Below are 56,589 nucleotides of genomic sequence, written 5' to 3'. Positions count from 1 at the left end.
CAGGAGCTCGTCGACGCGCTCGGCGACCTGCGCGGCCGGCTCGCCGAGCGCCTCCGGCCCGACCGCGAGCTCGCGACGCACGGTGGGGGTGAGGAACTGGTGCTCCGGGTCCTGGAACACCGTGCCGACCCGGGTGAGCAGCTCGCGCGAGCGCCACCGCACGGGCACGGCGCCGGCACCGGCGGCGAGCTCGTCGGTGGCACGCAGCTCGCCCGACACCGGGGCGAGCAGGCCGGCGAGCGTCAGGGCGAGCGTCGACTTGCCCGCGCCGTTGGGGCCGGTCACGGCCAGCGTGCGGGCGTCGTGCACCACCAGGTCGATGTCGGAGGCGACGGCACGGCCGCGCGGGCCGCGGTGGCCCACGGCCAGCCCGCTGGCCTCGAGCAGCGGGCCCCGCGAGGAGGCGCGACGCCGGACGGGCGGCTCCGGCACGACCCCGGGGACCCACACCCCCGCCTCCGTGAGCCGTCCGCGCTGCCGGTCGAGCACCTCCTCGGGGTCGCCGTCGGCGAGGACTCCCCCGCCGGCGGCGAGCACGACGACGCGGTCGACGACGGGCAGCCAGACCGAGACGCGGTGCTCGACGACGACGAGCGTCGCGCCGGTGCGCTCGGCCACCCGGGCGACGGCGTCGCGCACCTCGACGACACCCTCGGGGTCGAGGTTCGCCGTCGGCTCGTCGAGCAGGACGAGGCCTGGTCGCATCGCGAGTGCGCCGGCGAGCGCGAGGCGCTGCTTCTGCCCGCCGCTCAGCTGGGCGGTCGGCCACGAGCGCGGCAGGTCGAGCCCGACGGCGTCGAGGGCGTCGTCGACGCGGCGCCACGTCTCGTCGCGCGGCACGCCGATGTTCTCGCAGCCGAAGGCCACGTCGTCGCCGACGCGGGCGAGGACGACCTGCGAGTCGGGATCCTGCAGCACCAGCCCGACGCGGCCGCGCTGCTCGGCCGGAGGTCGCCCGTCGACGAGCAGCTCGCCGCGGGCGTCGCCCTCGTCGTCGCCGCCGAGCACGCCGGCCAGCCCGGCGAGCAGCGTGGACTTGCCTGCCCCGGAGGCGCCGAGCAGCAGCACGCGCTCGCCCGGCTCGACGACGAGGTCGAGGTCGGACACGGCCGGGAGGATCCGGCCGGCGTGCCGCCACCCCCAGCCGCGGGCGTCGACCCGGGCGCCGGAGGAGGCGGTCACGTCGTCGAGGACGCGATGCTCAGACGCGTGCCTCGGCCGAGCGGCCGGAGGCGAAGCGGCTGAGCGCGCCGGTGCGGGCGAGCCCCCGGGCGGCGAGCCAGGAGAGCAGACCGGCCAGGACGACCCCGGAGACGACGGCGCTGATGCCGTAGACGACCTTGAAGTCGAGCGCGGTCGCGGCGATCGACGAGAACGAGGTGTCGAGCAGGGCGACCGCGACGCCCGCGCCGGCACCGGCGAGCAGGGCGACGTGGAGGCGGAAGGACGAGTAGAGGAACGCCGCGAAGACGAGCTCGGCGCCGAGGCCCTCGACGACGCCCCAGATCAGGGTCGAGAAGCCCCACTGCGTGCCGATCAGCATCGACACCACGGCCGCCATCACCTCGGTGTAGACGGCGGCGCCCGGCTTGCGGATGATCAGCCCGCCGAGCACGCCGGCGAAGAGCCAGCCGCCCGACAGCAGGCCCGAGAGGCCGGGCGTGAAGGCCAGCAGGTTGCTGAGCGGCTCCCACGCGAGGCCCCAGGCCCAGAAGACGACGCCGCAGGCGACGCCGATCACGCTGGCGACGACGATGTCGACGACGCGCCAGCGGCGCGACGGCCTCGGCGACCTCGGCGACCTCGGCGACCCCGAGGCTGTGGGACGATCCTGGCGATCGGGCTGGGCCTCGTTCGCGGACACGGAAACAGACATGTTCTCTCCTCCCTGCGCTGGCATGATCCAGATCAGGTTCGACGGTCGAAGCGTGGATCGCTTCCTCTCAGCCCGGATCACCGGACTCCCGTGTGTGTGCCGCCGATCATAGCGCCGCTGCGGCCCGGCCGCGTCAGGCGAGCGTGAGCTGGCCGTCGGCGCGCAGCCACTCGAGGCCCTCGACGATCGCCTCGACGCTCGTGTAGCGCGGCGCGTAGCCGAGCAGCCGCCGCGCCTTGTCGATGCTCATCGAGTGGCTGCGCGACAGGTGCTGCCACGACGCGTCCGCCGACTCGGGGCTGCGCTGGGCGCGGAAGTCCTCGAACGACGCGACCGTGAGGTGCGCCTCCTGCCCGAAGGTCCTCGCGACCTGCTCGGCGAGGCCGCGCAGGGTCACGGCGCGCTCGCTGACGACGTGGAACGACTCCCCCACGGCCTGCGCCGGACGCTCGACGGCCCGCTGGAACGCCTGCGCGACGTCGTCGGCGTGCACGTGGTGGACGGTCTCGAGCCCGAGCCCCGGCATGACGACCTCGCGTCCCGCCGCGAGCGCCTCCCACACGTCGAGGTCGAGGTTGCCGACGGCGTTGATCATCGGCCAGCCGGGCCCGGTGATGTGTCCGGGGTGCAGCACGGCGCTCGGCACGCCGCCGGGTCGTCGCGACTCGGCGAGCAGCAGGCGCTCGATCTCGGCCTTCTGCGTGCCGTACTCGCCGACCGGCGTGCGCCGCGCCTCCTCGGTCACCGGCACCTCCGCCGACGGACCGTGCACCCAGATGGTGCCGCAGTGCAGCAGCACCGTGCCGCTGCCTCGCAGCGCCTCCACGAGCGAGAGCGCGGAGGCGGGCGTGAAGCAGATCAGGTCGACGACGACGTCCGCGTGCAGGTCGGCGATCGCCCGGCCGAACGAGCCGTCGGCGTCGCCGACCTCGCGGTCGAGCTGCACCCGCTCGACGCTCGCCCAGGCGGCGTGCTCGCGGTAGGGAGCCGAGGTGCCGCGCGACACCGCGACGACGTCGTGCCCGGCGAGCACGAGCCGCGGCACGAGGTAGCCCCCGACGTGCCCGGTCGCGCCGATCACGACGACCCTCACGACGAGGCCCCGACGAGGAGGTGCGGGCGGGGGTCGAGGACAGCTGCCGTCGTCGGCAGCGCTGCGGTCGTCATGGCCCCGACGCTAGGCGCGGCGGCCCCGGTGCGCCCGCTGCCCGTAGGCTGACGTGGTCCACGACCCGGAGGTCCGATTGCACACCTGGCCAGGCAACCCCTACCCGCTCGGCGCCACCTACGACGGCAGCGGCACCAACTTCGCGATCTTCAGCGAGGCGGCCAGCAAGGTCGAGCTCTGCCTCTTCGACGCCGACGGCGCCGAGACGCGCGTGCCCCTCACCGAGGTCGACGCCTACGTCTGGCACGCCTACCTGCCGACGGTGCAGCCCGGGCAGAAGTACGGCTACCGCGTGCACGGCGACTACGACCCCGCGACGGGCTCGCGGGCCAACCCCGCCAAGCTGCTGCTCGACCCGTACGCCAAGGCCACCTGCGGCGAGATCGACTGGGACGAGTCGCTCTTCGCGTACCACTTCGGCGACCCCGACTCGCGGAACGACGACGACAGCGGCCCGCACATGATGCTCGGCGTCGTCATCAACCCGTTCTTCGACTGGCAGGGCGACCGCCCCCCGAAGTACAGCTACGACGAGACCGTCATCTACGAGGCGCACGTCAAGGGGCTCACCGAGACGCACCCCGACATCCCCGAGGACGAGCGCGGCACCTACGCCGGCGTCGCCCACCCGGCGATCATCGACCACCTCAGGAAGCTCGGCATCACGACCCTCGAGCTGATGCCCGTGCACCAGTTCGTGCAGGACAACACGCTGCTCGAGAAGGGCCTCAGCAACTACTGGGGCTACAACACCATCGGCTTCTTCGCGCCCCACGCGGCCTACTCGGCCACGGGCGACATCGGCCAGCAGGTGCAGGAGTTCAAGACGATGGTGCGGGTGCTGCACGCCGCCGGCATCGAGGTCATCATCGACGTCGTCTACAACCACACGGCCGAGGGCAACCACCTCGGGCCGACCCTGTCGTTCAAGGGCATCGACAACGCCGCCTACTACCGGCTGATGGACGGCGACGCCAAGCACTACATGGACTACACGGGCACCGGCAACAGCCTCAACGTCCGCCACCCGCACTCGCTGCAGCTGATCATGGACAGCCTGCGGTACTGGGTGACCGAGATGCACGTCGACGGCTTCCGCTTCGACCTCGCCGCCTCCCTCGCCCGCGAGTTCTACGAGGTCGACCGGCTGTCGACGTTCTTCGAGCTCGTCCAGCAGGACCCGATCGTGTCCCAGGTCAAGCTGATCGCCGAGCCGTGGGACGTCGGTCCCGGCGGCTACCAGGTCGGCAACTTCCCGCCCCAGTGGACCGAGTGGAACGGCAAGTACCGCGACACCGTCCGCGACTTCTGGCGCGGCGAGCCCTCGACCCTCGGCGAGTTCGCGAGCCGCATCACCGGCTCGGCCGACCTCTACGAGCGCGACGGTCGCCGCCCGGTCGCGAGCATCAACTTCGTGACGGCGCACGACGGCTTCACCATGCGCGACCTCGTCAGCTACAACGAGAAGCAGAACGACGCGAACGGCGAGGGCGGCGCCGACGGCGAGAGCCACAACCGCTCGTGGAACAGCGGCGTCGAGGGCGAGACCGACGACCCGCAGGTGCGCGCCCTCCGCGAGCAGCGCCAGCGCAGCTTCCTCGCGACCCTGCTGCTCAGCCAGGGCGTCCCGATGCTGCTGCACGGCGACGAGCTGGGCCGCACCCAGCGCGGCAACAACAACACCTACGCCCAGGACGGCCCGATCAGCTGGATCGACTGGGAGGCGGCGGACCGCGAGCTCGTCGAGTTCGTCGCCGAGGTGATCAAGCTGCGGCACGACCACCCCACGTTCCGTCGTCAGCGCTACTTCAACGGCCGTCCCGTCACCCGGGGCGAGGGCGAGCCGCTGCCCGACATCGTCTGGCTCACGCCCGAGGGCGACGCCATGCAGGAGGGCGAGTGGAACGAGTCCTACGCCAAGGCGATCGGCATGTTCCTCAACGGCGACGGCATCCGGGGGCGCGACCAGCGCGGCGGCCGCATCACCGACGTGAACTTCGTCCTGTACTTCAACGCGAGCGCGGAGACGGTCACCTTCGTCCTGCCGCCCGACGAGTACGCGGAGGGCTGGGAGGTGGTGGTCGACAGCACCGTGTCGGCGCCTCCGCCCCCTGCCCAGGCCGCACCGCGCACGCCGACGGCGACGCGGACCGCGACCACCGTCCAGCCCCCCAGCACACCGCAGATCCCTGCGGCGCTGCTCGCCGGCGACCGGCTCCCCGTGGCGGGCCGTTCCCTCGTCGTCCTCCGAGCCACGGCCGAGGAGCCCGCGTGACCCGACACGACCACCCCCGTTCCACCTACCGGCTGCAGATCAGGGCGGGCTTCGACCTGTTCGCGGCGGCCGACCAGGTGCAGTACCTGCGCGACCTCGGCGCCGACTGGGTCTACCTGTCGCCCGTGCTCGAGGCCGAGCCGGGCAGCGACCACGGCTACGACGTCGTCGACCACAGCCGGGTCGACCCCGACCGCGGCGGCGCCGCGGGCCTCGACGCCCTGTCCGAGCGTGCCCACGGCGCCGACCTCGGCGTCCTCGTCGACATCGTGCCGAACCACGTCGGCGTCGCGACCCCTAAGGCCAGCACCTGGTGGTGGGACCTGCTCACCCACGGCCGCGAGAGCAGGTACGCCGACGCGTTCGACGTCGACTGGGCGGCCGGCGGCGGCAAGGTGCTGCTGCCCGTGCTCGGCGAGCCCGCGGGCGACGACGGGCGGATCGAGGGCCTCGAGGTCGTCGACGGCGAGCTGCACTACTACGAGAACGTCTACCCGATCGCACCCGGCACGCTCGGCGGCGCCGCGGACGGCCCTGCCGACGCTGCGGCCGTGCACTCCCGCCAGTCGTACGAGCTCGTGCACTGGAAGCGCGCCGACACCGACCTCAACTACCGTCGCTTCTTCGCGGTGAACACCCTCGCCGGCATCCGCGTCGAGGAGGGCTGGGTCTTCGACGAGTCGCACGCCGAGATCGGGCGCTGGTTCCGCGAGGGCCTCGTCGACGGGCTCCGCGTCGACCACCCGGACGGCCTGGCCGACCCGGGCGGCTACCTCGACCGGCTCGCCGCGCTGACCGGCGGCGCCCACGTGCTCGTCGAGAAGATCCTCGAGGGCGACGAGCGCCTCCCCGAGGACTGGGCGACGGACGGCACCACCGGCTACGACGCCCTCGCCGACCTCGACCGGGTCTTCGTCGACCCCCGCGGCGCCGCCGCGCTCGACGGCCTCGACTCGCGCCTGCGCGCCGACGACGACAGCGCGCACTCCCCCGCGGACGGCGACGCCCGCGCCTCGGACGAGGCGGTCGACTGGCACCGGATGATCCTCGGCACCAAGCGCGGCATCGCCGACGGCATCCTCGGCAGCGAGATCCGCCGCCTGGCGCGCCTCGTCTCGGACGACGGACGCGCGGACGACGCCGTCGTCGACGCCCTCGCCGAGCTCGCCGCCGCGTTCCCGGTCTACCGCAGCTACCTCCCGCAGGGGGCCGACCAGCTGGCCCGCGCGGCCGAGGTCGCGACCGGGAGCCGCCCCGATCTCGCGGACGAGATCGCCCGCGTCGTCGCCGTCCTCGCCGACGAGTCGCACCCGGCGTCGGTGCGCTTCCAGCAGACCAGCGGCATGGTCATGGCGAAGGGAGTCGAGGACACGGCGTTCTACCGCTACAGCCGTCTCGCCACCCTCACCGAGGTCGGCGCGGACCCCGCCGAGTTCTCGCTGACGCCCGCCGAGTTCCACGCTCGCCAGCAGGCCCGCCTGGCGGAGCGGCCCTTCGGCATGACGACGCTGTCGACGCACGACACGAAACGCAGCGCCGACGTGCGCTCGCGGATCACCGTGCTCTCCGAGATCGGCGACGAGTGGACGGCGACCCTCGAGCGCCTCCGCGACCTCGCCCCGATCGGCGACGGCCCGTTCGAGAACGTCCTCTGGCAGAGCGTCGTCGGCGCCTGGCCCGCATCGCGCGAGCGACTGCACGCCTACGCCGAGAAGGCGAGCCGCGAGGCGAGCACCTCGACCACGTGGACCGACCGCACCGCCGACGCGGAGGCCTTCGAGGAGCGCATGCACGCGGCGATCGACGCGGTCTTCGACCACGAGGAGGTGCGGCACGAGATCGAGAGGATCGTCGACGTCGTCCGCGCCCCCGGCCGCAGCAACTCGCTCGGCCTCGCCCTGCTGCAGCTGACCGGCCCCGGCAGCCCCGACGTCTACCAGGGCGGCGAGCTGTGGGACCACTCGCTCGTCGACCCGGACAACCGTCGCGAGGTCGACTTCGCGCTGCGCCGCCGCCTCCTCGACCAGGTCGCGGCCGGTGAGACGCCGCCGGTCGACGAGACGGGCGCGGCGAAGCTGCTCGTCACGTACCGGGCGCTGACCCTGCGTCGCGACCGCCCGGAGCTGTTCACGCGCTACGGCGCCCTGCCGGTGTTCGGCGACCAGGCCGACTCGGCCGTGGCCGCCGACCGCGGCGGCGCGCTGACCATCGCGACGCGCCTGCCCGTCGCCCTCGAGCAGGCCGGGGGCTGGGGCGACACCGTCGTCCTCGTCCAGGGCCGCCGCTGGCGCGACGTGCTCACCGGGCGCGTGCACGAGGGCGGGCGACTCCGCCTCGCCGACGTGCTCGACACGTACCCCGTCGCGCTGCTCGTCCCTGCGGAAGAGCAGTAAGGACGCCGCCGGGCAGGAACAGCGGACCTCCGCACGACTACCGTCGACCCCCTGCGGGTCGGCGGTTCGTCGTCCTGCCCGCGGCCACCCGACCACCTGCACCTTCCCGACCACCACACCTCCCGAGGAGACCGATGAGCGTCTACGACGTCTGGGCACCCACCGCGACCACCGTGCAGCTTCACCTCGACGGCGCCGTGCTGCCGCTCGAGCACGAGACCGCGACCGGCTGGTGGCGTGCGCCGGCCGACCTCGACCGCTCCCCCGGCCACCGCTACGGGTTCCTCGTCGACGGCGGCGAGACGCCCCTGCCCGACCCGCGGTCGCGGCGCCAGCCCGACGGGGTGCACGGCCTCAGCGAGACCTGGGACGGCGGCTCGTTCGACTGGACCGACGCCTCCTGGACGGGTCGTCAGCTCGCCGGCGCGGTGGTCTACGAACTGCACGTCGGCACCTTCACGCCCGACGGCACGCTCGACTCGGCGATCGAGAAGCTGCCGCACCTGGTCGAGCTCGGCGTCGACCTCGTCGAGCTGCTGCCGGTCAACGGCGTCAACGGCCGCTGGAACTGGGGCTACGACGGGGTGGACTGGTTCACCGTGACCGACAACTACGGCGGACCCGACGCGTACCAGCGCTTCGTCGACGCCGCCCACGCCGCCGGGCTCGGCGTCGTCCAGGACGTCGTCTACAACCACCTCGGCCCCTCGGGCAACTACCTGCCCGTCTTCGGCCCGTACCTGTCGAGCAAGCACGCGAACACGTGGGGCGACAACGTCAACCTCGACGACGAGGGCTCGCACGAGGTGCGCGAGTTCATCCTCGACAACGCGCTGATGTGGTTCGAGCGGTTCCACGTCGACGCCCTGCGGCTCGACGCCGTGCACGCGCTCGTCGACGACAGCCCCGTGCACCTGCTGCAGGAGATGGGCGAGCGCACCGCCGCCCTCAGCGCCCACCTGAGCCGTCCGCTGACGCTGATCGCCGAGAGCGACCTGAACGACGCTCGCCTCGTCACGCCTCGCGACGGCGGCGGCTTCGGACCCGACCACCGTCAGGGCTTCGGCCTCGACGGGCAGTGGAGCGACGACTTCCACCACGCGCTGCACGTCGCCCTGACCGGCGAGACGAACAGCTGGTACGCCGACTTCGCGTCGCTCGACTCGCTGGCGAAGGTCGTCACGAAGGGGTTCTTCCACGACGGCACCTGGTCGTCGTTCCGCGAGGCCGACCACGGCCACCCGGTCGACGCCCGGCACATGCCCGCCTGGCGCCTCGTCGTCGCGAACCAGAACCACGACCAGATCGGCAACCGCGCCGTCGGCGACCGCCTCGCGGCCACCCTCGACGACGGCCAGCTGCAGATCGCCGCGGCGCTGACCCTCACCTCGCCGTACACGCCGATGCTCTTCATGGGCGAGGAGTGGGGCGCGTCGACCCCGTGGCAGTTCTTCACGTCGCACCCTGAGAAGGAGCTCGGCGAGGCCACCGCGAAGGGCCGCATCGCCGAGTTCGCGAAGTCGGGCTGGGACGAGTCGGTCGTGCCCGACCCCCAGGACCCGCAGACGTTCGAGGACTCGAAGCTGGACTGGTCGGAGCTCGGGCGGGGGCGCCACGCCCTGCTGCTCGACGCCTACCAGCAGCTCACGGCGCTGCGCCGTGCCGAGCCCGAGCTCACCGACCCGCGCCTCGGCCGCACCTCGGTCGAGCACGACGCCGAGGCCGGCTGGTTCGTGATGACCCGGGGCACGATCCGGGTGGCCGTCAACTTCGGGACGCAGGAGGCGCGGGTCGACGTGCCCGCCTCCTCCGTGCTCTTCGCCAGCGACGACTCGATCGCGGCCGGCGCCGAGCTGGTGCTGCCGCCGCACTCGGTCGCGGTGGTCCGCTAGCCGCGCCGCTCGACCGAGCCCGGACATGACGACGTCCGCACGGCCGGGGCTGACCACCCCTGCCGTGCGGACGGTGCCGCCTCCCTGCTAGCGCGCCTGCGCGTGGCGCACGACGGGCCCGACCCGGTGCGACGTCGCGCGGACGCTCGGCAGGCGACGGTGTCGCACGACCAGCTCGACGAGGGCACGCCCTCGTCGGCGGAGACCCCAGAGGGTCACCTTGGTCAGCGACTCCCTGACGATCGAGCCGCTCATCTTCGAGGCGCCGTGGACGCGCTCGGTGAACGTGATCGGAGTCTCGACGACCCGGAGGCCCGCCTGGAGGGCGCGCCAGAGCAGGTCGACCTGGAAGCAGTAGCCACGCGACTCGACGGCGTCGAGGTCGATGCGGCGGAGGGCCGAGGCACGGAACGCGCGGAAGCCGCCCGTCGTGTCGGCCACGCGGATCCCGAGGGCGCCGCGGGTGTACCAGCTGCCGCCGCGGCTGAGCAGCTCACGCCGCAGCGGCCAGTTCTCGACCTCGCCGCCCGGCACCCAGCGCGAGCCGAGCACGAGGTCGTCGTCGGCGAGCAGGCCGAGCATGCGGGGCAGGTCCTCGGGGTGGTGCGAGCCGTCGGCGTCCATCTCGACGATCGCGTCGTAGCCGCGCTCGAGGCCCCAGGCGAAGCCGGCGAGGTAGGCGGCGCCGAGGCCCGCCTTCTCGGTCCGGTGCATCACGTGCACGCGGGGCTCGCGGGCCGCCCAGGTGTCGGCGAGGGCGCCGGTGCCGTCGGGCGAGCCGTCGTCGACGACGAGGACGTCGACGGCGGCGCCGGACGCGAGGGTCCGGCTGACGATCATGTCGAGGTTGTCCCTCTCGTCGTAGGTGGGGATGATCACGAGCGCGTCGTTCACGGGGGTGGTCCTTTCCGGTCGGGTCGGAGAGAAGGCGGTGCGGGTCGGGTGAGGTGGTGCGGTGGTGCAGTGGTGCGGGGCGGACCGGACGTGTCGGGTGCGTCGGCCTCAGGGTCGTGCGGCGGAGAGCGTGCGGGGCGTCAGCTCGTCGACACGAGGTCGGCGAAGACGATGAGGTTGTCGACGTAGTGCCCGGTCGAGCGGTCGAACGTGCCGTCGCAGGTGATGAGTCGCAGGCTCGGCGTCGGGGTCGAGCCGTAGACGTCGCTGGTGGGGAACGTCGCCTTGGGCGTCCGCTCGCTGCCCGTGACGCGGAACGTCTCGACGGTGCCGGTCGACAGGGTCACCTGGACCTCGTCTCCGACGGCCAGCTTCGCCAGGTCGACGAAGACGGCGGGCCCGCTGCCCGAGTCGACGTGGCCGGCGATGACGGCCGGCCCGACGGCTCCGGGCACGGTGCCGTCGCGGTACCAGCCGGCCGACTCCCACGCCTGCGGCGGGTCGAGCTCGCCGGCGGCGCCGAGGCCGAGGTCCTCGAGGCCGGAGTCGACCCCGATGGACGGGATCTGCACCCGCTCGGGCGTCGCCCCCGCGGGAGGCGGGGTGTACGACTGTGCCGCCGGGTCCTGGAACGAGCCGGCGGCCCCGCTGGCGGGGTCGGCGCTCGGCGAGGCGGACGACGTCGGCGCGGTGGTCGAGGCCGGGCCCTGCGCCTCCGCGCCGGACCCGCCCGGCTGCGCCGCGACGGCGGCGACGGTCGCGCCCCCGGCGAGCAGCAGCACGGCGGCGCCGAGCGCGATCGCGGCACGTCGGTGCGACGAGACGAACTGCGACACGGTCATCGGGACACCGCCAGGGGCGAGCAGGCGCCGAGGGCCGAGCCCTCGTCGTCGAGCTGGAGGGCGGCGAGCGCGGCCCAGGCGGCGCCGTAGTAGGTCGGCGTCGACTGCGCCAGCGCGTCGGCACGACCGAGGTCGGCCGCGGCGGCGTCGGGCTCCCCCGCACTGGCGAGCGCGGCGGCCCGCGCGGCGTAGGCGAGCGGGCTCTGGTCCTGGCCCACCTCCTGGCCGCCCAGGTCGAGCTGCATCGGCAGGTCGGGGTAGCGCTGCAGCACCGGCGCGAGCCGGGCGGCCAGCGCCACGTCGACCGGGTCGCACGACTCGGCGTACCGCAGGGCGAGCCGGCCGGCGTCGTAGCTGTACTGCACGGTGCCGGACGAGCCGTCGGCGCTCGGCAACGGGACGACGGTGCCGTCCTGCTGCACCTGCGCCCAGTCGCTCGGCAGGGCGGTGGCGGTCAGCACGTTCGTGGTGACCGCGCGGGAGCCCTGCTCGAGCTCGGCCCAGCGGGGGTCGCCGCTGGCCTCGCCGAGCTGCGCGAAGGCGGCCGGCGCGGCGTAGGAGGGGTTGTACGACCACGGGCCGGAGCCGGCGGCCCAGGGACCGGGGAGCAGGATGCGCCCCACGTCGGTGCTCGCCGTCATCTCGTCGAGCACGTGCGTGCCGAGCTGGACTCCCTCGGTGGTCCAGGTGGGTCGGTCGAACGCCGCACCGGCGAGCACGAGAGCCCTGGCGGCGTCGACGTCGGCGTCGCTGGCGGGCATGTCGTCGACGACGGCGCCGTCGGCCCAGCGCCAGGCGAGCAGTCCGTCCTGCCGGACCAGCTCCTCCTTCGTCCAGTCCCAGATGGCGGCGAAGCGGTCCTCGTCGCCCACGGCCGCGGCGACGAGCATGCCGTAGGCCTGTCCCTCGCTGACGGTGTCGTCACCCTGGTCGCGTCGGACCACGCGGCCGTCGTCGTCCACCCACTCGTCGAGGAAGTCCTCGCCGATCTGCGTGGCGCTGCGGGCGTCGGGAGTGCTGTCGCCGGTGCCGGGGTCGCTGCTCTCGGCAGGCCCCCCGGCGGTGCGGTCGGGGGCGCCGCCGGGTGCTCCGACGACGAGGAGGGCGATGCCGGCGGTCACGGCCAGCGCCGCGACGACCACTGCGGCGAGCAGTGCCTTCGTCTTCTTCGTCATGTCGTTCCTCTGGGGGTCTCGGTGTGGCTCACGGAGCGGTGTCCGCGCGGGGTGCTTCGTGGAGGGCGCTGCGGGCGGGGCCCGAGGAGGCGCGGCGACGGTGGTCGCTCACCGCGCCTCCTCGGGATCTCAGGCCCCGAACCAGCTGCGGACGGTGGCCCAGAAGCCGGCGGGCTCGTCCTTCACGGGGTGCTCGGCCAGGTAGCCGCCGCCCGTCTGGACGCCGCCCACGGGGGCCTGCGCCGTGGCCGCGCTGTCGACCACCGGCACGACGGTGAGCCCGCCGGTCGAGTTGTCGAGCACGAACAGCGTGTTGATGCTGCCGGCGGCGAGGTCGACGTCGCTCGTGCCGGTGACCTTCTGGCCGGTCAGGTCGAGGCTCCACGGGCCGGCGGCCACCTCGGCGTAGCCGCTGGCGCTGCCGAACGAGGCCTTCGACGCGATGGTCGTGCCGGTCGTCGTCGCGACCGAGACGGTCTTGCTCACGGTCGCGGCCTGGAACAGGCGCACCTTGGCCTGGCCGTCCGTCGGCGGGGTGAGGTCGTCCTTGACGACGCGGGTCTCGAGGTCGTCGTTGGGTCCGTAGGCGAGGGCCGTGATCGGCTGTCCGCTGTCGACGGTGACGTTCGTGGTGATGACCGGCTTCGCGTCGGCGGGTGCGTCGGCGGCGGTCATCGAGACGACGTAGGTGCCGGGCGTCAGCGCCTGGTACGGGCTGACCTGGCCGAACGTGACGTCGTCGAGGTCCATGACGACCTGGCCGCCGGCGAGCGAGGTCAGGGTCACGTCGACCGACTTGGTGTCGGGCGAGAGGTGGCCGACGCGGACCCAACCGTCGCCCTCGGCGGCGTGTGCGGGCGACGCGCCGACGAGCGACCCGGCGAGGGCGACGCCTGTCGCCGCCGTGAGCGCGAGGACGGTCACGAGGCGGCGCCTCGGTGTGGTGGTCGAGGAGGCGGCGGTCGCGGAGGCGGTGCGTGCGGTGCTGCTGTGGAGTGAGGTCATCAGGATGGTTCCTTTCCGGTCGGGTGCCGCGTCCGAGAGGGCGCGACGGCGGTGAGGAGGGGTGCCGGGGGTCGTGTGGACGACCCCCGGCGACGTGGTCAGTCGGACAGGACGCCCGACGGGGCGACGGCGGAGAACGTGATGCGGAGGCCGTCTCCCTGCGGCTCGATCGAGGCCGGCTCGTAGGTGTCGCCGAGGCCGCGGAGGAGCGTGTCGAGCTGCGCGACGGTCTCGCCGCCCTGCGGCGTCACGTCGAACTGCCGGAACACGGACTCCTGCTCACCCGGCAGGGCGGCCGGGTCGGCGACCGAGATGGGCGCCGCGGCCGCGAGCTGACCGAGGACGATCAGGGCACGCGGGTCGAGGCGGCCGTCGCGGAGGGCCTGGTCGAACGTGGCCGACACCTGCAGGTCCGGGTTCTGGGCGAGCTCGGCACCGGCGGCGGACCGCGCGGCGGCGGCGGCGTCCCCGGAGCGCTGCGCCTCGGCGGCGCCGTCGCTGTCGATCCGGCGGATGTTCACCTGCTGGTCGCCGTCGCCGAAGGAGGCGACGACCGTCGAGCTCTCGAGGGCCGAGCGCACGTCGGGCGATCCTGCTCCCGACGTCCGGACCGACTCGGTCTCGAACAGGTAGTCCGAGTCGCGCCAGCCGTTCGGCGACTGAGCCTGGACGGCGCCGTCGGTGTCGATCTTGTAGAACCAGATCACGTTGTCCCGGGCGAAGCCGGCACGGACCAGGTCGACCCACACCGCGTCGTCGACGAGGAGACGGCTGTCCTTCGGGACGTTGGTCTCGACCCAGGTCTCGGCGTTGCGCATCGGCGCGTCGAGGTCGGAGTCGAGGAACCCGCGCAGCTGCACGGCCCAGAGGGGCACCAGCGCCACCACGGCGGCGACGGTGAGCGCGATCCAGGTGACGGACCCGGTGCGGACCGCGGCCGTCGAGACGGCGCCGGCCCGGCGCGCCCGCACCGACTTCACGGCGGCGTCCGTGACCGCGGCGATCAGCAGCGCCGCGAACGGCAGCAGCATGATCACGTACGGCACCGGCAGGTAGCCGCCGGGACGGAACATGAAGGCGATCAGGAAGACCATCATCACGGCGATCGGGCGGACCCGCTTCATGAAGAGGCCGACGACGGAGGCGAGGGTGCCGACGACGATCAGCACCTGGTCGAGCTGCCACCACTGCGAGACCGTCGCGAAGAAGAGGCTGCCGGTGTCGAACACCGAGCCGCTCGCCTCGCGGGTCGCGAGCTGGAACTGGATGCCCTCGAGCAGGCTGACCCGGCCGGCGCCCGGCAGCAGCTCTCCCTTGACGGCGGCGAGCGCGACGTAGCCGAGGCCGACGAGCACGAGCAGGCTGCCCGCGATCGAGAGCGTGTAGCGGCGGGTCGACTTGTCGGCGCCGCGCCACATCATCCAGGCCAGGAACGGCAGGGCCAGCAGGTACGTCTCCTTCGAGAGCACCGCGATGCCGAACGAGACGGAGGCGGCGGCGAAGCCGGCGAGCTGGTAGCGCTTGCTGAGGGCGAAGACGAACGCGGCCAGCAGCCACGGCGTCGCGACGTTGTCGAGGTAGACCGTGCGGTGGAACTGCAGGGCCAGCGGCGACACGGCGAACACGAGGCCGGCGACGGCCGCGGCCGGGCGGCTGAGGCCGAGCTTGCGGGCGAGCAGCCAGAGCAGGGCGACGGCGACGACGGTGAAGGCGAGCATCGCCTCGCGGCCGGCCAGCACCGCGACGTCGTAGCGGTCGAAGGCTCCGGTCAGGGCCGTGTAGGCCGAGATCTGCAGCCAGCCCACCGGGGGGTGGTCGTACCAGTAGGTGTAGTGGGCGAGCTCGCCGAGGTTCTGGACGGCCCACGCCTGAGCCGTGTACGTGCCCTCGTCGTCGATGCGCTGCGGCGAGCCGGCCATGTTGAAGGCCTGCACGACGGCGGCGATCGCCATCAGGGGCAGCAGCCAGACGAGGCTGGCGCCGTGGCGGCGGAGCCACCCCGGCGAGCGCTCGGGGGCAGCCTGCATGGGCGTGCCGAGACGGCGCGGCGCCGAGGCGATGCGGTCGTCGACCGCCGTCGGGCGGTTCAGCGTGCTGGTCATCGGTCACCTCCTGTCATGGCGAGGGCGGGCTCCTGCTGGGACGCGCGGGGCGCCTCCTGCGGGGCTGGGGTCTCGGCGGGGCGGTGGGCTCCGGTGTGCTCTGTCTTCTCCCAGGCGTTCATGCCCCGGATCTGGCGGAAGACGGCTCGCACGGCGGCGAGGGCGAGGAAGATCTGGTACGGGATGAGGCCCCAGACCAGGCGGAAGTAGTCGCGCGCCCGGACCTTCTGGCCGTAGGTACGGCCGAACTCCCGGAGGCCGGTGAACTCGACGGCCAGCAGCACCAGGGTCGGCGCCAGCGGGATGAACGAGACGAGGGCGATGGCCGTCGGCACCTTGATCGTGAAGATCAGGATGACGGAGATGGGGATCAGGAGGCCCGTGGCCGCCTGGATGAAGGGCATGGTCAGCAGGTAGCGGGCCATGAGGCGCTGGCGCAGACGCGGCAGCTTCTTCCACTCCCCCTTGCCGTAGACCTGCATGAAGCCCTGGTTCCAGCGGGTGCGCTGCTTCAGCAGCGAGACGAACGTGCCGGGGGTCTCCTCGCGGGTGACGACCTCGGGGCTGTAGGCGACGACGACCTTCGCGCCGGCGCTCGACAGGCGGACGCCCAGCTCGCAGTCCTCGGCGAGGCACTCGGCGTCCCAGCCCTCGGACCAGTCCAGCCAGTCCTTGCGGACGAAGACGGTGTTGCCGCCGAGCGGGATGAACTTCTCCTTGGCGTGGAAGTGCAGGCGCGAGCGGAACCAGAAGTAGTACTCGAGCACGTTGCGGAGGCTCCACCAGCTCGACTGGAAGTTCATCAGCTGCACGCCGCCCTGGACGACGTCCGCGTCGGTCTCGCTGAAGCGCGAGTCGACGAGCGTCAGGAGGCGGGGGTGCACCTCGTCCTCGGCGTCGAACACGCCGACGATCTCGCCGCGCGAGGTCTGCAGCGCGAGGTTCAGCGCCTTGGGCTTGTTCTTGGGGACGCTCGAGTCGACGACCACGCGGATCAGCTCGGGGTGGCGGGCCGCGGCCTCACGGGCGACGCGCTCGGTGCCCGGGTCGTCGTGGCCGACGATCGCGATGATCTCGAAGTCGGGGTGGTCCTGCAGCGCGAGGCGGTCGAGGGTCTGGCCCATGACCTCCTCCTCGTGCCGTCCGGGGACCAGCAGGGTGAACGAGTGCCGCGCGTCGAGGGGGTCGGAGCTGAACTGGCTGCCCTCGAGGTTGTCCTTCGAGCGCCAGGCGTGCAGCATCCACCACAGCGTCGAGACGGCCACCGCGGTCAGCAGCAGCGACACGACGATCAGCGACGAGTAGCCGATCCACTCGAAGGGGCTCCAGTCGGGCAGGGCGAAGCCCGAGAGGGCCTCCCCCGCGCCGGACGTGGCGCCGCGGTTGGGCACGAACTGGTCAGGGCTCGTGGGTGCCTGCGGCGTCAGCAGGGGCTGCGGCTCGCCGGCGGCGAGCAGGGAGTGCACGGGGGGCGTCGGGTCAGTCGACACGGTCGTTCTCCTGTCGGGTCAGGGGTGGGAGGTGGTCTCCGGATCGCGACGGTCGGGTGCCGCGAGCGGGGTGTGGCCGGTGGTGCGGGGGTGGCCTGTGGTGCGCAGTTCGGGTGGTGCGCGGTGCGGGTGGTGCGCGGTGCGGGTGGTGCGGTCAGCGGGCGTCGGCGGTGGCCGGCGCGAAGACGAACCAGCGGTACGCGACGTAGCGGAACGCCGTGCCGAGCACGAGCCCCACGCCGTTCGCCGCGATGTTGTCGGCGAGCTGGCTGGTGTGGCCGAGCACGTAGTGCGACACGAAGAGGCACAGGGAGGCGATGGCCAGCCCCCCGACGTTCACGAGGCCGAAGACGACGGCCTCCTTGAGCACGGCACGGCCGCGGTCGGCACGGAACGTGAGGTAGCGGTTGCCGAGCCACGCGACGGCGGTCGCGATGATGACCGAAATCACCTTCGCGCCGATCGGCTTGTCGTCGAGCAACGTGACGCGCAGCAGGTTGTAGACGCCCACGTCGACGACGAAGGCGATGCCGCCGACGAGGCCGAAGGTCGCGAGCTCGCGGAGGCGGCTCGCCACGCGCACCGAGACGGCGGCGCGGGCGGGCACGGGGGACGTCGCCGAGGAGGCGGCGGCAGGGTCGACGCCGGGAGCGTCGGCCGGTCGGGTGGTCACCCTCTCGTCGAGGGCAGTGGCGTCGGGCATGACACCGGTTCGGGGGCCCCCCGGAAGGGGGTTTGCCCGGGGTACGTCCTTGTGCGCTGGTTGCCAGGTTGACGTCACGCGCTGTTCACATGGGCGTCCCGGCTGTCGCTCGCCTCGCGCCCGGGACGCGCGTAGCGTGAGCCCATGGAATTCAGATACCTCGGACACAGCGGTCTCAAGATCTCTGAGATCACCTACGGCAACTGGCTGACGCACGCGTCGCAGGTCGAGAACGACGTCGCGACGCAGTGCGTCCGCGCCGCCCTCGACGCGGGCATCTCGACCTTCGACACCGCGGACGCCTACGCGAACACGGGCGCCGAGACGGTGCTCGGAGCGGCGCTCGCCGGCGAGCGGCGCGAGTCGCTCGAGATCTTCACGAAGGTCTACTGGCCGACGGGCCCGGCGGGCCACAACGACACCGGCCTCAGCCGCAAGCACATCCTGGAGTCGATCGACGGCTCCCTGAAGCGGCTCGGCACCGACTACGTCGACCTGTACCAGGCGCACCGCTACGACAGAGAGACCCCGCTCGAGGAGACGATGCAGGCCTTCGCCGACGTCGTCCGCCAGGGCAAGGCGCTCTACATCGGCGTGAGCGAGTGGAACGCGGAGCAGATCCGCGCCGGCCACGCGCTGGCCGAGAAGCTCGGCGTGCAGCTCATCTCGAACCAGCCGCAGTACTCGATGCTGTGGCGGGTCATCGAGCAGGAGGTCGTCCCGGCGAGCAAGCAGCACGGCCTGAGCCAGATCGTCTGGTCCCCCGTCGCGCAGGGCGTGCTCACCGGCAAGTACAAGCCGGGCGCCGAGCTGCCCGCCGGCAGCCGCGCGACCGACGAGAAGGGCGGCGCGAACACCATCAAGCGCTTCCTGACCGACGAGGTCCTCACCGGCGTCGCCGCCCTCGAGCCGATCGCCGCCGACCTGGGGCTCTCGATGGCCCAGCTCGCCATCGCGTGGGTGCTGCAGAACGACAACGTCGCCTCCGCGATCATCGGGGCCTCGCGCCCGGAGCAGGTCGCCGACAACGTCAAGGCGGCCGGCGTGACGCTTCCCGCCGAGGTCATGACGGGGATCGACGAGGCGCTCGGCGACCTCGCGGAGCGCGATCCCGCCAAGACGGTCTCGCCCGCCCAGCGCCCGGCCTGAGCCGCCCGGCCTTAGCGGCCGGCCCCGCGCGCGCGACCTCGGCGACGACGTTCCCGATCTCCTGCCGGAGATCGGGAATGTCGCGCGGGAGGATGCGCTTGCATATACTCGTACCGACCTTCGGTGACACGTCACCGATCCAGATCTCATCGCACGACTCACCACCAAGCCCACAGAACAGCAGGAGAACACCATGGCCATCACCGCAGAGAAGATCCCCGCCGGCACCTGGACCCTCGACCCCACGCACAGCGAGGTCTCGTTCAGCGTCCGCCACCTCGCCATCAGCAAGGTCAAGGGCTCGTTCGAGTCGTTCGACGCCTCGCTCGTCACCGCCGAGGACCACACCGCCAGCAAGGTCACCGCGTCCATCGACGTGGCCTCGGTCAACACGAACCAGAAGGACCGCGACGGCCACCTCCAGACCGGCGACTTCTTCCTCGCCGAGGAGCACCCGAAGATGACCTTCGTCTCGACCAGCATCGAGGAGAAGGGCGACGACGCGTTCCTCGTGCACGGCGACCTGACCCTCCGCGGCGTCACCAAGCCCGTCACCCTGAAGAGCGAGCTCGGCGGCCTGGTCGTCGACGGCTACGGCCAGACCAAGCTCGGCTTCTCGGCCACCACGAAGATCGACCGCACCGAGTTCGGCGTGACCTGGAACGCCGCCCTCGAGGCCGGCGGCTTCACCCTCGGCAACGACGTCACCGTCACGCTCGAGATCCAGTTCGTCCTCGCGCCGTAGTCGCACCGTCGCGGGCGCACGCCGCCCGCGCCCCGGAGGGCCCGCACCTGCAGTCGCAGGGGCGGGCCCTCCGTCGTGGTCGGCGCCTCCTCGTGCCGGCGCCTCCTAGGCCAGCACCCGGCGGAGCAGCGCTCGCTCCCCCAGCGTCCACGCCGCGCTCGTCACCATGTACAGGGCGGCGGCGAGCGGGACGAACGCCGCGACGACGACGGTGGCGAAGGGCAGCACGCGCGCGACCGTCGCGAGGCCGGGCAGCGCCTCCTGCCCGGGCGTCGCCACGACCGGGCCGACCGCTCGGAGATCGGCCCGTCGTCGCAGCTCGACGACGAGCGCGAGCACGACCAGCAGCACCACGAAGGGCCAGACGGCACCCGCCGCGACGCCGGCGGCGACGGGACCGACCGAGCCCACCAGCGAGGCGCCGAGCGCGGCCCCGGCCAGGACGTGCCCGAGCAGGGCGTTGGCGTGCCCGGCGATCACGGGGTGCGAGAACAGCGACCAGACCGCCGTGAGCACCGGCGCCTGGGCGAGGGTCGGCAGGCAGCCCGCCAACGGCGACACCCTCTCCGACGTGTAGAGCGCCGCCGTCGCGCGCTGCAGCGCCTGGGGGTCGCGGATCCGCCGGCGCAGGTCGGCGAGGGCGGGCGCCAGTCGTCGGCGGCCGATCGCCGCCCGCACCTGCGACACCCCCACGGGCACCAGCAGTGCACGGACGAGCAAGGTCAGGAGCACGACGGCGAGCGCGGACGACGAGGCGCCGGCGATCGGCTCGACGAGGTCGCTCAGCGCGACGACGACGGTGTGCAGGCCGTCGAGGACGACGGCGAGGGGCGGGAAGGCGGACAGGTCCATGGAGGTCCTCACGGCAGAAGGGAAGAGGTCGCTTCTGGCCGTCGGGCGCCGCGGGCGCGGTCAGACGGCCGGGAGGAGCCGTCCCGGCGCCCGGGCGCGCACGTGTCCGTCGGAGTCGGGGTCGCGGGCGAAGACGAGGAGGCGCACGTCGGCCGCCTCGGTCAGCACCGGCCCCGGCACGGCCGTGCCCAGCCCCGCGAGCGCCAGCACCGCGCGGGCGACGACCACGATCGCCAGCACCGCGGCGGCGCCGACGAGGCCGACGACGACCGTGGCGGGCAGCGACCCGGCGTGGCCGACGGCGAGCCCCATCGCGAGCGCGAGCTCGAGCGGCGCGAGGACGCGCACCAGCAGCTCGAGCAGGGAGGTCATGCACCCGACACTAGAGGACACGCCAGGGCACACGGTAGGTACGCTGACGGCGGACCTCGGATGCCGCGGCCGTCCTCGGGAAGGCTCGCGCGCCTCCTGCGTTGTCACCGTCACACCTGCTCCGAGGAGGACCCCGCATGACGCACGACTGGATCACCCTGCAGCACCGGGCGCACGCCGAGTTCGCGCGCCGGGTCGAGGCCGTCACCGACTGGGACGCCCCGACGCCCGACACCGAGTGGGCCGTGCGCGACCTCGTGCGCCACGTGACCCGCGAGCAGCAGTGGGTGCCCGTCCTGCTCGAGGGCGGCGACCCGAGCGAGGCGCAGGCCTCGGTCGAGCCGCTCGGCGACGACCTCGTCGACGCCTGGCACCGGTCGTCGCGGGCCGCGGCCGAGGCGTGGCGCGAGGCGGACCCCGAGGCGTCGGTGCGGCTCAGCTCGGACGTCGTGCCGGTGCACGAGTACCTCGCCGAGCAGGTCGCCGACGTCACCATCCACGCGTGGGACCTCGCCCGCGCCATCGGCTCGGACGAGGAGCTGGACGACGACCTCGTCGCGGCCGTCTGGTCGGTCTTCGAGCCACAGCGGGACGCCCTCGAGGCCTCCGGGCTGTTCGCCTCGCCGGTGCCCGTGGACGACGACGCCCCGATGCTCGTCCGCCTGCTCGCGCTGACGGGCCGCGACGCGCGCTGACGGAGGGTGCCCCTCTCGCTGACGCGGGCTGCCCTGCTCGCTGACGCGGGCTGCCCCCGCCCGCCGACGCAGGGCAGGCGGAGCGGGCGCCCTCGCAGGTCGCCCGGACCTCGGGATGGTTCGATGTCGGCATGACCGCCGACGCCGAGTCCGACGCCCGCCCCTGGCTGCACAGCTACGCCCCGGGCGTCCCCGCCGACATCGAGCCCGTGACGGGCACGCTCGTCGACCTGATCGACGACGCGGTGGCTGCCCACCGCGGCAAGGTCGCCCTCGAGTTCTTCGGGCGCGAGACCAGGTACCGCGACCTCGGCGACGAGATCGACCGGGCCGCCGAGGGCCTCCGCAAGCTCGGCGTGACGGCAGGCGACCGCGTGGCGATCCTGCTGCCGAACAGCCCGCAGCACGTGGTGGCCTTCTACGCGACGCTCCGCCTCGGCGCCGTCGTCGTCGAGCACAACCCGCTCTACACCGACCGCGAGCTGCGCCACCTCTTCGAGGACCACGGCGCCAAGGTCGCCATCGCCTGGGACAAGCTCGTCGGGCGCCTCCGCGAGCTGCCCGGCGACCTCCGCTTCGACACGGTCGTCTCGGTCGACGTCACCCGGAGCATGCCCCTCGGCACCAGGCTCGCTCTCAAGCTCCCTGTCCCCGCGGCGCGGAAGTCGCGCGAGGCGCTCACCGCCCGTGCCGTCGGCGACGTCAGCTGGCCCGACCTCGTGTCGGGCCGCCCGCTGAAGAGGCGCCACCCGCGCCCTGCCCTCGACGACGTCGCCCTGCTGCAGTACACGAGCGGCACCACCGGCTCGCCGAAGGGCGCCGTGCTGACCCACCGGTCGCTCCGCAGCAACGCCGAGCAGGGACGCGCCTGGGTGCAGGGCGCCGTCGAGGGCGAGGAGACGGTGTACGGCGTGCTGCCGTTCTTCCACGCCTACGGCCTGACGCTCTGCCTCACCTTCGCGATGCGGATCGGGGCACGGCTCGTGCTGTTCCCCAAGTTCGACGTCGACCTCGTGCTCAAGGCCGCGGCGAAGCACCCGCCGACCTTCCTGCCCGCGGTCCCGCCGATCTACCAGCGCCTCGCCGAGGCCGCCGAGCAGCGCGGCGTCGACCTCCGCAGCGCGCGCTTCGCCATCTCGGGCGCGATGAACCTCCCCCTGTCGACGGTCACCGCCTGGGAGCGCGTCACGGGCGGCATGCTCGTCGAGGGCTTCGGCCTCACCGAGACGTCGCCGGTCGCCCTCGGCAACCCGATGGGCCCGACCCGTCGCCCGGGCACCGTGGGCGTGCCGTTCCCCTCGACCGAGGCGCGCGTCGTCGACCGCGACGACCCCGACCCCGAACGCCCCGTCGCCCCCGGCGCGGCCGGCGAGCTGATCCTCCGCGGCCCGCAGGTGTTCCGCGGCTACTGGAACCGCCCCGACGAGACGGCCGAGGCGTTCCTGCCCGGCGGCTGGTTCCGCACCGGCGACATCGTCAGCATGAGCGCCGACGGCTACGTCACCATCGTCGACCGCATCAAGGAGCTGATCGTCACCGGCGGCTTCAACGTCGCCCCGTCCGAGGTCGAGGAGGCGGTGCGCGGCGTCGCCGGCGTGGCGGAGGCCGCGGTCGTCGGCCTGCCCCGCGACGGCGGCGGCGAGGACGTCGTCGCCGCGATCGTCGTCGAGCCCGGCAGCTTGGTCGACCCCGAGGAGGTGCGCGGCCACTGCCGCGAGCAGCTCGCGGCCTACAAGGTGCCGCGTCGCGTCGTCGTCGTCGACGAGCTGCCCCGGTCGCTGATCGGCAAGGTCCTCCGCCGCGAGGTCCGCGACGCCCTCATCGCCGAACGCTGACCGGCTGGCGACGCGCGCCGCGCCTCCTCGGCCCTACAGCACCGCCCAGCGGCCGAGCGGCCAGAAGACGACCGTCGCGCGGCCGACGACGTGGTCGAGCGGCACGAAGCCCTCGTAGGGGCCGGTCACGTGCGACCGGGAGTCGGCCGAGCGCTCGCGGTTGTCGCCCATCACCCAGAGTGCGCCGTCGGGCACGGTGACGTCGAACGGCGCGAGCGACGCCGGGTCCCCCTCGGGCACGTTCAGGTACGGCTCGTCGACCGGCTCACCGTTCACCAGCAGGCGCCCCTCGGCGTCGCAGCACGAGACGGTGTCGCCGGGCAGCCCGATCACGCGCTTGACGAGGTCGTCGCCCTCGCCTGCCGTCAGCCAGCCGCCCGGGTCCTCGAAGACGACGACGTCGCCCCGGTGCAGGTCCGTCACGTCGGGCACGAGCTCGTTCACGAGGATGCGGTCGCCGATCAGCAGGGTCTGCTCCATCGACGCCGACGGGATGGAGAACGACCTCACGAGGAACGTCCGGACGCCCCACGACACCAGCAGCGCGATCAGCACGATCACGACGAGGTCGCGCAGCCAGCGCAGCCCTCCCGCCCGCCGGGTCGCAGGAGGCGCGGCGGCGTCGGCAGGATCGGTCATGCTCCCATCCTCCCCGGTCCGCAGCGGCGGCGGCTACGCCTGGGCGCCCCGCAGCCGCTCGAGCCGCGCGAGCGAGTGCTCCTCGGCGACCGGCTTGTCGCCGAGCACGCGGCCGATCGCCCCGAGCATCACGCCCGCGGGCCGTGTGGTCGGCAGGTCGACCGGCCCGACGTGCGGCGCGCGAAGGCCGAGCAGCTCGCGGAACCGCGGCTGCAGGGTGCCCACGGCACCGTTGAACAGCACCGGGTAGCCGACGCGCAGCACCGGGAACAGCGGCGGCCGCGTGATGAAGCCCACCACCTCCTCGGTCCGGGCGGTGCGCTCGAGGATCCCGCGGCGGTCGAACTCCATGAGCTGGTCCTGCATCTCGGCGACCGAGCGCGGCGGGTCGACGACGCCCATCAGCTCGCCGGCGGTCGCCCACTCGCGCACGTACGCGTCGGGCCCGCCGGGCACCTCCCCCTCGCCCCACGCCAGGTACGCGGCGAGGAACGAGTCGGCGAAGGCCATGTGCACCCAGCTGAGCAGCTCGGGGTCGTTCGCCGCGTAGTCGTGCGAGACGCCGTGCCGGTCGTCGTAGCTGCCGACGACCTTCGTGTGCAGGCGGCTGACCCACCGGGAGGCGTGGGTCGCCGCCTCCTGGCTGCCGTAGGTCACGGTGTAGATCCAGCGGATCGTGCCGGCCAGGCGGCCGAGCGGGTCCTCTCGGAACCGGGAGTGGTCGTGCACCCCGGCGAGCGCCCCCGGGTGCAGCGCCTGCACGAGCAGGGCGCGGACCCCGGCGAGGATGGCGGTGTTCGAGCCGTGCACGGCCCAGACGGCCGACCCCGGCGCGAAGAAGCCCTCGTCGTCGCCCTTCGCGAGGTCGGTGACCCACTCGGGCGTGCCCGTGTACTGGCCGTTGAAGGTGTACTGGAGGCGGGCGCGGAGCGGCTCGGTCAGGGCGGGCATACTCCGATCATGCGCCGCGGGGGCTGGGCGCCTGCCCTCGGCGAGCGCGGGAGTCTCGACGTCGAGGCAGTCGAGGCAGTCGCGGCAGTCGCGGCCGGTCGAGGCGGTCCGGCCGTCCTGCCCGCACGCACCGCGCCTCCTCGTCCCGGTGTCGAGACGAGGAGGCGCGGGCAGAGCAGGCAGGCAGTCGTCACTTGCCGTGCGCCTCCTCGGCGACGGGCTGCCACTCCTCCCAGAGCGCGAGGCGCGACTCGTAGTCCTTCTTGGCGATGCCCAGCGGCGCCTTGCCGAAGAAGACGCGGAGCGGCGGCTCGTCGGCGTCGACGACCTTGAGGATCGCCGTGCGGGTGGCGGTGGGGTCGCCGGGGTCGGCGGCCGAGGGACGCTTGGACGCCGCCTCGCGGACGTCGGCGTACGCCTCGTTCTCGTCGCTGCGCGAGGCGGACGGGCCGGACCAGTCGGTCGAGAAGCCGCCGGGCTCGACGAGCGTGACCGAGATGCCGAAGCCGGCGACCTCCTGCGAGAGCGACTGGCTGATGCCCTCGAGCGCCCACTTCGACGCGTGGTAGATGCCGACGGTCGGGAACGCGCTGATGCCGCCGATGCTCGAGACCTGGACGATGTGGCCGGAGCCCTGCTCGCGCATGATCGGCAGGGCCGCCTGCGTCACCCAGAGGGCGCCGAAGAGGTTCGTCTCGAGCTGGCCGCGCGCCTCCTCCTCGGTGATCTCCTCGACCATGCCGAAGTGGCCGTAGCCGGCGTTGTTGACGACGACGTCGAGGCGGCCGAAGTGCTCGGCGGCCTGCTGCACGGCGGCCACGTCGGCGGCGCGGTCGGTGACGTCGAGCTGGATCGGCAGGAACGTGTCGGGGTACTGCTCGACGAGCGCGTCCACCGCGTCCAGCTCGCGGGCCGTGCCGGCGACGCTGTCGCCGCGCTCGAGGGCCGCCTCCGCCCATTCGCGGCCGAAGCCCTTCGATGCCCCGGTGATGAACCAGACCTTGCTCACGGTGTTCCTCTCGTCGTGTGGTGTCGCGCTGTCGGGAGCGCTGCTCCACTGAACGCCCGGCCTCCCCGACGCGCGCACAGCCCGCTCGGAGGGTGCGCATCTCGGCCTAGAGTGGTGCGCGTGACCATCGACACCGCTCGTCCCTGGCTGGCCTCCTACGCTCCCGGCGTCCCCCACGACATCGAGCCCGCCACGGGCTCCCTCCTCGACATCGTCGAGGGCACGGCGGCCGAGTACCCGAAGTCGGTGGCGCTCGAGTTCTTCGGCGCGACCACCACGTACGCCGAGCTCGTCGACCAGGTCTCGCGCGCCGCCGAGGGGCTGCGCAAGCTCGGCGTCCGTCACGGCGACACCGTCGCCCTCGTGCTGCCGAACAGCCCCCAGCACGTGGTGGCGTTCTACGCGGTCCTGCGCCTCGGCGCGATCGTCGTCGAGCACAACCCGCTCTACACGCCGCGTGAGCTGCGGCACCAGTTCGAGGACCACGGCGCGAAGATCGCCATCGCGTGGGACAAGGTCGTCGAGACCCTGCAGGACTTCCCCTCCGACGTCGCCGTCGACTCGATCGTGTCGATCGACGTCACCCGCGGCATGCCCCTCGCGACGCGCACCGCCCTGCGCCTGCCGATCAAGAAGGCCCGCGAGTCGCGCGACCGCCTGACCACGACCGTGCGCGGCACCGTCCCGTGGGAGAAGGTCGTCGGCTCGTCCCGCATCAAGGCGAAGCACCCTCGCCCCGAGACCTCGGACCTCGCGGTCATCCAGTACACGAGCGGCACCACCGGCACCCCCAAGGGCGCCCAGCTGACCCACGCGAACCTGCTCTCGAACGCGGCGCAGTCGCGGGCGTGGGTGCCCACCATCACGCGGGGCGACTGCACCGTGTACGCCGTGCTGCCGATGTTCCACGCCTACGGGCTGACGCTCTGCCTCACCTTCGCGATGAGCATGGGCGCCCGCCTGGTGCTGTTCCCGGCCTTCGACCCGGCGCTCGTGCTCAAGGTGATGAAGAAGCGCCCGCCGACCTTCCTGCCGGCGGTCCCGCCCATCTACACGCGCCTCCGCAAGGCCGCCGACGACGCCGGCATCTCGCTGAAGGGCGTCGAGGTGGCGATCTCGGGGGCCATGCCCCTGTCGGCCGAGGTCGTCGAGCCCTGGGAGGAGCAGTCGGGCGGCTGGCTCGTCGAGGGCTACGGCCTCTCCGAGTGCTCGCCCGTGCTGATGGCCAACCCCGTCGGCCCGACTCGTCGCGCCGGCACGGTCGGCCTGCCCCTCTCGAGCACCGAGGTGCGCGTCGTCGACCCGGAGGACCCGACCGTCGACGTGCCCGCCGGCGAGAGCGGAGAGCTGATCGTGCGCGGTCCCCAGGTCTTCAGCGGCTACTACAGGAAGCCGCAGGAATCGAGTGAGGTCTTCGTCGACGGCGACTGGTTCCGCACCGGCGACATCGTCACGATCGACCCGGACGGCTTCGTCCGCATCGTCGACCGCATCAAGGAGCTCATCATCACCGGCGGCTTCAACGTGAGCCCGTCCGAGGTCGAGGAGGTGCTGCTGCGTCACGAGGGAGTGGCCGAGGCCGCTGCGGTCGGCCTCCCCTCCCCCGGCGGCGAGCAGGTGGCGGCCGCCATCGTGCTGCACCCGGGTGCCGAGGTCGACGTGCAGGCGCTGCGCGCCTTCGCCCGCCAGCACCTCACGCCCTACAAGGTGCCCCGTCGCATCGTCGTGGTCGACGAGCTGCCGAAGTCGCTGATCGGCAAGGTGCTGCGCCGCAAGGTGCGGGACGAGCTCGCCGACCGCTGACCCGGGCCGACCAGCCGCTGCCGCGGCGTCGCCGACCGGCGTCGACCGGCCGGCGCTAGCCTCGACGGCATGACCATCGACGCTCTGCCCACCAGCACGCCGTCCGCCGAGGGGATCGACGCCGTCGGCGTCGAGGCCTTCCTCGACGGGCTCGAGTCCACGCCCGGCGTCGAGCCGCACAGCATCGTGGTCGTGCGCCACGGCTCCGTGGTGACGCAGGGCTGGTGGGCCCCGTACTCGGCCGACCGTGTCCACCTGCTCTACTCGCTGAGCAAGAGCTTCACCTCGACCGCCGTCGCCTTCGCGGTCGACGAGGGCCTCCTCGGCCTCGACGACACCGTGCTCAGCCACTTCCCCGAGCTCGACGCCGACGTGACCGACCCCCGCAGCCGCTCCATGCGCGTCCGCGACGTGCTCGCGATGTCGAGCGGACACCACGCGGAGGCCCTCGGCCGCGCGCTCGAGGCCGACCCGGCCGACCTCGTCCGCGGGTTCCTCCTCACGCCGCCGGAGGCCGACCCCGGCTCGGTCTTCGCCTACAACCAGCCCTGCACCTACGCGGTCGCGGCCATCGTGCAGCGCGCCTCCGGCCTGTCGCTCACCGAGTACCTGCGTCCGCGGCTGTTCGAGCCGCTCGGGATCGGTCAGGCCAGCTGGCAGCGCGACGACAGCGGCCGCGAGATCGGCTTCAGCGGCCTGCACGCGCAGACCGAGGCCGTGGCGCTGCTCGGCCAGCTGTGGCTGCAGCGGGGCGTGTGGCAGGGCAGGCAGCTGCTGCCCGCCTCCTACGTCGACGAGGCGACCCGGGTGCAGGTCGCGAACCCCGACGAGGCGAACGCGGACTGGAGCCAGGGCTACGGCTTCCAGTTCTGGATGGCCCGGCACGGCTATCGCGGGGACGGCGCCTACGGCCAGTTCTGCGTCGTGCTGCCCGAGCACGACGTCGTGCTCGCGCTCACCGGCCAGACCGTCGACATGCAGGCCGTGCTCGACCTCGCCTGGCAGCACCTCCTGCCGGCCTTCGAGGGCCCGGGCGACGCGGCCGCCGACGACGCGCTGGCCCGCCGCACGGCCGCGCTCGGGCTGGCGCCCCTCGAGGACGACGCCGGTGCTGCCGAGGTGCGTGCCGCCTCCTTCGTGCCGGCCCCGTCGAGCGAGCAGTCGTCGCTGACGTCCGTCGAGCTGACGGGAGAGGGGTCGTCGTGGAACGTGCTCCTGCACGAGGGCGACGACGTGCTCGAGGCCGAGGTCGTCCTCGGCGCCTGGACCGTCACCGACGCGCTCGCGGTCACCGCGGGTCGCCGGGGCGCGGCGCTGCACGTGGACGTGGTGTTCGTCGAGACGCCGCACCGCCTGCACCTGGTGCTCGACGGAGGCGCCGCCGACGTCCGGTGGGAGACGACACCGCTGCACGCACCTGCTCTGCGGCAGCTGCGAGCGCCGCGCGACGGCGAGACGGCCCCGCTCTAGCGACGAGGCCGGCAGGCGGCCGGGACCCGGAGGCGCGGGTCAGCTCGGCGAGACCCGGTCGCGCAGCCGTCCCTCGGCCAGCCAGGCCAGGCGCCGGAGCGTCTCGCGGTTGCGGACGCCGAGCGCAGGGTCGAGCACGGCGTCGGGGACGAGTGCGCCCGGCCCGGTGACCGCCTCCTCCTCCATCACGACGAGGCAGCCGCCGGCGCGGTCGTGGACGGTGAGCGTCACCTGCGCCTCGCCCAGCGGCCAGCCCCTCGCGCGGAGGACTGCCCGGTGCGGCGGGTGCCACACCAGCACGCTCGTGGTGTCGTCGACGACGAGCGGCCAGACGCCGAACGAGTGGTGGATCCTCGCGCCGACGGCCGGCCAGGTGAGCTCGACGTCGCGGATGCGCGAGGCGCCCACCACCCAGCTCGGGTAGAGCCAGCCGTCGCTCAGCACGTCGAAGACGTCGTGCGGCGACGCCTCGACGAATCTCTGGTCGCGGCTCACGTCGTCCCTCCGTCGGGGCCCAGCCGGGGCAGGTGCTCGACGCCGAACTCGTGGCGCAACGCGCTCAGGGCGGCGTAGGCGCCGCCCATCCCGTGCACGGAGGGGCCGGGCGGCACGGACGACGACGCGAGGTAGGTGCCGGGGACAGGGGTACGCCACGGATCGGTCGACACCACCGGGCGCGCGATCAGCTGCCGCATCGTGGGAGCGCCCGACGCGATGTCGCCGCCGACGTAGTTCGGGTCGTGCTCCTCGAGGTCGGACGCCGTGTGGGCGCGGGAGGCGAGCACGAGGTCGCGGAAGCCGGGCGCGAACCGCTCGATCTGCTGCGTGACCGCCTCGGTCATGTCGACGGTGCTGCCGTTCGGCACGTGCGCGTAGGTCCACAGGGCGTGCTGCCCGGCGGGCGCGCGGGTGTCGTCGACGACGCCCGCCTGCACCGCGAGCACGAACGGCTCGGCGGGGTGCACGCCGCGGGCGACGTCGTGCTCGGCCCGCGCGACGGCTGCCCGGTCGCCGCCGAGGTGCACGGTCGGCGTGCGCCGCAGCTCCTCGGCCTGCCACGGCACGGGGCCGCTGAGGGCGAAGTCCACCTTGGAGGCGCCTCCCCCGTACCGGAACCGCTCCAGCCGGCGTCGGTACCCGGCCGGCATCTCGTCGCCGGCGATCGCGATCAGCTGCTTCGGGGTCACGTCGAGCAGCCGCACGGACGCGTCCAGCTGTCGCAGGCCGGTCACCTCGACGCCGGTCTCGATCACGCCGCCGTGCGCGACCAGGTCGGCGGCGAGCGCGTCCGCGATCGCCTGGCTGCCGCCGCGCGGCACCGCCCACCCGTAGCCGTGGCCGTGCACCGCGAGGGCGAGGCCCGCGGCCGACGCGCTGAGGCTCGGCATCGGGCGGATGGCGTGGGCCATGACGCCCGCCAGCAGCGCGCGCGCCTCCTCGGTGCGGAGGCCGGCGTCCCACCACGGGCCCGCCTGGTGCAGGATCCGCAGGCCGAACTCGACGGTCGTGCCGAGGTGGCGGGGCACCTGGAGGATCGGCGACAGGGTGAACTGCGACAGCTCGGGCTCGAGGTCGACGAGGCGGGAGAACATCCGGTGCCAGGTGGGACCGTCGACGCCGAGGCCGTCGGCGGTCCGCTCGAGGTCGCGGTACGCCACGCCCGCCGTGCCGCCGTCGAGCGGGTGCCCGTACGAGACCTCGGGCACGATCATCTCGACCCGCTGCTGCAGCCCCCACCGACGGAAGAAGCCCGAGGCCATCGCCATGGGGTGCACCGCGGAGCAGATGTCGTGACGGAACCCCGGCAGGGTCAGCTCGGCGGTGCGGGTGCCGCCGCCGATCGTGTCGGCGCGCTCGAGCAGCTGGACGCGCAGTCCTGCCCTCGCGAGGACGACGGCGGCCGAGAGGCCGTTCGGGCCCGCGCCGACGACGACGGCGTCGAAGGCGGCCGTCACGGGCGGCGCCGGCTGCCGGCGACGGCACGCACGACGGCGGCACCCGCGCCGAGGGCACCCGCCGCGGCGAGCGCGTAGCTGACGCCGCGGTTGCGCGTGTACCAGACCTGCGGGCTGGTCGAGCGGGCCTGGTCGTCGAAGATGCCGTGGGCGCCGTGGTCGCCCGCCACCGGGCTGTACAGGTTGTCGGGCCACATCGGCTCGGACTTCTCGGGCGCCTGCTGTCCGCTGTAGCCGGTCTTGGCGAGGTACACGTCGAGCCAGTTGGCCACGAACCGGTTGCCGAGCACCGTCATGACGGTCGGCTCGCCGATCCACGAGCGACGACGCGGCTTGTCCGCGACGTCGGCGATCGCCCGGGCGCCCACCTCGGGCTGGAAGATCGGCGGCACCGGCTTCGGGTGCTCGGGGAGACGCGACCGGACCCAGTTGAACTGGATCGTGTTGAGGGCCGGCATGTCCACGGTCGAGATGACGACGTGGCTCCGGTTGTGGATCAGCTCGGTCGTCACCGACTCGGTGAACCCCTGCACGGCGTGCTTCGAGGCGCAGTAGGCGGCCTGCAGCGGGATGCCCCGGTGCGCGAGCGCGGAGCCCACCTGGATGACGTGGCCCGCGTCGCGGGGCGTCATGCGCGACAGCGCCGCGCGGGTGCCGTTGACGAAGCCGAAGTAGTTGACCTGGGTAGCCCGCTCGAAGTCGTCGGGGTCGGTCTCGAGGAACTCGCCGAACACCCCGACCATGGCGCAGTTGACCCAGAGGCCGATGTCGCCGAGCTCGTCCTCGACGCGCGTCGCGGCCGCCTCGACCTGCTCCCGGTCGGCGACGTCGGTGGGGACGCCCAGGGCGCGGCGACCGGCCGCCCGGACGTCGGCGACGGCGCCGTCCAGCCCCTCCTGGCCGCGCGCGAGCACGGCGACGTCCCAGCCGCGGTCGGCGAGCTCGCGCACCACGGCCCGGCCGAGACCCGCGCTGCCCCCCGTCACGACGGCGATGCGAGAGATGGTGGGGTCGAGCTTGCTCATGGGTCTCCTCAGACGGTCTGCGACGGGGTCGTCGGGGTGCGGGTGGTCGACGGTAGTCCTGGCCAGGGGTCCCGGTCAGATGTCGAAGTCGCCGAAGCCGCCGAAGTCGCCGCCGCCGAATCCGCCGCCGAAGTCGCCGCCCCCGAAGTCGCCCGCCGCGCCCGGGTCGCCGCCGGTGGCGTCGCCGGCCAGCTGCGGGTCGGAGCCGGCGTCGGCGCCCGCACCGCCGTCCGCGCCGCCGTCGGCACCGGCGTCGCCCTCAGCACCGGCGTCGCCCGCGTCGCCGCCGTCGGCCGTGGCGTCGCCGCCGTCGGGCAGGAACGAGCTGACGAGGGCCGAGCCGATCACGTAGCCGGCGACCGTGCCGAGCAACGAGCCGCCGATGATCGAGCCCATGCCCATGCCGCCGCCCTGCCGGCCCGGTGCCTGGCCGGCGCCGGCCTGCGCGCCCTGCTGGCCGCCTCCCAGGGTCTGCTCGAGGGTGCCGGGACGACGCAGCTCGGAGCGGGTGGCCGCCTGGGCCAGCGAGCCCGCGTCGTCACCGCGGGGTTGCTCGCCCTGGGGCGACTGACGGCTGAGCTCGTCGAAGACCGTGCGGCGCTGCTCGGGCGTCAGGGTCGCGAACGCCTCGGCGTGCACCTGCTCGATGGTCTCCGGCGGCGCGGTGCGGAGCAGGTAGCGGTAGCGCTCGACGGCGATCTCGTCGTCGGTGCGGCCGCCGGGACGCTGGCCGGCCTGCTGCGGTGCCTGCTGCTGCCCCTGCTGCGGCGTCGCGCCGTCCTGCGGGTCGTCTCGTCCGAGGAGCTTGTCGAGGAATCCCATGGTGTGCCGTTCCTTCCGGTGGTCCCGGGAGCCTCCCGGGGTGTCCGACAGTACGGACGACCCCGTCCGCCCGCCTGGACGCACCGTGGAGATCCGCTCGGAGTGGACCCGCGGCGGGGTCAGCCCTGCGAGCGCCCGGCCGCACGGCGCCGCCGCACCGCCCGGACGACGAGCCACAGGACGACCCCGGCGATCGCCGCGTAGACCGCGTAGTCGAGATACGTCGCGTAGCGGTCGATCAGCTCGTACTGGGTGCCGAGGGCGACGCCCAGCCCGATCAGGAGCGTGTTCCAGAGGCCGCTGCCGATGATCGTGAAGAGCGAGAAGGTGACGGGCGGCATCCGGTCGGCGCCTGCGGGCAGCGAGATGAGGCTCCGCACCCCGGGGATGAAGCGTCCGAAGAAGACCGCCGACCTGCCGTGGCGGTGGAACCAGCCCGCCGCCGAGTCGAAGTCCTCGCGGTCGACGAGCGGCAGCTTCGACAGCCAGCGGATGCTGCGCTCGAGGCCGAGCACGGCCCCCAGCCAGTAGAGCACCAGGGCGCCCACGTAGGCGCCGAGCGTGGCCGTGGCCACGAGCAGGACGACGTTCATGTCGCCGCTGCCCGCCAGCGCACCGGCCAGGGGCAGGATCAGCTCGCTGGGGATCGGCGGGAACACCGTCTCGACGAACGTGAGCAGGCCGACGCCCCACTCGCCGGCGGCGTCGATGACGCGGGAGGCGATGCCGACGATGCCGTCGCTCTCGGTGAGCGAGCCGGGTGCACCGGAGGCGGTCGGGGCGGCGGGAGCAGCGAGGAGGAGCGGGCTGGCGGCGATGGAGGTCATGGGTCCCTGGGTCGGTTCGTGGCCCGCGAGGGCTCGGATCGGCTCGTCGAGCATGGCAGGGACGGCTGGGGACAGCCCCGGACGCTGCACATCGTGCACGACTGCGCCCGCGCCCGCACCCGGGGACACGACCGGACGCGGGGTGTCCGTGTCGGGGGCGCACGGTAGGTTGGCACAGACCGCTGCGCTCGTCCGAGTCACGGTGCGGCACGGACGACAGGAGCGAACGGGTACACCATGGGATCGCTGATCTACGGCACGTCGAGCATCGAGATCGAGTTCGACGACAGGACGCTCGAGCACCTGCAGATCGTCATCGCCACCAAGCTGCGACGACGCGAGTCGTTCTTCTTCTCTTGGCGCGACACCCAGAAGGTCGGCGACGGCCGCAGCAGCATCTGGCTCGACCCGGGCATCCCCCTCTACTTCAAGTACTCGGGCGGTCGTGTCCCGACGATCAGCCGCGAGTGGCTCGCCGAGCTGACCACCTCCTCCAACAGCTCGTCCGGCCTGGTGCTCACCGACGAGCCGAGCCTCGACAACTCGGCCAAGCGCAAGTAGCGGCCCCGAGCGGCAGCGGGCGCCTCGGAGCCCCAGGTCGCTCAGCGGCGCGAGCCGCGGGCCCGACGACGCCGCACCCTCACGAGTGCTCTCCAGCCGAGCAAGAAGATCCCGAGCACGACGACGGTGACGATCACGAAGCTCACCGCCGTGCCCTGGCCGCTGATCACCCTGAGCACCATGCCGACGACGACCGTGGCAGGCCACACGACGAGGCCGGAGCCGACGGCCGGGAGCGAGCGTCCGCGCACCAGCACGAGGGCCCAGCCCACGACGAGCCCCGCGGCGAACGGCCACAGGGTCGTCAGGACACCGGCCAGCGCTGACCCCTCGTCGTGGCTGCGGCGCCCGATCAGGACGAACGCCACCACGAGGACGAGATCCGCCACGAAGGCCCACCACGGAGACCGGCGCGCCGTCATCGTGGCTGCTCCAGGGTGCGCGACAGCTCGGCGAGCAGGTCGTCGACCTGAGGCTCGACGAGGCGCGCCAGGGCCTCCGCGATTCGCTCCCGGTGGCCGGCGACGGCGAAGCAGAGGGCCGTCCCGACCGCCTGCGCGTGCTCGTCGGCGAGGGCGAGCTCCCGACGGAGGGCCTGCTTGGCCTGCTCGGTGAACTCCGGCTCGGCCGCAGCCTCCTCGTCGGTCGGGCCTGCAGGAGGCGCGTCCTCGGCGGCGAGGCCCGCCAGGGTGAACAGGAACGGCTGGGTCGGGTCCGGCTCGGGGTCGACGTCGAGGCCGTCGAACTCGGGTGCGAGGTCGGCCTCCGGCCGGTACCCGTCGGGCTCGCCCGCCGCGGCACGCCGCAGCTCGCGGTCGACCAGGGGCAGGTTGCGGGTCGTGTAGGTCTCGACCTCGGCGTCGACGATGTGCCGGAGGCGGTTGAGCAGCGCGTGCTGGACGGCGTGCGGCACGTCGTGGTCGAGGCCCGCGGCGGTGGAGACCGGCGAGCCGAAGCAGGTGCGGCAGACCCGGGTGCGCCCGCGGGCCGTGCCGATCCGCCAGCGCGGCAGCCAGCGCAGCCAGGCGTCGACCGCGCCGCGCACCTGCCCCTCGATCGAATCGGCCATGCGACGAATCTAGGGCGCGGAGCCCGTCGGGGGCCGCTGCCGTCGGGCGATTCGCACCTCCGACATCCCAGGGATCAGGAACGAGCCGTCACGCGGTCCTGATCCGTGCACGGATCAGGACGATCACGCCCCTCCCCGCGCGGATCAGGACAGATGTTCCTGAATGAGGACAGGGCGGGCGGGGCGGGTCAGTCGACGGTGACGAAATCGATCAGCTGCTCGACGCGTCCCAGCAGGGCGGGCTCGAGGTCGCCGAAGGTCCGCACGCGGCCGAGGATCCGCTGCCAGGCGGCGGCGATGTCGGCCTGGTCGTCGTGGGGCCAGCCGAGGTGCGCGCAGATGCCGTGCTTCCACTCGACCGAGCGCGGCACGGTGGGCCACGACTCGAGACCCAGGCGACCCGGCTTCACGGCCTGCCAGACGTCGACGAACGGGTGGCCGACGACGAGCACGTGGGCGCCCGACGGCCCGCGGGCGATCGAGTCGGCGATCCTGCTCTCCTTCGACGCCGCCACCAGGTGGTCCACCAGCACGCCGACGCGGCGGGTCGCGGTCGGCCGGAACTCGGCGAGCACCTCGGCCAGGTGGTCGACGCCCTCGAGGTACTCGACGACGACGCCCTCGACCCGCAGGTCGGCGCCCCAGACCTTCTCGACGAGCTCGGCGTCGTGCCGGCCCTCGACGAAGATCCTGCTCTCGCGGGCGACCCGTGCCCGGGCCCCGTCGACCGCGAACGAGCCCGAGGCCGTCCGTGCGCGCCCCTGGGGCGCCGCGCGGGGCACGCGCAGCGCGACCGGGGAGCCGTCGACCAGGAACGACCCGCCGAGGGGGAAGGCGCGGACGCGGCCCTTCCAGTCCTCCAGCTCGACGGTGCCGGCCTCGACCCGCACGACGGCTCCCGTGAAGCCGCTGCGCGCCTCCTCGACGACGAGGTCGCGGACGGCGTCGGTGGGCGTCGGCGCCGGTCTCGACGAGCGCTTCCAGTCGCCGCTCAGCACGTCCTGTCCGTAGCGGTCGTCATCCACGGGGCGGTCCTCCTCGGGTCGGTCGGGTGGGTCGGGGCTGGTAGGGGCGCGGCGGCCCCTTGCCGTCGGGCTCGCCGCCGGCGGGGCGCCCCGTCGTCGGTCGACGCCCGGGCACGGTGCTCGGCGGCGGGCGGGTCGCGCGGGGAGCCGCGGCGGGGCCCGCGACGGAGCCGAGCCCCGCCCTGGCCCCGGGGCGGTCGGCAGGCGCGGCGGGGCGTGACGCAGGGTCGGCGCGCCGGGCCGGAGCGGGTGTCGGAGACGCCGCCGAGGCGGCAGCACCCGATCGTGCCGCCGCCGCCGAAGCCGTCGGGCCAGCGGACTCGTCCGGTCGGAAGCCGAGCCCGAAGGCCCAGGCGAAACCGCCGAGGACGACGAGGACGTAGAGACCCGACACGACGAGCGGCAGCCACCAGGCCGACAGCGGTCCCCCGCCCTGCCCGGCGATCGCCAGGACGACGAGGGCCGTCACGAACCAGACCGCGGCCGCGAAGGCCCGGGCGGCCCAGCGAGCCAGGCGCAGGCGCAGCTCGCGGCGGCGGGGCGCCGCCTTCCAGTGGGCGGCGTGCGGAACGAGCAGGTGCCGGGCCGGCGTCCACGCGAGCGCGGCGGCCGTGACCAGCCACGCCAGCACGAGGCCGACGAGCAGCGAGGAGGCGATCAGCACGAGGTCGGACCGGCTCGCCGCCAGCCCCGTGGCCCCGTCCCGGAGGTGGACCACGGCCACGCGCTCGGGCAGCAGCTGCATGGCGGTCACCAGGACGAGCGCCGCCGCGGCGAGGGCGAGGCCCATCGGCGCGGCGGCACGGAGCAGAGGCGGCACGGTCATCGTGACCGGGCCGCCCCTGCGGCGTCGAGGCGGGTGGTCAGGCCTGCGCCCTCTCGAGCACGAGCTCGCGGACGCGCGCGGCGTCCGCCTGGCCCTTCATCGCCTTCATGACGGCGCCGATGACGGCGCCGGCCGCCTGGACCTTGCCGTCGCGGATCTTCGCCAGCACGTCGGGCTGCTGGGCGAGCGCCTCGTCGATGGCGGCGATGAGCGCTCCGTCGTCCGAGACGACCGCGAGGCCGCGCGAGGCGACGACCTCGGCGGGCGAGCCCTCGCCGGCGACGACGCCCTCGAGCACCTGACGGGCGAGACGGTCGGTCAGCTCGCCGGACTCGACGAGGGCGATCAGCTCGCTGACGTGCAGGGGCGACACGAGCGACGACGGCTCGACGCCGGCCGCGTTGGCGGTGCGGGCGATCTCGCCGGTCCACCACTTGCGGGCCGCCTGGGGCGACGCGCCGGCGGCGACGGTGTCGACGAGCTCCTGCAGGAGGCCCGAGTTGACGACGTCCTGGAACTCCTGGTCGGCGAAGGCCCACTCGGCCTTGAGACGGCGACGCAGGGCCACCGGCGCCTCCGGCAGGGCCAGGCGGAGCTGCTCGACGAGCTCGCGCGACGGGACGACCGGCAGCAGGTCGGGCTCGGGGAAGTACCGGTAGTCGTCGGCGTCGCTCTTCGGGCGCCCGGCGGAGGTGCGCCCGGTGTCCTCGTGCCAGTGCCGCGTCTCCTGGGTGATCGTCCCGCCCGCGGCGAGGATCGCCGCCTGGCGCTGGATCTCGTGGCGGACGGCGCGCTCGACCGAGCGGAACGAGTTGACGTTCTTCGTCTCGGTGCGCGTGCCCAGCTCCACCTGGCCGTGCGGACGGAGCGACACGTTGGCGTCGCAGCGCAGGTTGCCGCGCTCCATCCGCGCCTCGCTGACGCCGAGGCTGCGGACGATGTCGCGGATCGTCGAGACGTACGCGGCGCCGAGCTCGGGGCCGAGGGCGCCCGCGCCGATGATCGGCTTCGTGACGATCTCGACGAGCGGGATGCCCGCGCGGTTGTAGTCGACGAGCGAGTACTCGGCACCCTGGATGCGACCCGTCGAGCCGCCGACGTGCGTGAGCTTGCCGGCGTCCTCCTCCATGTGCGCCCGCTCGATCGGCACGTGGAACACGGTGCCGTCGGGCAGCTCGACCTCGACCTCGCCCTCGAACGCGATCGGCTCGTCGAACTGGCTGACCTGGTAGTTCTTGGGGTTGTCCGGGTAGAAGTAGTTCTTCCGGGCGAAGCGCGAGCTCTCGGCGATCGAGCAGCCGAGGGCGAGGCCGAGGCTGATCGAGTACGTCACGGCCTGCTCGTTGACCACCGGCAGCGAGCCCGGCAGCCCCAGGTCGACCGGCGTCACGTTCGTGTTCGGCTCGCCGCCGAAGAAGTTCGGCGCGTCGGAGAACATCTTGGTCTTCGTGCCGAGCTCGACGTGCACCTCGAAGCCGAGGACGACCTCGTAGCGGGCGAGCGCCTCGTCGTAGTCCATCAGGTCTGCCTTGGCCATCAGATGACTCCCTCGGTGGCGGCGGTCTGCTCGGTGCTGCTCAGGTCAGGCGCACGCGAGATGAGAGTGTGGCCCCAGCCCTGCTCGAGGAGCTGCTCGACGGCGGCGCCGTAGGTGTAGAGACGGGCGTCCTCGCGGGCGGGAGCCATGAACTGCAGGCCCGTCGGCAGGCCGTCCTCGTCGGCGAGCCCCATCGGCACCGTGATGCCGGGCACGCCGGCGAGGTTCGCGGGGATGGTCGTGAGGTCGTTCAGGTACATCGACAGCGGGTCGTCGAGCTTCTCGCCGAGCGGGAACGCCGTGGTCGGCGCCGACGGCGAGACGAGCACGTCGACCTTCTCGAACGCGGCCGCGAAGTCGCGCTGCACGAGCGTGCGCACCTTCTGGGCGCTGCCGTAGTACGCGTCGTAGTAGCCGGCGCTCAGCGCGTAGGTGCCGAGGATGATGCGGCGCTTCACCTCGGGGCCGAAGCCGGCCTCGCGGGTGGCGGCCATGACGTCCTCGACGGTGCCGCGGCCCTCGGGCACGACGCGCATGCCGAAGCGCACGGAGTCGAACTTCGCGAGGTTGCTCGAGGCCTCCGCGGGGAGGATCAGGTAGTAGGCGCTGATCGCGTACTCGAAGCTCGGGGCGTCGATCTCGACGACCTCGGCGCCGGCGCCGGTCAGCAGGTCGAGCGCCTCGGCGAAGCGCGCCTTCACGCCTGCCTGGAAGCCCTCGCCGGCGAGCTGGCGGACGACTCCGACGCGCACGCCCTGCAGGGCGCCGCCGGCGAGGCCGCGGCGGGCGGCGTCGGCGAACGACGGCCACTCGTCGCGCAGCGAGGTGGAGTCTCGGCGGTCGTGGCCCTTGATGACGTCGTGCAGCAGCGCCGAGTCGAGCACGGTGCGGCTGACGGGGCCGACCTGGTCGAGCGAGCTCGCCAGCGCGATGGCGCCGTAGCGGCTGACGCCGCCGTAGGTGGGCTTGACGCCGACCGTGCCGGTGACAGCGCCCGGCTGGCGGATCGACCCGCCGGTGTCGCTGCCGAGGGCCAGGGGCGCCTCGAAGGCGGCGACGGCCGCGGCCGAGCCGCCGCCCGAACCTCCGGGCACGCGGTCGAGCGACCACGGGTTGTGCGTCGGGCCGTAGGCGGAGAACTCGGTCGACGAGCCCATCGCGAACTCGTCCATGTTCGTCTTGCCGAGGGGCACGAGGTCGGCGGCACGCAGCTTGGCGACGACGGTCGCGTCGTACGGCGGCACCCAGCCCTCGAGGATGCGGCTGCCCGAGGTCGACGGCATGTCGATCGTGCAGAGGACGTCCTTGACGGCGATCGGCACGCCCGCGAGGGGGCCCATCGCGTCGCCCGCGGCGCGGCGGCGGTCGACGTCGGCGGCCGTCGCCAGGGCCTGGTCGCTGACGTGCAGGAACGCGTGCACGTCGCCGTCGACGGCGGCGATGCGGTCGAGGTGCGCCTGCACGACCTCGACGGACGACACGTCGCGCGAGGCGAGGCGGGTGCTGAGGTCGTCCGCGCTGAGGCGGATGATCGAGGAGGCGTCGGCCACGTCTACTGCTCCTCTCCCAGGATGGCGGTCACGCGGAACCGCGAGCCGTCGTGGTCGGGCGCGCCCGAGAGCGCCTGCTCGACCGTGAGCGTCTCGCCCACGACGTCGTCGCGGAACACGTTCGTCAGCGGGATCGGGTGGCTGGTCGCCGGGACGTCGTCGGTCGCGACCTCGGACACCTTGGCGACGTTGTCGACGATCTGCCCGAGCTCCCGGGTCATGGTCTCGATCTCGTCGGGGGTGAGGGCGATGCGGGCGAGACCTGCGAGGTGCTCCACCTGTTCGCGCGTGATTTCAGACATGCTGCTCCGTCACGTGGTTCGTCTGGGGTACCGCGGCTGGGGGTACCCGACGATCTTACGGGGCCGCACCCGGCCCGGCAGGCCCGGGACGTCGTGCTGCCCGCCGCGGGGCACGGCCGGGCTCAGTCGCGCACGTACAGGTCCTGGGGCCGCACGAGCGAGAGGTCCGGCGCCTCCGGGGCGACCGGTCGCGGGTCGCCGGGCTCGCCGTCGACGAGGTCGCCGCGGCCGAGGCCGATCAGGGCCGTGCTCCGCAGGGTCTCGGTGCCGGGCACCAGGTAGGAGTTGTGGCCGAGGGCGGCGGCGAGGGCGCGTCCCGTGTAGCCGTCCGCGCCTCCCCCGGTGTGCAGCAGCACGGCACCGAAGCCGGCGGTGCCGGGATCGGCGCCGAAGTACGCGCTGCCGGCCACGGGGTCGAAGCTGCCCGCCGCGGCGTAGACGTCGTCGCCGGCGACGTCGAGCATCGACGCGGTGGGGACGACGCTGCCGGGCGAGCCGAGCAGCACGAGGGAGTCGACCGACACGGTCCCGGCCGACAGGGCGAGCGTGGCCGTCGTCGACCCGTAGGAGTGGCCCACGACCGTGACCCGGGCAGGCGAGGAGGCGCGGGCCGCGTGGAGCCCCGCGATCGCGTCCTCGAGGCGGTCGGCCCCGGCCCGGGCGAGGTCGAGCCCGTAGACATTGGTCAGGTCGGGGGTCCGGTAGCCCAGCCAGGCCACGACGGCGACCTGGTCGAGGCCTTCGCCGTCGGCCCGTGCCAGGAGGTAGGTCCACGACCTCTGCTCGTCGTACAGCTCGCCGGCCGTGTCCGTCCAGTCCACGAGCTGGCTGCCGACGGTGAAGAACATGCCCGGCACGAGCACGGTGACGTCGTCGGCCGTGTCGAGGTCGCCGACCGAGACGGCCGCTCGGCCCGGCAGCACCGTGTCGAGGACGACGAGGTGCCGCTCCGCGTCGCCGGCCGCGCGGCCCCCGACCGCCGCGGCGACCTGGTCGAGCATCTCGGCGCGGTCGTCGTCGTCGCGCCGTTCGTCCTGGGTGCCCCGACGCTCGTCGATCGCCGAGCGCGCGGCGACGAGGAACAACCGGTTCGCCTCGTCCCTGGTCGTGTACGGGACGCCCTCGAGGTTGCCGACGAGACCAGGCACGCGAGCGACGAGGGTCAGCTGGCGCGAGGGGTCGAGGCCTGCCCACCAGGACGCCACCTCGGGGGCGGTCCGGACGGAGGCGACCGCGTCGACGAGCGCACCGGTGTCGTCGCCGGAGGCGTCCAGGGAGGCGGCCAGGCCGTCGAGCTCGTCCTCGCTCGCCGTCGCGAGGTCGTCGAGGCAGGACGCGGGGACGGCTCCCGCGCAGACGTCGGAGAGGTCCGAGCGGGCGGGCCCGGCCAGGCTCGTGGGCGCAGGCGGAGCCCCCCGGCCGGCGGACGTGGCGTGCTCGGACGCGGCTCGGTCCTGGCGGGCCGACGTCTCGGACCCCGTTCGCATCTCAGACCCCGTGCGCACCGGGGACACCGTGTGCGCCTCGGCACCCGCTGTTCCGGGCCCGGCGGCAGGCTCGACGGGACCGGCGACCACCCCGGTGAGGTGGATCGATGCGGACAGGATGGCTGCGGCGAGGAACAGCACGTCGGGTCTTTCCCCCTCGTGCGCACCTGAGCCACGACCCCCTACAGCCCTGGTCGATGCGCGCCCTCATCGTACGAGCGCGAGGTGCCGCCTGACCAGGCATTTCGTTAGTCGGCTGGGGATTCGTCCCCCGAAACGGGGACAGCCAACCCCGATGGGCCCTCCTTAAGGAGGACAGCGAACTCCGCCGCGTCGATGATGCGGACGCCGAGCTGCTCCGCCTTCGTGAGCTTCGACCCGGCACCGGGGCCGGCGGCCACGAAGTCGGTCTTCTTGCTCACGCTGTTGCCGGCCTTGCCGCCGGCCGCGAGGATCGCCTCCTGGGCGCCCTCCCGGCTGAAGCCCTCGAGGCTGCCCGTCGCGACGACGGTCAGGCCGGAGAGCACTCCCCCGGCCTCGACGGCCGCGCCGGGGCCCGGGTGGTCGGGCGTCGTGAGCTGGACGCCTGCCGCGGCCCAGCGGTCGACGATCTCGACGTGCCAGTCGACCTCGAACCAGTCGCGCAGGGCGTCGGCGATGATGCCGCCCACGCCGTCGACGGCGGCCAGCTCGTCGCGGGTCGCGGCTCGGATCGCGTCGAGCGAGCCGAAGTGGCCGGCGAGGGCGCGGGCGGCGACCGGCCCGACGTGGCGGATGCTGAGGCCGACGAGGATGCGCCAGAGCGGGCTCGTCTTCGCGGCCTCGAGGTTGGCGAGCATCTCGATCGCCGTCTTCGACGGCACGCTCGTCTCGTCGCCGGCGAACTCCGTGGCGTCGGGGTCGAAGGGGCCGTCCTTCTTCGCGCGGCGCCGCCGGAACGGCGTCACGAGCTTGGGCACCCCGTCGGCCTCGAGCTTCTCCATGCCCGTCTCGGAGTCGCGCACGACGACCCTCACGGGGAAGATGTCGCTCATCGTCAGGTCGAACAGCCCCGCCTCGGTGCGGAGCGGCGGCGTCGACGGCTCGACGGGCTGCGTCAGCGCGGCCGCCGCGACCTCGCCGAGGCCCTCGACGTCGAGCGACCCGCGCGACGCGATGTGCTCGACGCGGCCGCGCACCTGCGCGGGGCAGCTCTCGGCGTTGGGGCACCGGAGGTCGACGTCGCCCTCCTTCGCCGGACGCAGCGCGGTGCCGCACTCGGGGCACTCGGTGGGCATGACGAACTCCCGCTCGCTGCCGTCGCGCAGCTCCACCACCGGGCCGAGCACCTCGGGGATGACGTCGCCGGCCTTCCGCAGCACGACGGTGTCGCCGATCAGCACGCCCTTGGCCTTGACGACCTGCTGGTTGTGCAGGGTCGCCTGGCGCACCTCGCTGCCCGCGACCTCGACCTTGCGCATCACGGCGAAGGGCGTGGCCCGGCCGGTGCGGCCCACGCTCACGACGATGTCGAGCAGCTCGGTGTTCACCTCTTCGGGCGGGTACTTGAACGCCGTGGCCCAGCGCGGCGCCCGGCTCGTGGCGCCGAGCTCGTCGTGCAGGGCGAGGTCGTCGACCTTGACGACGATGCCGTCGATCTGGTGCTCGACGCTCGACCGGCGCACTCCGTAGTCGTGGATGAACGCCGCCACCTCGGGCACCGTGTCGTAGACGCGGTGGTGGGTCGAGATGGGCAGGCCCCACGAGGCGAGCAGGTCGTAGACCTCGCTCTGGCTGTGGACGTCGGTGTCCCGCTCGAGCTCGCGGACGGGCCAGGCGCCGATGCCGTGCACGAGCATCCGCAGGCTGCGGAGGCGGGCGTCCATCAGGGCGCGCTTCTCCGGGCTCTTGCCCTCGGCCTTCTGGCGCAGCGACCCTGCCGCGGCGTTGCGCGGGTTCGCGAAGACACGCTCGCCCGCCTCGCGCTGGCGTGCGTTCAGCTGGTCGAACTCGGCGACCGGGAAGAAGATCTCGCCGCGCACCTCGACGATCGGAGGGTGGCCGGTGCCCTCGAGACGCTCGGGGATCGTCCCCATGGTGAGCACGTTGCCCGTGACGTCTTCTCCGACGACGCCGTCGCCGCGGGTGGCGGCCGTGACGAGCACGCCGTGCTCGTAGCGCAGGTTGATGGCGAGCCCGTCGATCTTGAGCTCGCAGAGGAACCGGACGCGCTCGGCACCGGCGTCGCGCTCGACCTTGCCGGCCCACTCGGCGAGCTCGTCGTCGCTGAAGACGTTGTCGAGGCTGAGCATGCGCTCGGCGTGCTCGACGGGGGCGAACTGCGTCGTCTCGGCCCGGCCGCCCACGGTCTGCGTGGGGCTGTCGGCCTTCAGCAGCTCGGGGTGCTCGCCCTCGAGCTCGGCGAGGCGCCGCACCAGCGCGTCGTAGTCGGCGTCGGACGCCGTCGAGGCGTTGCCCTCGTAGTACTGGTCGCGCAGCTCGAGGACGCGCGACGTCAGCTGAGCGACCTCGTCGCGGGCGGCGGCGAGGTCGTCGGGCGTCACGTCGGGGACGACGGCGTCCGGCGAGACCGCGTCCGCGGGCTCGCCGCTGGTGGGCCCGTCGTGCACGGACCCGTCGTCCACGGACCCGTCGTCCGCGGGCCCGTCGCTCACGGCGCGGGGACCGGGACGGCGCTGACCGTCCGGTCGATCGTGCACTGGCCGAGCACGCGGGTGCCGACGTAGACGACGGCGGTCTGCCCGGGGGCGACGCCGCTGAGGGGCTCGTGGGGAGTGATCACGAGCTCCGTTCTACCCTCGACCACCGACACCCGCGCGACGGCGGGGACGGGGTCGGCGTGGGCCCTGATCTGGACGTCGCAGTCGAACGCCGTCGTGGGGTCGACCGGCGCGCGGCCGGCCCACGTGTACGAGCCGCCGGCGATCTCGGCGATGTCGAGCGCCTCCTTCGGCCCCACCACCACCGTGTTGTCGACCGGTCGCACCTCGAGCACGAAGCGGGGCTTGCCGTCGTCCGACGGGAAGCCGACGTTCAGGCCCTTGCGCTGCCCGACCGTGAACGCGTGCGCGCCCTGGTGCGTGCCGATCGTCTCGCCCGAGCGGTCGAGGATGTCGCCCTGCTCGGCGCCGACGCGCTCCGCGAGCCAGCCGCGGGTGTCGCCGTCGGGGATGAAGCAGATGTCGTGGCTGTCGGGCTTCGCCGCGACGCTGAGGCCACGGGCGGCGGCCTCGGCCCGCACCTCGGCCTTCGAGGGCGTGGCCCCGAGCGGGAACATCGAGTGCGCCAGCTGCTCGGCGGTGAGCACGCCGAGCACGTACGACTGGTCCTTGGCCCACGCGGAGGCGCGGTGCAGCTCTCGCTCGCCCTGGTCGTCGGTGACGATGGTCGCGTAGTGCCCGGTGCACACCGCGTCGAAGCCGAGCGCGAGGGCCTTCTCGAGGAGGGCGGCGAACTTGATGCGCTCGTTGCAGCGCATGCAGGGGTTCGGGGTGCGACCAGCGGTGTACTCGGCCACGAAGTCGTCGACGACGTCGAGCGCGAAGCGCTCGCTGAAGTCCCACACGTAGTAGGGGATGCCGATGACGTCGGCGGCACGCTGGGCGTCCATCGAGTCCTCGATGGTGCAGCAGCCGCGGCTGCCGGTGCGGAGGGTGCCGGGCATCCGGCTGAGGGCCAGGTGCACCCCGACGACGTCGTGGCCGGCCTCGACCGCCCGGGCCGCGGCGACCGCCGAGTCGACGCCGCCGCTCATCGCTGCGAGGATCTTCATCCGTCAAGTGTAAGCAGCCGCGCCGGCGCCCGGCGGGGTCGAGGGGGTCGGCCCCGGCCGAGGCAGGCATAGTGTGGCCGGTGCCATGACGTCGACGCCCTCCCCCGCCTTCTCGTTCCGGTCCGTCGCCCTGTCGGCCTTCCTCCCCGCCGCGTTGTTCGCGATCGGCGAGGGGGCGATCATCCCGATCATCCCGGTCGTCGCCAGCGACCTCGGGGCGACCCTGCCCTTCGCGGCCTTCGTCGCCGCGCTCATCCTGGTGGGCGAGCTGATCGGCGACGTCCCGAGCGGCTGGCTCGTCTCCCGCATCGGCGAGCGCACCGCGATGATCTCCGCCGCGCTCGTGAGCATCGTCGGGCTGCTGACCTGCGTGTGGGCGCCGAACGAGTGGGTCCTGGCCGGGGGCGTGCTGCTCATCGGCCTCTCGACGGCCGTGTTCGCCCTGGCCCGGCACGCCTTCATGACGAGCTTCGTGCCCGTCGAGGTCCGGGCACGCGCGCTGTCGAGCCTCGGCGGGGTCTTCCGGCTCGGCTACTTCGTCGGGCCGTTCCTCGCGGCCGGCACCATCCACCTCACCGGCTCGACGCAGTCCGCGTTCTGGATCCACGTCGCCGGCTGCCTCGGCGCGGCCGTCGTGCTGCTCGTGCTGCGCGACCCGTCCGAGGTGCTCCGTGAACGGCGGGCGGCGGCGGCCGTCCCCGTCGACGCCCCGACCCCCGGCGAGGAGAAGGTCGCGAAGGAGGCGGAGGGACTGTTCCGCACGCTCGCCCGCCACCGCGGCGTCCTCGTCAAGCTGGGCAGCGGCGCCGCGCTGATCGGCGCGATGCGGGCCGGGCGCCAGGTGATCCTGCCGCTCTGGGCCGTGAGCATCGGGATCAGCGCGCCGCAGACGGCGCTGATCATCGGCATCGCGGGCGCCGTCGACTTCGCGCTCTTCTACACGAGCGGCCAGATCATGGACCGCTGGGGCCGCCTCTGGAGCGCCGTGCCCTCGATGGTCGGCCTCTCGATCTCGTACCTGGCCCTGTCGCTCACCCACGACCTCGACGCCCGGGTCGGCTGGTTCGTCGCCGTGGCGATGTTCATGTCGCTCGCGAACGGGATCGGCAGCGGCATCCTCATGACCCTCGGCGCCGACCTCGCCGACCGGGCCGACCCCGCGCCGTTCCTCGGTGCCTGGCGGTTCACGGGCGACGCGGGCAGCGCGGCCGCACCGCTGCTCATCTCCGGGCTGACCGCCGTCGTCTCGATCTCGCTGGCGAGCGGGGTGATGGGCGTGCTCGGCCTCGTCGGGGCGGTCATCCTGCTGCGCTACGTGCCGCGGTACTCGCCGCACGTGCCGCGGGAGCTGCGCTGACGCCGAGCCCGCGCCTCCTCGTGCTCGTGCTCGTGCTCGTGCTCGTGCTCGTGCTCGTGCTCGGGCTCGTGCTCGTGCTCGTGCTCGTGCTCGTCGGTACACTCGGTCCTGCCCGCGGGAGTGGTGAAACTGGCAGACACGCAGGATTTAGGTTCCTGTGCCTTCGGGCGTGAGGGTTCAAGTCCCTTCTCCCGCACGAAGGCCCGGCTCTGTCCCGGTGACGAAGGTCACTGCAGCCTGCGCAGCCAGCACGGGTAGCCTGGGCCTCCCGGCACCTCGAGAAAGAGACCCATGCTGCCCCTGGCGACCATCTCGTGGCTGGACCCCGAGTACCTCCTGTCGGCGTTCGGCCCGTGGGCCGTGCTCGGCGTCTGCCTGCTCGTCTTCGCCGAGACCGGGCTGCTGATCGGGTTCCTGTTCCCCGGCGACACCCTGCTGATCATCACCGGAATCCTCGCGGCCACGAACCCCGGTGCCCTCGGCCTGCCGATCTGGCTGATCGCGATCTTCATCGGGATCGCCGCCTTCGCCGGCGGCGAGCTCGGCTACCTGATCGGCCACAAGATCGGGCCGCGCATCTTCGAGCGGAAGGAGAGCGGGCTGTTCAGCAAGGCGAACGTGAACCGGACGAACGCCTTCTTCGAGCGCTTCGGCCCGCTCGCGGTCATCATCGCCCGCTTCGTGCCGGTCGTCCGCACCTTCGCGCCGATCATGGCCGGCGTCGGGCACATGAGCTACCGGCGCTACTCGCTCTACAACGGCATCGGCGCGGTCCTCTGGGGCTTCGGCGTCACCATGCTCGGCTTCGGCATCGGCCACATCCCGCCCGTCGCCGACTTCGTCAGCTCGTACATCGACCTGATCCTGCTCGGCGCCGTGCTCGCGACGCTGATCCCCGTCGCGATCCACTACTTCCACGGCGTGCACACGGCCAAGAAGCACGAGGCCGACGGCACGACCCCCGACGCCGAGGTCGACGCCTCCGCGGTCGGCTCCGCCGCCGTCGACTCCCCCACCGGCCAGACGCCGACGCAGGCCTGACCCCCCTCCTCATTCAGGAAGATCGGTCCTGATCCTCGCGGATCAGGTGCCGATGTTCCTGTCTGCTGCAGCGTTCAGGAACCCCTTCAAGGAGCTTCCTGAGTTGCCCGCGCGGTCGGGCCCGCGAAGGCTCAGCCAGCCCGCGGGCAACAGCAGAGGCGCTCAGCCCGCGAGGGCCGCGACGTGCGGCGCGATGGCGCGGAACGCCCGCGACCGGTGGCTGACCGCGTTCTTCTCGTCCGGGGTCAGCTCGGCCGCGCTGCGGGTCTCGCCCTCGGGCCGGAACACGGGGTCGTACCCGTGTCCGCCCGTGCCGACCCGCGCCTCCAGGACCTCGCCCGGCCACTCGCCCTGCTCCACCAGCTCGCGGGCGGCGACCGTGCCGTCCGCCGACGCCGGCACGACGAGCGCCGCCGCGCACGAGAAGTGCGCCGAGCGGTCGGGCACGCCGACCAGGTTCGCCAGCAGCAGGTCGATGTTGTCGTCGTCGTCCCGGGTGCCGGCGTAGCGGGCCGAGTGGATGCCGGGCGCGCCCCCGAGGGCGTGGGCCGAGATGCCGCTGTCGTCGGCGAGCGCCGGCAGCCCGGTGTGGGCCGCCGCCGCGCGCGCCTTGATCAGCGCGTTCGCAGCGAACGTGTCGCCGTCCTCCACGGGCTCCGGGCCGTCGTAGGCGACCAGCTCCACGCCCGGCGCGGTCTCGGCGAGCAGCAGCCGCAGCTCCCGCACCTTGCCCTGGTTGTGCGTGGCGATGACGACCTGCGTCACGCGCCCAGCACCTCCTCCTGGAGGGTCGTCAGGTCGGCGCCGCCGGCGACGGCGAGGTCGAGCAGCTCGCCGAGCTCGCGTCGGTCGAAGGGCGCACCCTCGGCCGTGCCCTGCACCTCGACGAACAGGCCGGAGCCCGTGACGACGACGTTCATGTCGGTCTCGGCGCGGACGTCCTCGACGTAGGCGAGGTCGAGCAGCGGGACGCCGTCGACGATGCCGACCGAGACGGCGGCGACGCTGTCGGTCAGCGGGGTCGCCTTCTGGGCGATGAACTTCTTCTCGCGGCCCCACTCGATCGCCTGCGCGAGCGCGACGTACGCGCCCGTGATGGCCGCCGTGCGCGTGCCGCCGTCGGCCTGGAGCACGTCGCAGTCGAGCACGATGGTGTTCTCGCCGAGGGCCTTCGTGTCGACCACGGCCCGCAGGCTGCGACCGATCAGGCGGGAGATCTCGTGGGTGCGTCCGCCGATCTTGCCCTTGACGCTCTCGCGGTCGTTCCGCGAGCCGGTGGCGCGCGGCAGCATCGCGTACTCGGCCGTGACCCAGCCCTTCCCCTTGCCGGCCAGCCAGCGCGGCACGCCGTTCGTGAAGGAGGCGGTGCACAGCACCTTCGTGTCGCCGAACGACACCAGGGCGCTCCCCTCGGCCTGCGCGCTCCAGCCCTTCTCGATGGTGACGCGTCGCAGCTGGTCGGCGCGGCGGCCGTCGGCGCGGACGAGGTCGGTGGTGGTCTCGGTCATGGTGTCTCCCCTGGTCGGGTCGGTCTGGTGTGGTCTGGCGTGGTCTCGCGCAGTGCGGGGCGGGCGGTGCGGGGCGGTCAGGCCGTGGCGGCGCGGTCAGGCGCGCGGGCCGCCGGCGCGCAGCCCGCCCGGCAGCTCGATGGCGCCGGTCTCGAGGTGGCCGACGCGCGACACCTCGGGCCCGAGGAACCGCTTCGCGAGCCGCAGGAACGACGCCTCGTCCGCGCCGGTGGCCTCGAACTCGTAGCGGGGCACGCTGCCGGCCGGCGCCTCGAGGTCGTGGTCGACGAGGGTGCGGTAGACGTCGGCGGCCGTCTCGTCCGCGCTCGAGACGAGGCGCACCTCCGGCCCCATCACGTACTGGATCGCGGCCGACATCAGCGGGTAGTGGGTGCAGCCGAGCACGAGCGTGTCGACCCCGGCCTCGCGGAGCGGTGCGAGGTAGCCCGCGGCGACCTCGCGCAGCTCGGGGCTCGAGGTGTCGCCCGCCTCGACGAACTCGACGAACCGCGGGCACGCCTGCGTGAAGAGCTGCAGGTCGGCGGCCGCGGCGAAGGCGTCCTCGTAGGCGCGCGAGCGGACGGTGCCCTCGGTGCCGACGACCCCGATGCGCTTGTTCCGCGTCTGGCCCACGGCGGAGCGGACCGCGGGCTGGATGACCTCGACGACCGGGATCCCGGCGCCCGTCGTGTACCGCTCGCGCGCGTCGCGGAGGACCGCTGCCGAGGCGGTGTTGCAGGCGATCACGAGCAGCTTCACCCCCTGGGCGACGAGGTCGTCCATGACGGCGAGCGCGTACTCGCGCACCTCGGCGATGGGCTTCGGGCCGTAGGGCGAGTGGGCGGTGTCGCCGACGTAGAGCACGGACTCGCGCGGCAGCTGGTCGATGATCGCCCGCGAGACGGTCAGCCCGCCCACGCCGCTGTCGAAGACTCCGATGGGTGCGTGCGTCACGGTCGTCGAGCCTACCCGGACGGAGGCGCGCCGCAGCCGGGCGCCCTGGTCCCGGCCCCCTCCCCCCGCCTAGGGTGGAGGGGTGACCAGTGCCCTGCTGACCGACCGCTACGAGTTCACGATGGTGGAGGCGGCCCTCAAGGCCGGCACCGCCGACCGACGATGCGTGTTCGAGCTCTTCGCCCGCCGCCTCCCCCAGGGTCGCCGCTACGGCCTCGTGGCCGGCACCGGGCGCTTCCTCGCCGAGCTGACGCAGTTCCGGTTCGGCGACGCCGAGCTCGCCTGGCTGCGGGACGGCCGCATCGTCGACGACCGCACCGTCGACTGGCTCGCCGACTACCGCTTCTCGGGCGACATCCGCGGCTACGCCGAGGGCGAGGTGTACCTGCCGGGCTCGCCCCTCCTCGTCGTCGAGTCGACCTTCGCCGAGGGCGTGCTGCTCGAGACGCTCGCCCTCAGCGTCTTCAACTACGACTCCGCCGTCGCGAGCGCCGCGGCACGGATGGTCTCGGCGGCCGACGGCCGGCCGCTCGCCGAGATGGGCTCGCGGCGCACCGGCGAGCGCAGCGCCGTGGCGGCGGCACGGGCCGCCTACGTCGCGGGCTTCGTCGCCACGAGCAACCTGGAGGCCGGGCGCACCTGGGGCGTCCCGACGATGGGCACCGCCGCGCACGCCTTCACCCTCCTGCACGACACAGAGCGCGAGGCGTTCGAGGCGCAGGTCGCGAGCCTCGGGCCCGGCACGACGCTGCTCGTCGACACCTACGACATCCCGGAGGCGGTGCGCACGGCCGTCGAGGTCGCCGGCACGGGCCTCGGCGCCGTCCGCATCGACAGCGGCGACCTCCCTGCGCTGGTGTCGCAGGTGCGCGCGCAGCTCGACGGCCTCGGCGCCACGGGCACGAAGATCACCGTGACGAACGACCTCGACGAGTACACGATCGCGGCGCTGCGCGCGGCGCCGGTCGACAGCTACGGCGTCGGCACGTCCGTCGTGTCGGGCTCGGGCCACCCGGCGGCCGGGATGGTCTTCAAGCTGGTCGCCCGTCAGGGCGCCGACGGCGAGTGGGTGTCGGTGGCGAAGAAGTCCGCCGACAAGGCGACCATCGGCGGCCGCAAGGCACCGGTGCGCGTGCTCGTCGACGGCGTCGCGACGACCGAGCTCGTGCGCATCGGCGAGGGGGGCCCGGGCGAGGGCGAGGAGCGACCGCTGCTCGTGTCGCTCGTCACCGACGGCGTCGTCGACGACCGCTGGACCGGGCCGCAGGGCGTGCAGCGTGCGCGGGACCACCGTCAGGCCGCCGTCGACGAGCTGCCGCCGAGCGCGTTCCGGCTCGGCCGGGGCGACCCCGTGCTGCCGACGGTCTACGAGTGAGCGGCGCCTGCCGGGTGACGGACGGGACCTACTCGGACTTCATCTTCTCGTAGACTTCTTTGCAGGTCGGGCACACGGGGAACTTCTCGGGGTCGCGCCCCGGCGTCCACTTCTTGCCGCAGAGCGCCTTGACGGGCTTGCCGCTCAGCGCGGACTCCATGATCTTGTCCTTCTTCACGTAGTGCGAGAAGCGCTCGTGGTCGCCGGGGTCGACGGCGTCCTCGGTGAGGAGCTTCTCGAGCTCGCGATCAAGGACGTCGAGTCCGCCGCCGGTCTGTGTGTCGCTCATGGCGACCATCGTACGTCAGCTGCGCAGGGTGAAGGCGAGCAGCTCGGGCGCACGACGGGTGAACGTGCGCGAGCCGATCGCGACGCCGACGACGAGCACGACGACGCCCGCGGCGAGCCCCGTGACGAACGACCACATGTCGGCGTCCTGCTGCCCCTGCAGCAGGTAGCGGCCGGCGAACCAGAGCGACGGGGACGTCGCGAGGACAGCCCCTCCGATCATCGTGACCTGGGCCGTCACCGAGGCGCTGCCGTGTGCCTGGGGCTGCTGGAACGGGTCGTCGTGCGGACGCACCGCCGCGTAGGGCATCGCGGCCGAGACGACGCTCGACAGCCCCAGGCCGCTCAGCAGCAACCCGGCGGACACCCCGATCTCGGGCAGCAGGGCGCCCCGGTCGCCGAAGAGCCACGTGGCGACGAGCGAGCCGAGCACGACGAGCGGCACCCCGATGAGCAGAGGAGGCGCGAGGCGGCCCACGCGGTCCGCGAGGCCCCCCGTGCCGGCCGCGACGTGCAGCCACAGGGCGGTGCTGTCGTACGCGACGTCGTTGTGCGGCAGGAACCCGAGGATGAGGCACATGAGCGGCACCGGCACGAGCGCGAGCCAGTGCCAGCTGATCCCCGCGATGCCGAGCGGGACGACGAGCAGCGGCAGGATCGGGATGATGACGAGGGACATGCGGTAGCGCGCGTCCCTCATCCAGTAGGTCAGGCTCCGGCCCGCGACGGCACCGGTCGGGCTCGCCCGGACGAACTCGAACCAGCCGAGGCCGGCCGCGTCGTCCGCGACGTCCGGCTCGGGCTGGTCGACGAACGCGCGGGCCACGAGCGCCCGCCACGCGAGCCAGAGGCCGACGAGGGTGACGACTGCGACCACGAGGTCCGCGACGACCCGACCCGTCTCGCCGACGGCCGCGTGCCCCGGGAGGGCGAGGGCGGCGCCGAACGGGGTCCAGGCGAGCACGTCGGCGACGACCCCGCTCGTCCTGCCGCCGGGGAGGGTGGCACGGACCAGGTCGATGACGAGAGGCACGAGCAGCACCGCGACCACCACGCCCCCCGCGACGAGGAACTGGCGAGCCCGGCGGGTGGTGAGGACGACGCTGTTGATCGTCGCCGCCACCAGGGACGCGAGGTAGGCCGTGGCGCCGGCGAGGACGACGGCCAGGACGGCGAGCGACGCGATGCCCTGCCCCTCGCCCCACGAGCGCACGTAGCCGGGAGCGACGGCGACGAGGGCGAGCACGGGCAGGCCGACGGCACCGCCGAGGGCCAGGCCGACCGCGGCCGACCCCTCGGGCACGCCCAGGACGGCCAGGCGGCGGGGGTCGCTCCACGGCGGACGGACCCGCGCGAACGGCAGCACGCTGTAGGCGACGACGACGAGCGCCCCGGCACCGACGACGAGCGCGCGGACGTCGCTGAGCGGATCGTCGCGCAGCGAGCCCGCGAGGGCGGACACGGCGAAGGAGGCGCCGAGGACGAGGAGGACCGACACGACCGTGACGAGCAGCCGGCGCGGCTCGTGCCGGACGGTGTTCGCGATCGTCTGGAGCCTCAGTCGGAGAAGCTCTGCAACCATTCCATGCCCTCCGTGACGGCTCGGCCGCCGGCCAGCTCGACGAACGTCTGCTCGAGCGAACGGCCGGCCCTGACCTCGTCGACCGTCCCGCTCGCGAGGACGTGGCCGTCGACGATCACCGCGACGCTGTCGCAGATGCGCTCGACGAGGTCCATGCTGTGGCTCGACAGCAGCACCGTGCCGCCGCCGGCGACGTAGCGCTGGAGCACGTCCGTCACCGTGGCCGCCGACACCGGGTCGACCGACTCGAACGGCTCGTCCAGCACGAGCACGCGGGGCGAGTGGATGACGGCCGCCGCGAGGGCGATCTTCTTCGTCATGCCGACCGAGTAGTCGGCGACGAGACGGCCGAGCGCGTCCTGCAGCCCGAAGGCGGCCGCCAGGTCCGCCGAGCGCTTGCGGGCCGTGGCCCCGTCGAGGCCCCGGAGGGTCGCGGAGTAGTAGAGGAGCTGGGCGCCCGTGAGGCGGTCGAAGAGCCGGAGGCGGTCGGGCAGCACCCCGAGGGCGCGCTTGGCGGCCGCAGGGTCGTCCCACACGTCGGAGCCGAGCACCGAGACGGTGCCCGCGTCGGGTCGCAGGAGCCCGGTGACGATCGACAGGGTGGTCGTCTTGCCCGCGCCGTTGGGGCCGACGATGCCGTAGAACGAGCCGGCCCGGACCTCGAGGTCGACGCCCTCGACGGCGACCGTGCTGCCGTACCTCTTCGCGATCCCCTTGATCGAGAGGACCACGGGGCGCTCCCCGTCGTCGGCAGGAGGCGCGGTCGCCACGTGGGGGCCCGTCGCGTCGTCCGTGACCACGGCCGGCAGCTCGTCGTCGTCCGTGCCCGCGTCGACCGACGCGGACTCGTCGTCCGTCTCGACCGCCAGCTCGTCGGGCGCGGTCGCCAGTGCGACGACGTCGTCGTCGTCCTGGACGGGCTCCGCGTCGTCGGGCGGGCCATCGGCGTCAGCCGGCAGGGCGACGGCGTCGCCCGGCACGCTCTCGTCGTCGTCGTCGGACTCGACCACGGCCTGCTCCTCGGCGGGGGGCACGACGTCGAGCTCGGCCACGGCCTCCTCGGCGACGGCCGCCTCCTGGGCGGCGACCTCGGCGGCGGCAGCTTCCTCGGCCGCCGCGGCAGCCGCGGCCGCGGCTCGGGCGCGTGCGTTCGCGGCCCGCGTCGCGGCAGCCTTCTTGGCGGCTGCCGACCGGTCGGCAGCAGTCCGGGTCGAGGCGGGCTTGCGGCCGGCCGACGTGGTCCGAGGGCCCCTCGGGGCGGGAGACGCGCCTCCTCGGGAGGGGGTCCGCTCGCGTCCCGGCTGCTCTCGCTGGCCCGTCGCGCCCTGGCCGGGCTCGTCGACCGTCGCCACCCCCTCCGGTGCGTCCGTCGGCGTCGCCTCGTCGTCCATCTGATCCCCCCGGTGAAGCACGTCCCCGCCGCTGCGCGTCGCCTCGTCGGGGTGCAGGGCACCCTCCTGGTCGTCGCGCGCGGAAGCCATCGCACCACCGTACCAAGCGAGCGAGCCCGGCACGCCCGCCCTGAGGACGATCACGAAAGGGACACGACCTCGACCAGCACCTGCCGCTGAGCGACCGCTCGCGGTAGTCTGGGCGAGCACGACGACGTGTCCGCATCGAGTCCCGAGGGTGAACGCCGCCCGAACACCAGACGGAGGGGCGCCACAGACGGCGCCCGACCGCACCTCCCGGGGCACGACCCAGAAGCACGACCGACACCTGTCCAGACCCGGGGCCCGCCCCACGGATCTCCGATCCGAGGTCCAGGCGGCGCACCGTGACGGCCCTCACCACCGGCCGGCACGGAACGACAGGCAGACAGTCAGCCCCACGAGGAGACAGACGTGAGCAAGACAGACAGCACCGCCCCCCAGATCGTGATCCTGGCCGCCGGCCTCGGCAGCCGCCTCGGTCGTTCGCTGCCCAAGGCGCTCACCGAGCTGAGCGACGGCCGCACCATCATGCAGCAGCAGTTCGACAACATCCGATCGGCGTTCGGGCCCGACGCCCGCATCACCGTCGTCGTCGGCTACAAGTTCGAGCACATCGTCGAGGCGTTCCCCACCGCCTCCTTCGTCTACAACGAGCAGTACGACCAGACGAACACCTCGAAGAGCCTGCTGCGCGCGCTGCGTGCCAGCACGTCGGGCGGCGTCCTCTGGATGAACGGCGACGTCGTGTTCGACCCCGAGGCGCTGCGCCGTGCCGCGCGTCAGGTCCGCGACGAGCAGTCGTTCGTCGCCGTCAACACCTCGAAGGTCTCCGACGAAGAGGTCAAGTACACGACCACCGCCGAGGGCTACATCGCGCAGCTGTCGAAGCAGGTCGTGGGCGGCCTCGGCGAGGCGGTCGGCATCAACTTCGTCGCCAAGGCCGACAAGGCCGTGCTCA

The 56,589-nt window shown here is 73.4% G+C and carries 51 protein-coding genes, 1 tRNA gene and 1 riboswitch (2 of these 53 cut by a window edge); of the genes, 15 read left to right on the top strand and 37 right to left on the bottom strand.

What is annotated here, in order from left to right; all coding sequences use genetic code 11:
- The 3 genes from IFT90_RS05050 to IFT90_RS05040 all read right to left on the bottom strand — a co-directional run.
- A protein-coding gene (locus tag IFT90_RS05050) for an ABC transporter ATP-binding protein (protein ID WP_371812110.1) crosses the window boundary here: on the bottom strand, positions 1-1,182 show its 5' portion. The gene continues 297 nt to the left of window position 1, outside the view; 1,182 of the gene's 1,479 nt are visible here — the first part of the coding sequence; its start codon is at positions 1,180-1,182; its stop codon lies off the left edge, out of view.
- Positions 1,183-1,201: 19 nt separating this feature from the next.
- Positions 1,202-1,876, bottom strand: a complete 675-nt coding sequence (locus IFT90_RS05045; RefSeq protein WP_192041215.1) for an ECF transporter S component — start codon at positions 1,874-1,876, stop codon at positions 1,202-1,204.
- Positions 1,868-1,978: riboswitch (TPP riboswitch) on the bottom strand. (Overlaps the previous gene by 9 nt.)
- 31 nt (positions 1,979-2,009) lie before the next feature.
- A complete protein-coding gene (locus IFT90_RS05040) occupies positions 2,010-2,957 on the bottom strand; it encodes an NAD-dependent epimerase/dehydratase family protein (protein ID WP_371812108.1) in 948 nt (315 codons plus the stop codon).
- Between the two features lie 163 nt (positions 2,958-3,120).
- Between IFT90_RS05040 and glgX the strand changes: the two genes are divergently transcribed.
- From glgX to treZ, 3 genes are all read left to right on the top strand, one after another.
- A complete protein-coding gene (gene glgX / locus IFT90_RS05035) occupies positions 3,121-5,319 on the top strand; it encodes a glycogen debranching protein GlgX (protein ID WP_192041213.1) in 2,199 nt (732 codons plus the stop codon).
- Positions 5,316-7,712 carry a malto-oligosyltrehalose synthase gene (gene treY / locus IFT90_RS05030; RefSeq protein WP_192041212.1) on the top strand — a complete coding sequence of 799 codons (2,397 nt, stop codon included), beginning with the start codon at positions 5,316-5,318 and terminating at the stop codon, positions 7,710-7,712. The genes glgX and treY overlap by 4 nt, the downstream gene beginning before the upstream one ends.
- A gap of 134 nt (positions 7,713-7,846) precedes the next feature.
- The gene (treZ, locus tag IFT90_RS05025; protein ID WP_192041211.1) at positions 7,847-9,604 is read left to right on the top strand and encodes a malto-oligosyltrehalose trehalohydrolase; all 1,758 of its coding nucleotides are present in this window, start codon (positions 7,847-7,849) and stop codon (positions 9,602-9,604) included.
- Between the two features lie 87 nt (positions 9,605-9,691).
- Here treZ and IFT90_RS05020 read toward each other — a convergent pair whose 3' ends face one another.
- From IFT90_RS05020 to IFT90_RS04990, 7 genes are all read right to left on the bottom strand, one after another.
- Positions 9,692-10,498 carry a polyprenol monophosphomannose synthase gene (locus IFT90_RS05020; protein ID WP_370544869.1) on the bottom strand — a complete coding sequence of 269 codons (807 nt, stop codon included), beginning with the start codon at positions 10,496-10,498 and terminating at the stop codon, positions 9,692-9,694.
- Between the two features lie 140 nt (positions 10,499-10,638).
- Positions 10,639-11,340: a class F sortase gene (locus IFT90_RS05015; RefSeq protein ID WP_192041210.1), complete on the bottom strand. Its 702-nt coding sequence runs from the start codon at positions 11,338-11,340 to the stop codon at positions 10,639-10,641.
- Entirely contained in the window at positions 11,337-12,515 is a 1,179-nt protein-coding gene (locus IFT90_RS05010) for a glycosyl hydrolase family 8 (RefSeq protein WP_192041209.1), read from the bottom strand. Before IFT90_RS05010 ends, IFT90_RS05015 begins: the two co-directional genes overlap by 4 nt.
- 129 nt (positions 12,516-12,644) lie before the next feature.
- Positions 12,645-13,520, bottom strand: a complete 876-nt coding sequence (locus IFT90_RS05005; RefSeq protein ID WP_192041208.1) for a DUF4397 domain-containing protein — start codon at positions 13,518-13,520, stop codon at positions 12,645-12,647.
- A 98-nt stretch (positions 13,521-13,618) separates the two neighbouring features.
- Positions 13,619-15,622, bottom strand: a complete 2,004-nt coding sequence (locus IFT90_RS05000) for a glycosyltransferase family 39 protein (protein ID WP_192041207.1) — start codon at positions 15,620-15,622, stop codon at positions 13,619-13,621.
- Positions 15,619-17,112: a glycosyltransferase gene (locus IFT90_RS04995; RefSeq protein ID WP_371812106.1), complete on the bottom strand. Its 1,494-nt coding sequence runs from the start codon at positions 17,110-17,112 to the stop codon at positions 15,619-15,621. Before IFT90_RS04995 ends, IFT90_RS05000 begins: the two co-directional genes overlap by 4 nt.
- A gap of 154 nt (positions 17,113-17,266) precedes the next feature.
- Positions 17,267-17,815, bottom strand: a complete 549-nt coding sequence (locus IFT90_RS04990; RefSeq protein WP_192041206.1) for a GtrA family protein — start codon at positions 17,813-17,815, stop codon at positions 17,267-17,269.
- Between the two features lie 144 nt (positions 17,816-17,959).
- Between IFT90_RS04990 and IFT90_RS04985 the strand changes: the two genes are divergently transcribed.
- Both IFT90_RS04985 and IFT90_RS04980 read left to right on the top strand, forming a co-directional pair.
- Complete coding sequence (locus IFT90_RS04985; protein WP_192041205.1) at positions 17,960-18,964, top strand: aldo/keto reductase family protein; 1,005 nt, start codon at positions 17,960-17,962, stop codon at positions 18,962-18,964.
- 193 nt (positions 18,965-19,157) lie between these two features.
- Complete coding sequence (locus tag IFT90_RS04980; protein WP_192041204.1) at positions 19,158-19,709, top strand: YceI family protein; 552 nt, start codon at positions 19,158-19,160, stop codon at positions 19,707-19,709.
- Between the two features lie 105 nt (positions 19,710-19,814).
- Here IFT90_RS04980 and yidC read toward each other — a convergent pair whose 3' ends face one another.
- Together yidC and IFT90_RS04970 are read right to left on the bottom strand one after the other, a co-directional pair.
- The gene (gene yidC / locus IFT90_RS04975; protein ID WP_192041203.1) at positions 19,815-20,561 is read right to left on the bottom strand and encodes a membrane protein insertase YidC; all 747 of its coding nucleotides are present in this window, start codon (positions 20,559-20,561) and stop codon (positions 19,815-19,817) included.
- A gap of 60 nt (positions 20,562-20,621) precedes the next feature.
- A complete protein-coding gene (locus tag IFT90_RS04970; RefSeq protein ID WP_197980648.1) occupies positions 20,622-20,933 on the bottom strand; it encodes a DUF6412 domain-containing protein in 312 nt (103 codons plus the stop codon).
- Between the two features lie 137 nt (positions 20,934-21,070).
- Between IFT90_RS04970 and IFT90_RS04965 the strand changes: the two genes are divergently transcribed.
- Positions 21,071-21,628: a TIGR03086 family metal-binding protein gene (locus IFT90_RS04965; RefSeq protein ID WP_123548188.1), complete on the top strand. Its 558-nt coding sequence runs from the start codon at positions 21,071-21,073 to the stop codon at positions 21,626-21,628.
- Positions 21,629-21,759: 131 nt separating this feature from the next.
- Positions 21,760-23,463, top strand: coding sequence for a long-chain-fatty-acid--CoA ligase (locus IFT90_RS04960; protein ID WP_192041202.1), 1,704 nt, complete (start codon positions 21,760-21,762; stop codon positions 23,461-23,463).
- A gap of 33 nt (positions 23,464-23,496) precedes the next feature.
- On the opposite strand, the gene lepB is transcribed toward IFT90_RS04960, so the two are convergent.
- The 3 genes from lepB to IFT90_RS04945 all read right to left on the bottom strand — a co-directional run bounded on the left by lepB (position 23,497) and on the right by IFT90_RS04945 (position 26,062).
- Positions 23,497-24,102, bottom strand: coding sequence for a signal peptidase I (lepB, locus tag IFT90_RS04955; protein WP_192041201.1), 606 nt, complete (start codon positions 24,100-24,102; stop codon positions 23,497-23,499).
- 33 nt (positions 24,103-24,135) lie between these two features.
- On the bottom strand, positions 24,136-25,053 hold the full coding sequence (locus IFT90_RS04950) for an oxygenase MpaB family protein (protein ID WP_192041200.1): 918 nt from the start codon (positions 25,051-25,053) through the stop codon (positions 24,136-24,138).
- A 190-nt stretch (positions 25,054-25,243) separates the two neighbouring features.
- Positions 25,244-26,062 (bottom strand): oxidoreductase, encoded by an 819-nt coding sequence (locus IFT90_RS04945; protein WP_192041199.1) that lies wholly within the window; start codon positions 26,060-26,062, stop codon positions 25,244-25,246.
- A gap of 120 nt (positions 26,063-26,182) precedes the next feature.
- Here IFT90_RS04945 and IFT90_RS04940 point away from each other — a divergent pair, with 120 nt between their 5' ends.
- Together IFT90_RS04940 and IFT90_RS04935 are read left to right on the top strand one after the other, a co-directional pair.
- Positions 26,183-27,865 (top strand): long-chain-fatty-acid--CoA ligase, encoded by a 1,683-nt coding sequence (locus tag IFT90_RS04940; RefSeq protein ID WP_192041198.1) that lies wholly within the window; start codon positions 26,183-26,185, stop codon positions 27,863-27,865.
- A 69-nt stretch (positions 27,866-27,934) separates the two neighbouring features.
- The gene (locus IFT90_RS04935) at positions 27,935-29,335 is read left to right on the top strand and encodes a serine hydrolase (protein WP_192041197.1); all 1,401 of its coding nucleotides are present in this window, start codon (positions 27,935-27,937) and stop codon (positions 29,333-29,335) included.
- A gap of 39 nt (positions 29,336-29,374) precedes the next feature.
- On the opposite strand, the gene IFT90_RS04930 is transcribed toward IFT90_RS04935, so the two are convergent.
- From IFT90_RS04930 to IFT90_RS04910, 5 genes are all read right to left on the bottom strand, one after another.
- Positions 29,375-29,830, bottom strand: coding sequence for an SRPBCC family protein (locus IFT90_RS04930; protein WP_192041196.1), 456 nt, complete (start codon positions 29,828-29,830; stop codon positions 29,375-29,377).
- On the bottom strand, positions 29,827-31,290 hold the full coding sequence (locus IFT90_RS04925) for an FAD-dependent oxidoreductase (RefSeq protein ID WP_192041195.1): 1,464 nt from the start codon (positions 31,288-31,290) through the stop codon (positions 29,827-29,829). The genes IFT90_RS04930 and IFT90_RS04925 overlap by 4 nt, the downstream gene beginning before the upstream one ends.
- A complete protein-coding gene (locus tag IFT90_RS04920; RefSeq protein WP_197980647.1) occupies positions 31,287-32,315 on the bottom strand; it encodes an SDR family oxidoreductase in 1,029 nt (342 codons plus the stop codon). The genes IFT90_RS04925 and IFT90_RS04920 overlap by 4 nt, the downstream gene beginning before the upstream one ends.
- Positions 32,316-32,390: 75 nt before the next feature.
- Positions 32,391-33,137, bottom strand: coding sequence for a hypothetical protein (locus IFT90_RS04915; protein WP_192041194.1), 747 nt, complete (start codon positions 33,135-33,137; stop codon positions 32,391-32,393).
- Between the two features lie 119 nt (positions 33,138-33,256).
- Entirely contained in the window at positions 33,257-33,964 is a 708-nt protein-coding gene (locus tag IFT90_RS04910; RefSeq protein WP_192041193.1) for a DedA family protein, read from the bottom strand.
- Between the two features lie 237 nt (positions 33,965-34,201).
- On the opposite strand from IFT90_RS04910, the gene IFT90_RS04905 reads away from it, so the two are divergent.
- Entirely contained in the window at positions 34,202-34,525 is a 324-nt protein-coding gene (locus IFT90_RS04905) for an ATP-dependent DNA ligase (protein WP_192041192.1), read from the top strand.
- Positions 34,526-34,566: 41 nt separating this feature from the next.
- Here IFT90_RS04905 and IFT90_RS04900 read toward each other — a convergent pair whose 3' ends face one another.
- From IFT90_RS04900 to mnmA, 10 genes are all read right to left on the bottom strand, one after another.
- Entirely contained in the window at positions 34,567-34,914 is a 348-nt protein-coding gene (locus tag IFT90_RS04900; RefSeq protein WP_371741002.1) for a DUF3054 domain-containing protein, read from the bottom strand.
- Positions 34,915-34,943: 29 nt separating this feature from the next.
- Positions 34,944-35,594, bottom strand: a complete 651-nt coding sequence (locus IFT90_RS04895; RefSeq protein ID WP_192041190.1) for a spermidine/putrescine ABC transporter substrate-binding protein — start codon at positions 35,592-35,594, stop codon at positions 34,944-34,946.
- Between the two features lie 188 nt (positions 35,595-35,782).
- Positions 35,783-36,619: a DUF3097 family protein gene (locus IFT90_RS04890; RefSeq protein WP_192041189.1), complete on the bottom strand. Its 837-nt coding sequence runs from the start codon at positions 36,617-36,619 to the stop codon at positions 35,783-35,785.
- Positions 36,612-37,445: a hypothetical protein gene (locus IFT90_RS16840; protein ID WP_192041188.1), complete on the bottom strand. Its 834-nt coding sequence runs from the start codon at positions 37,443-37,445 to the stop codon at positions 36,612-36,614. Before IFT90_RS16840 ends, IFT90_RS04890 begins: the two co-directional genes overlap by 8 nt.
- A gap of 37 nt (positions 37,446-37,482) precedes the next feature.
- On the bottom strand, positions 37,483-38,982 hold the full coding sequence (gene gatB / locus IFT90_RS04880; RefSeq protein WP_192041187.1) for an Asp-tRNA(Asn)/Glu-tRNA(Gln) amidotransferase subunit GatB: 1,500 nt from the start codon (positions 38,980-38,982) through the stop codon (positions 37,483-37,485).
- The gene (gatA, locus tag IFT90_RS04875; protein ID WP_192041186.1) at positions 38,982-40,532 is read right to left on the bottom strand and encodes an Asp-tRNA(Asn)/Glu-tRNA(Gln) amidotransferase subunit GatA; all 1,551 of its coding nucleotides are present in this window, start codon (positions 40,530-40,532) and stop codon (positions 38,982-38,984) included. Before gatA ends, gatB begins: the two co-directional genes overlap by 1 nt.
- 2 nt (positions 40,533-40,534) lie before the next feature.
- On the bottom strand, positions 40,535-40,834 hold the full coding sequence (gatC, locus tag IFT90_RS04870) for an Asp-tRNA(Asn)/Glu-tRNA(Gln) amidotransferase subunit GatC (RefSeq protein ID WP_123548173.1): 300 nt from the start codon (positions 40,832-40,834) through the stop codon (positions 40,535-40,537).
- Positions 40,835-40,956: 122 nt separating this feature from the next.
- A complete protein-coding gene (locus tag IFT90_RS04865; RefSeq protein WP_192041185.1) occupies positions 40,957-42,462 on the bottom strand; it encodes an alpha/beta hydrolase in 1,506 nt (501 codons plus the stop codon).
- 107 nt (positions 42,463-42,569) lie between these two features.
- A complete protein-coding gene (ligA, locus tag IFT90_RS04860) occupies positions 42,570-44,864 on the bottom strand; it encodes an NAD-dependent DNA ligase LigA (RefSeq protein WP_371812143.1) in 2,295 nt (764 codons plus the stop codon).
- 107 nt (positions 44,865-44,971) lie between these two features.
- Positions 44,972-46,093: a tRNA 2-thiouridine(34) synthase MnmA gene (gene mnmA / locus IFT90_RS04855; protein WP_192041184.1), complete on the bottom strand. Its 1,122-nt coding sequence runs from the start codon at positions 46,091-46,093 to the stop codon at positions 44,972-44,974.
- Positions 46,094-46,178: 85 nt separating this feature from the next.
- Here mnmA and IFT90_RS04850 point away from each other — a divergent pair, with 85 nt between their 5' ends.
- Entirely contained in the window at positions 46,179-47,450 is a 1,272-nt protein-coding gene (locus IFT90_RS04850; RefSeq protein ID WP_192041183.1) for an MFS transporter, read from the top strand.
- On the opposite strand, the gene IFT90_RS04845 is transcribed toward IFT90_RS04850, so the two are convergent.
- On the bottom strand, positions 47,405-47,590 hold the full coding sequence (locus IFT90_RS04845) for a hypothetical protein (protein WP_192041182.1): 186 nt from the start codon (positions 47,588-47,590) through the stop codon (positions 47,405-47,407). The genes IFT90_RS04850 and IFT90_RS04845 overlap by 46 nt on opposite strands.
- On the opposite strand from IFT90_RS04845, the gene IFT90_RS04840 reads away from it, so the two are divergent.
- Positions 47,565-47,646 (top strand) — tRNA-Leu (locus IFT90_RS04840). The genes IFT90_RS04845 and IFT90_RS04840 overlap by 26 nt on opposite strands.
- A gap of 95 nt (positions 47,647-47,741) precedes the next feature.
- Positions 47,742-48,491 carry a DedA family protein gene (locus tag IFT90_RS04835; protein WP_192041181.1) on the top strand — a complete coding sequence of 250 codons (750 nt, stop codon included), beginning with the start codon at positions 47,742-47,744 and terminating at the stop codon, positions 48,489-48,491.
- Positions 48,492-48,653: 162 nt separating this feature from the next.
- Here IFT90_RS04835 and rdgB read toward each other — a convergent pair whose 3' ends face one another.
- The 3 genes from rdgB to murI all read right to left on the bottom strand — a co-directional run bounded on the left by rdgB (position 48,654) and on the right by murI (position 50,953).
- Complete coding sequence (rdgB, locus tag IFT90_RS04830) at positions 48,654-49,256, bottom strand: RdgB/HAM1 family non-canonical purine NTP pyrophosphatase (RefSeq protein WP_192041180.1); 603 nt, start codon at positions 49,254-49,256, stop codon at positions 48,654-48,656.
- On the bottom strand, positions 49,253-49,999 hold the full coding sequence (gene rph, locus IFT90_RS04825) for a ribonuclease PH (RefSeq protein WP_192041179.1): 747 nt from the start codon (positions 49,997-49,999) through the stop codon (positions 49,253-49,255). The genes rdgB and rph overlap by 4 nt, the downstream gene beginning before the upstream one ends.
- Before the next feature lie 96 nt (positions 50,000-50,095).
- The gene (murI, locus tag IFT90_RS04820; RefSeq protein ID WP_192041178.1) at positions 50,096-50,953 is read right to left on the bottom strand and encodes a glutamate racemase; all 858 of its coding nucleotides are present in this window, start codon (positions 50,951-50,953) and stop codon (positions 50,096-50,098) included.
- Positions 50,954-51,035: 82 nt separating this feature from the next.
- On the opposite strand from murI, the gene IFT90_RS04815 reads away from it, so the two are divergent.
- Positions 51,036-52,328, top strand: coding sequence for a nicotinate phosphoribosyltransferase (locus tag IFT90_RS04815; protein ID WP_192041177.1), 1,293 nt, complete (start codon positions 51,036-51,038; stop codon positions 52,326-52,328).
- Positions 52,329-52,356: 28 nt separating this feature from the next.
- Here the strand turns inward: IFT90_RS04815 and IFT90_RS04810 are convergent, their stop codons facing one another.
- From IFT90_RS04810 to IFT90_RS04800, 3 genes are read right to left on the bottom strand one after another with little or no spacing between them, the layout of a single operon-like run.
- Complete coding sequence (locus tag IFT90_RS04810) at positions 52,357-52,617, bottom strand: DUF3039 domain-containing protein (protein ID WP_123548164.1); 261 nt, start codon at positions 52,615-52,617, stop codon at positions 52,357-52,359.
- Between the two features lie 15 nt (positions 52,618-52,632).
- Entirely contained in the window at positions 52,633-54,198 is a 1,566-nt protein-coding gene (locus IFT90_RS04805) for an ABC transporter permease (RefSeq protein WP_192041176.1), read from the bottom strand.
- Positions 54,174-55,679, bottom strand: coding sequence for an ABC transporter ATP-binding protein (locus tag IFT90_RS04800; RefSeq protein ID WP_244638613.1), 1,506 nt, complete (start codon positions 55,677-55,679; stop codon positions 54,174-54,176). The genes IFT90_RS04805 and IFT90_RS04800 overlap by 25 nt, the downstream gene beginning before the upstream one ends.
- A gap of 363 nt (positions 55,680-56,042) precedes the next feature.
- Between IFT90_RS04800 and IFT90_RS04795 the strand changes: the two genes are divergently transcribed.
- Positions 56,043-56,589, top strand: the 5' portion of a protein-coding gene (locus tag IFT90_RS04795) for a phosphocholine cytidylyltransferase family protein (protein ID WP_314102750.1). Its footprint extends 164 nt past the window's final position; 547 of the gene's 711 nt are visible here — the first part of the coding sequence; the start codon lies at positions 56,043-56,045; the stop codon falls past the right edge of the window.

Source organism: Frigoribacterium sp. CFBP 8766 (genome assembly GCF_014841435.1).
GTDB lineage: Bacteria > Actinomycetota > Actinomycetes > Actinomycetales > Microbacteriaceae > Frigoribacterium.
This window is presented reverse-complemented; position numbering and strand designations above follow the sequence as displayed.

Bases quoted from the DNA above. Each gene is read 5' to 3' on its own strand.
- IFT90_RS04950 (WP_192041200.1), bottom strand. From the start codon at position 25,053: ATGCCCGCCCTGACCGAGCCGCTCCGCGCCCGCCTCCAGTACACCTTC.
- gatB (WP_192041187.1), bottom strand. From the start codon at position 38,982: ATGGCCAAGGCAGACCTGATGGACTACGACGAGGCGCTCGCCCGCTAC.
- IFT90_RS04985 (WP_192041205.1), top strand. From the start codon at position 17,960: ATGGAATTCAGATACCTCGGACACAGCGGTCTCAAGATCTCTGAGATC.
- IFT90_RS04970 (WP_197980648.1), bottom strand. From the start codon at position 20,933: ATGACCTCCCTGCTCGAGCTGCTGGTGCGCGTCCTCGCGCCGCTCGAG.
- IFT90_RS04805 (WP_192041176.1), bottom strand. From the start codon at position 54,198: ATGGTTGCAGAGCTTCTCCGACTGAGGCTCCAGACGATCGCGAACACC.
- gatC (WP_123548173.1), bottom strand. From the start codon at position 40,834: ATGTCTGAAATCACGCGCGAACAGGTGGAGCACCTCGCAGGTCTCGCC.
- IFT90_RS04965 (WP_123548188.1), top strand. From the start codon at position 21,071: ATGACGCACGACTGGATCACCCTGCAGCACCGGGCGCACGCCGAGTTC.
- IFT90_RS04990 (WP_192041206.1), bottom strand. From the start codon at position 17,815: ATGCCCGACGCCACTGCCCTCGACGAGAGGGTGACCACCCGACCGGCC.
- IFT90_RS04850 (WP_192041183.1), top strand. From the start codon at position 46,179: ATGACGTCGACGCCCTCCCCCGCCTTCTCGTTCCGGTCCGTCGCCCTG.
- lepB (WP_192041201.1), bottom strand. From the start codon at position 24,102: ATGACCGATCCTGCCGACGCCGCCGCGCCTCCTGCGACCCGGCGGGCG.
- IFT90_RS04980 (WP_192041204.1), top strand. From the start codon at position 19,158: ATGGCCATCACCGCAGAGAAGATCCCCGCCGGCACCTGGACCCTCGAC.
- IFT90_RS04920 (WP_197980647.1), bottom strand. From the start codon at position 32,315: ATGAGCAAGCTCGACCCCACCATCTCTCGCATCGCCGTCGTGACGGGG.
- IFT90_RS04960 (WP_192041202.1), top strand. From the start codon at position 21,760: ATGACCGCCGACGCCGAGTCCGACGCCCGCCCCTGGCTGCACAGCTAC.
- IFT90_RS04895 (WP_192041190.1), bottom strand. From the start codon at position 35,594: ATGGCCGATTCGATCGAGGGGCAGGTGCGCGGCGCGGTCGACGCCTGG.
- IFT90_RS05000 (WP_192041207.1), bottom strand. From the start codon at position 15,622: ATGACCAGCACGCTGAACCGCCCGACGGCGGTCGACGACCGCATCGCC.
- mnmA (WP_192041184.1), bottom strand. From the start codon at position 46,093: ATGAAGATCCTCGCAGCGATGAGCGGCGGCGTCGACTCGGCGGTCGCC.
- IFT90_RS05010 (WP_192041209.1), bottom strand. From the start codon at position 12,515: ATGACGAAGAAGACGAAGGCACTGCTCGCCGCAGTGGTCGTCGCGGCG.
- rph (WP_192041179.1), bottom strand. From the start codon at position 49,999: ATGACCGAGACCACCACCGACCTCGTCCGCGCCGACGGCCGCCGCGCC.
- yidC (WP_192041203.1), bottom strand. From the start codon at position 20,561: ATGGACCTGTCCGCCTTCCCGCCCCTCGCCGTCGTCCTCGACGGCCTG.
- IFT90_RS04915 (WP_192041194.1), bottom strand. From the start codon at position 33,137: ATGGGATTCCTCGACAAGCTCCTCGGACGAGACGACCCGCAGGACGGC.
- IFT90_RS16840 (WP_192041188.1), bottom strand. From the start codon at position 37,445: ATGACCGTGCCGCCTCTGCTCCGTGCCGCCGCGCCGATGGGCCTCGCC.
- IFT90_RS05015 (WP_192041210.1), bottom strand. From the start codon at position 11,340: ATGACCGTGTCGCAGTTCGTCTCGTCGCACCGACGTGCCGCGATCGCG.
- IFT90_RS04910 (WP_192041193.1), bottom strand. From the start codon at position 33,964: ATGACCTCCATCGCCGCCAGCCCGCTCCTCCTCGCTGCTCCCGCCGCC.
- IFT90_RS04935 (WP_192041197.1), top strand. From the start codon at position 27,935: ATGACCATCGACGCTCTGCCCACCAGCACGCCGTCCGCCGAGGGGATC.
- IFT90_RS04905 (WP_192041192.1), top strand. From the start codon at position 34,202: ATGGGATCGCTGATCTACGGCACGTCGAGCATCGAGATCGAGTTCGAC.
- IFT90_RS05045 (WP_192041215.1), bottom strand. From the start codon at position 1,876: ATGTCTGTTTCCGTGTCCGCGAACGAGGCCCAGCCCGATCGCCAGGAT.
- IFT90_RS04810 (WP_123548164.1), bottom strand. From the start codon at position 52,617: ATGAGCGACACACAGACCGGCGGCGGACTCGACGTCCTTGATCGCGAG.
- IFT90_RS04800 (WP_244638613.1), bottom strand. From the start codon at position 55,679: ATGGCTTCCGCGCGCGACGACCAGGAGGGTGCCCTGCACCCCGACGAG.
- IFT90_RS05005 (WP_192041208.1), bottom strand. From the start codon at position 13,520: ATGACCTCACTCCACAGCAGCACCGCACGCACCGCCTCCGCGACCGCC.
- IFT90_RS04835 (WP_192041181.1), top strand. From the start codon at position 47,742: ATGCTGCCCCTGGCGACCATCTCGTGGCTGGACCCCGAGTACCTCCTG.
- treZ (WP_192041211.1), top strand. From the start codon at position 7,847: ATGAGCGTCTACGACGTCTGGGCACCCACCGCGACCACCGTGCAGCTT.